Annotated in this window: 45 protein-coding genes and 1 rRNA gene (1 of these 46 running past the window's edge); 25 read left to right on the top strand and 21 right to left on the bottom strand. The window is 73.9% G+C overall.

Translation table 11 applies throughout. The annotated features are described in order from the left end of the window. The 5 genes from BM076_RS26640 to BM076_RS26620 form a co-directional block, all read right to left on the bottom strand. Positions 1-902, bottom strand: the 5' portion of a protein-coding gene (locus BM076_RS26640; RefSeq protein ID WP_093716249.1) for a phosphotriesterase family protein. It extends 46 nt beyond the left edge of the window; 902 of the gene's 948 nt are visible here — the first part of the coding sequence; its start codon is at positions 900-902; its stop codon lies beyond the left edge, outside the window. Beyond that, positions 899-1342 carry a carboxymuconolactone decarboxylase family protein gene (locus BM076_RS26635; RefSeq protein ID WP_177246627.1) on the bottom strand — a complete coding sequence of 148 codons (444 nt, stop codon included), beginning with the start codon at positions 1340-1342 and terminating at the stop codon, positions 899-901. Before BM076_RS26635 ends, BM076_RS26640 begins: the two co-directional genes overlap by 4 nt. Further along, entirely contained in the window at positions 1342-1929 is a 588-nt protein-coding gene (locus BM076_RS26630) for a DUF4865 family protein (RefSeq protein ID WP_093716248.1), read from the bottom strand. The genes BM076_RS26635 and BM076_RS26630 overlap by 1 nt, the downstream gene beginning before the upstream one ends. A gap of 134 nt (positions 1930-2063) precedes the next feature. Next, on the bottom strand, positions 2064-2639 hold the full coding sequence (locus BM076_RS26625) for a TetR/AcrR family transcriptional regulator (RefSeq protein WP_093716247.1): 576 nt from the start codon (positions 2637-2639) through the stop codon (positions 2064-2066). Between the two features lie 90 nt (positions 2640-2729). Next, positions 2730-3314 (bottom strand): isochorismatase family protein, encoded by a 585-nt coding sequence (locus tag BM076_RS26620; RefSeq protein WP_093716246.1) that lies wholly within the window; start codon positions 3312-3314, stop codon positions 2730-2732. Positions 3315-3483: 169 nt separating this feature from the next. Between BM076_RS26620 and BM076_RS26615 the strand changes: the two genes are divergently transcribed. After that, complete coding sequence (locus tag BM076_RS26615; protein ID WP_093716245.1) at positions 3484-3723, top strand: DUF397 domain-containing protein; 240 nt, start codon at positions 3484-3486, stop codon at positions 3721-3723. A 108-nt stretch (positions 3724-3831) separates the two neighbouring features. Here BM076_RS26615 and BM076_RS26610 read toward each other — a convergent pair whose 3' ends face one another. Both BM076_RS26610 and BM076_RS26605 read right to left on the bottom strand, forming a co-directional pair. Then, a complete protein-coding gene (locus BM076_RS26610; RefSeq protein WP_093716244.1) occupies positions 3832-4539 on the bottom strand; it encodes a maleylpyruvate isomerase family mycothiol-dependent enzyme in 708 nt (235 codons plus the stop codon). Beyond that, positions 4530-5183 carry a pyridoxine/pyridoxamine 5'-phosphate oxidase gene (locus BM076_RS26605; RefSeq protein ID WP_245796406.1) on the bottom strand — a complete coding sequence of 218 codons (654 nt, stop codon included), beginning with the start codon at positions 5181-5183 and terminating at the stop codon, positions 4530-4532. Before BM076_RS26605 ends, BM076_RS26610 begins: the two co-directional genes overlap by 10 nt. A gap of 50 nt (positions 5184-5233) precedes the next feature. Here BM076_RS26605 and BM076_RS26600 point away from each other — a divergent pair, with 50 nt between their 5' ends. The 3 genes from BM076_RS26600 to BM076_RS26590 all read left to right on the top strand — a co-directional run bounded on the left by BM076_RS26600 (position 5234) and on the right by BM076_RS26590 (position 9883). Next, positions 5234-5854, top strand: a complete 621-nt coding sequence (locus tag BM076_RS26600; RefSeq protein WP_093716242.1) for a CGNR zinc finger domain-containing protein — start codon at positions 5234-5236, stop codon at positions 5852-5854. Between the two features lie 447 nt (positions 5855-6301). Beyond that, positions 6302-9229 carry an ATP-binding protein gene (locus BM076_RS26595; RefSeq protein ID WP_093716343.1) on the top strand — a complete coding sequence of 976 codons (2928 nt, stop codon included), beginning with the start codon at positions 6302-6304 and terminating at the stop codon, positions 9227-9229. Positions 9230-9382: 153 nt separating this feature from the next. Beyond that, on the top strand, positions 9383-9883 hold the full coding sequence (locus BM076_RS26590) for a hypothetical protein (RefSeq protein WP_093716342.1): 501 nt from the start codon (positions 9383-9385) through the stop codon (positions 9881-9883). A gap of 105 nt (positions 9884-9988) precedes the next feature. Here the strand turns inward: BM076_RS26590 and BM076_RS26585 are convergent, their stop codons facing one another. Next, a complete protein-coding gene (locus tag BM076_RS26585; RefSeq protein ID WP_407640715.1) occupies positions 9989-11986 on the bottom strand; it encodes an N-acetylmuramoyl-L-alanine amidase in 1998 nt (665 codons plus the stop codon). Between the two features lie 240 nt (positions 11987-12226). Next, on the bottom strand, positions 12227-13315 hold the full coding sequence (locus tag BM076_RS26580; RefSeq protein WP_093716240.1) for an aminoglycoside phosphotransferase family protein: 1089 nt from the start codon (positions 13313-13315) through the stop codon (positions 12227-12229). A 227-nt stretch (positions 13316-13542) separates the two neighbouring features. Between BM076_RS26580 and BM076_RS26575 the strand changes: the two genes are divergently transcribed. Beyond that, a complete protein-coding gene (locus tag BM076_RS26575) occupies positions 13543-15021 on the top strand; it encodes a DNA-binding protein NsdB (protein ID WP_093716239.1) in 1479 nt (492 codons plus the stop codon). A 139-nt stretch (positions 15022-15160) separates the two neighbouring features. Here the strand turns inward: BM076_RS26575 and BM076_RS26570 are convergent, their stop codons facing one another. Beyond that, on the bottom strand, positions 15161-16621 hold the full coding sequence (locus BM076_RS26570) for a PP2C family protein-serine/threonine phosphatase (RefSeq protein ID WP_093716238.1): 1461 nt from the start codon (positions 16619-16621) through the stop codon (positions 15161-15163). Positions 16622-16985: 364 nt separating this feature from the next. Here BM076_RS26570 and BM076_RS26565 point away from each other — a divergent pair, with 364 nt between their 5' ends. From BM076_RS26565 to BM076_RS26550, 4 genes are all read left to right on the top strand, one after another. Continuing rightward, positions 16986-18413, top strand: a complete 1428-nt coding sequence (locus BM076_RS26565) for a hypothetical protein (protein ID WP_093716237.1) — start codon at positions 16986-16988, stop codon at positions 18411-18413. Positions 18414-18500: 87 nt separating this feature from the next. Then, positions 18501-19622, top strand: a complete 1122-nt coding sequence (locus BM076_RS26560; RefSeq protein WP_093716236.1) for a glycosyltransferase family 4 protein — start codon at positions 18501-18503, stop codon at positions 19620-19622. Further along, the gene (locus BM076_RS26555; protein ID WP_093716235.1) at positions 19619-20929 is read left to right on the top strand and encodes a glycosyltransferase; all 1311 of its coding nucleotides are present in this window, start codon (positions 19619-19621) and stop codon (positions 20927-20929) included. The genes BM076_RS26560 and BM076_RS26555 overlap by 4 nt, the downstream gene beginning before the upstream one ends. Before the next feature lie 80 nt (positions 20930-21009). Further along, positions 21010-22020 carry an SGNH/GDSL hydrolase family protein gene (locus tag BM076_RS26550; RefSeq protein ID WP_245796404.1) on the top strand — a complete coding sequence of 337 codons (1011 nt, stop codon included), beginning with the start codon at positions 21010-21012 and terminating at the stop codon, positions 22018-22020. Here the strand turns inward: BM076_RS26550 and BM076_RS26545 are convergent. The 3 genes from BM076_RS26545 to BM076_RS26535 are packed head-to-tail and all read right to left on the bottom strand — an operon-like array spanning position 21921 to position 24295. Beyond that, the gene (locus tag BM076_RS26545; protein WP_093716233.1) at positions 21921-22835 is read right to left on the bottom strand and encodes a 5-oxoprolinase subunit C family protein; all 915 of its coding nucleotides are present in this window, start codon (positions 22833-22835) and stop codon (positions 21921-21923) included. The genes BM076_RS26550 and BM076_RS26545 overlap by 100 nt on opposite strands. Positions 22836-22890: 55 nt before the next feature. Continuing rightward, a complete protein-coding gene (locus tag BM076_RS26540; protein WP_093716232.1) occupies positions 22891-23514 on the bottom strand; it encodes a 5-oxoprolinase subunit B family protein in 624 nt (207 codons plus the stop codon). 31 nt (positions 23515-23545) lie between these two features. Next, positions 23546-24295, bottom strand: a complete 750-nt coding sequence (locus BM076_RS26535; protein WP_245796421.1) for a LamB/YcsF family protein — start codon at positions 24293-24295, stop codon at positions 23546-23548. 274 nt (positions 24296-24569) lie between these two features. On the opposite strand from BM076_RS26535, the gene BM076_RS26530 reads away from it, so the two are divergent. The 3 genes from BM076_RS26530 (at position 24570) to BM076_RS26520 (ending at position 32234) form a co-directional block, all read left to right on the top strand. After that, positions 24570-26111, top strand: coding sequence for a hypothetical protein (locus BM076_RS26530; RefSeq protein WP_245796402.1), 1542 nt, complete (start codon positions 24570-24572; stop codon positions 26109-26111). 211 nt (positions 26112-26322) lie between these two features. Further along, on the top strand, positions 26323-27147 hold the full coding sequence (locus tag BM076_RS26525; protein ID WP_245796419.1) for a hypothetical protein: 825 nt from the start codon (positions 26323-26325) through the stop codon (positions 27145-27147). Positions 27148-27347: 200 nt separating this feature from the next. Beyond that, on the top strand, positions 27348-32234 hold the full coding sequence (locus tag BM076_RS26520) for a hypothetical protein (protein WP_093716228.1): 4887 nt from the start codon (positions 27348-27350) through the stop codon (positions 32232-32234). Here the strand turns inward: BM076_RS26520 and BM076_RS26515 are convergent. Beyond that, on the bottom strand, positions 32223-32573 hold the full coding sequence (locus tag BM076_RS26515) for a hypothetical protein (protein WP_245796400.1): 351 nt from the start codon (positions 32571-32573) through the stop codon (positions 32223-32225). The genes BM076_RS26520 and BM076_RS26515 overlap by 12 nt on opposite strands. A 233-nt stretch (positions 32574-32806) precedes the next feature. On the opposite strand from BM076_RS26515, the gene BM076_RS26510 reads away from it, so the two are divergent. The 4 genes from BM076_RS26510 (at position 32807) to BM076_RS26495 (ending at position 37085) form a co-directional block, all read left to right on the top strand. Then, on the top strand, positions 32807-35527 hold the full coding sequence (locus BM076_RS26510; protein ID WP_093716226.1) for a sensor histidine kinase: 2721 nt from the start codon (positions 32807-32809) through the stop codon (positions 35525-35527). Beyond that, entirely contained in the window at positions 35524-35946 is a 423-nt protein-coding gene (locus BM076_RS26505; protein ID WP_093716225.1) for a roadblock/LC7 domain-containing protein, read from the top strand. The genes BM076_RS26510 and BM076_RS26505 overlap by 4 nt, the downstream gene beginning before the upstream one ends. A 32-nt stretch (positions 35947-35978) precedes the next feature. Continuing rightward, the gene (locus tag BM076_RS26500; RefSeq protein ID WP_093716341.1) at positions 35979-36374 is read left to right on the top strand and encodes a DUF742 domain-containing protein; all 396 of its coding nucleotides are present in this window, start codon (positions 35979-35981) and stop codon (positions 36372-36374) included. A 99-nt stretch (positions 36375-36473) separates the two neighbouring features. Continuing rightward, a complete protein-coding gene (locus BM076_RS26495; RefSeq protein WP_093716224.1) occupies positions 36474-37085 on the top strand; it encodes a GTP-binding protein in 612 nt (203 codons plus the stop codon). Between the two features lie 42 nt (positions 37086-37127). Here the strand turns inward: BM076_RS26495 and glpK are convergent, their stop codons facing one another. Further along, the gene (glpK, locus tag BM076_RS26490) at positions 37128-38663 is read right to left on the bottom strand and encodes a glycerol kinase GlpK (RefSeq protein ID WP_093716223.1); all 1536 of its coding nucleotides are present in this window, start codon (positions 38661-38663) and stop codon (positions 37128-37130) included. A 188-nt stretch (positions 38664-38851) separates the two neighbouring features. Next, a complete protein-coding gene (locus BM076_RS26485) occupies positions 38852-39220 on the bottom strand; it encodes a DUF962 domain-containing protein (RefSeq protein WP_093716222.1) in 369 nt (122 codons plus the stop codon). A 117-nt stretch (positions 39221-39337) separates the two neighbouring features. Between BM076_RS26485 and BM076_RS26480 the strand changes: the two genes are divergently transcribed. The 5 genes from BM076_RS26480 to BM076_RS26460 all read left to right on the top strand — a co-directional run bounded on the left by BM076_RS26480 (position 39338) and on the right by BM076_RS26460 (position 44399). Beyond that, entirely contained in the window at positions 39338-40243 is a 906-nt protein-coding gene (locus tag BM076_RS26480) for an NUDIX hydrolase (protein ID WP_093716221.1), read from the top strand. Next, the gene (locus BM076_RS26475) at positions 40240-41301 is read left to right on the top strand and encodes a protein kinase family protein (RefSeq protein WP_093716220.1); all 1062 of its coding nucleotides are present in this window, start codon (positions 40240-40242) and stop codon (positions 41299-41301) included. Before BM076_RS26480 ends, BM076_RS26475 begins: the two co-directional genes overlap by 4 nt. A 102-nt stretch (positions 41302-41403) precedes the next feature. Continuing rightward, on the top strand, positions 41404-42417 hold the full coding sequence (locus BM076_RS26470; RefSeq protein WP_093716219.1) for a hypothetical protein: 1014 nt from the start codon (positions 41404-41406) through the stop codon (positions 42415-42417). Between the two features lie 8 nt (positions 42418-42425). Next, complete coding sequence (locus tag BM076_RS26465; protein ID WP_245796398.1) at positions 42426-43841, top strand: adenylosuccinate synthetase; 1416 nt, start codon at positions 42426-42428, stop codon at positions 43839-43841. A 9-nt stretch (positions 43842-43850) separates the two neighbouring features. Further along, a complete protein-coding gene (locus BM076_RS26460; protein WP_093716218.1) occupies positions 43851-44399 on the top strand; it encodes an NUDIX domain-containing protein in 549 nt (182 codons plus the stop codon). Here the strand turns inward: BM076_RS26460 and BM076_RS26455 are convergent. Beyond that, positions 44366-46726: a glycoside hydrolase family 31 protein gene (locus tag BM076_RS26455; RefSeq protein WP_093716217.1), complete on the bottom strand. Its 2361-nt coding sequence runs from the start codon at positions 46724-46726 to the stop codon at positions 44366-44368. The genes BM076_RS26460 and BM076_RS26455 overlap by 34 nt on opposite strands. 363 nt (positions 46727-47089) lie before the next feature. On the opposite strand from BM076_RS26455, the gene BM076_RS26450 reads away from it, so the two are divergent. After that, positions 47090-49108 carry an acetoacetate--CoA ligase gene (locus BM076_RS26450; protein ID WP_093716339.1) on the top strand — a complete coding sequence of 673 codons (2019 nt, stop codon included), beginning with the start codon at positions 47090-47092 and terminating at the stop codon, positions 49106-49108. Positions 49109-49139: 31 nt separating this feature from the next. Here BM076_RS26450 and BM076_RS26445 read toward each other — a convergent pair whose 3' ends face one another. Continuing rightward, positions 49140-50729 carry a cellulose binding domain-containing protein gene (locus tag BM076_RS26445; RefSeq protein WP_093716216.1) on the bottom strand — a complete coding sequence of 530 codons (1590 nt, stop codon included), beginning with the start codon at positions 50727-50729 and terminating at the stop codon, positions 49140-49142. Positions 50730-50873: 144 nt separating this feature from the next. Then, entirely contained in the window at positions 50874-52211 is a 1338-nt protein-coding gene (locus BM076_RS26440; protein WP_093716215.1) for an aminotransferase class I/II-fold pyridoxal phosphate-dependent enzyme, read from the bottom strand. 91 nt (positions 52212-52302) lie between these two features. On the opposite strand from BM076_RS26440, the gene BM076_RS26435 reads away from it, so the two are divergent. Further along, a complete protein-coding gene (locus tag BM076_RS26435; RefSeq protein WP_245796396.1) occupies positions 52303-53643 on the top strand; it encodes an MFS transporter in 1341 nt (446 codons plus the stop codon). 40 nt (positions 53644-53683) lie between these two features. Further along, positions 53684-54643: a hypothetical protein gene (locus BM076_RS26430; protein ID WP_245796394.1), complete on the top strand. Its 960-nt coding sequence runs from the start codon at positions 53684-53686 to the stop codon at positions 54641-54643. A 169-nt stretch (positions 54644-54812) separates the two neighbouring features. Here BM076_RS26430 and ptsP read toward each other — a convergent pair whose 3' ends face one another. Both ptsP and BM076_RS26420 read right to left on the bottom strand, forming a co-directional pair. Beyond that, the gene (gene ptsP / locus BM076_RS26425) at positions 54813-56483 is read right to left on the bottom strand and encodes a phosphoenolpyruvate--protein phosphotransferase (RefSeq protein ID WP_093716214.1); all 1671 of its coding nucleotides are present in this window, start codon (positions 56481-56483) and stop codon (positions 54813-54815) included. Between the two features lie 89 nt (positions 56484-56572). Further along, a complete protein-coding gene (locus BM076_RS26420; RefSeq protein WP_093716213.1) occupies positions 56573-57022 on the bottom strand; it encodes a PTS sugar transporter subunit IIA in 450 nt (149 codons plus the stop codon). Between the two features lie 535 nt (positions 57023-57557). Between BM076_RS26420 and BM076_RS26415 the strand changes: the two genes are divergently transcribed. After that, positions 57558-57671 (top strand): 16S ribosomal RNA (locus BM076_RS26415); the annotation flags it as partial.

Below are 57671 nucleotides of genomic sequence, written 5' to 3'. Positions count from 1 at the left end.
GTCACGAAGACGGCTTCGGCCGCCTCGCCGCCCAACTCCCGCTCCAGCCGCGGCCGGAGCGTCCGCAGCAGGTAGGGCATGCCGGGACCGCCGCCGGTCAAGGCGCGCGCCCCGGCCGTGGTCGTGTCGCCGCCGAGGAGCAGCTGACCGGTGTGCCCGGCGGCGGCCAGCGCCACCAGGCACTCGACCGTCCGCCAGTCCGTGGCGTGGTGGGCCCGCGACGGACCGTCGAAGGCCAGGAAGGCACCGGACGCGGCCAGTTCACGGTGCACACCGGGGTCGGGGAAGCGGTTGAGGTGGCCCAGCAGGATGCTGTCGGCCGGCACGCCCCATTCGCCGTGCAGCACCCCGAGGACGTCGACCGCGGCGGTGCCCATCTCGTGGTGGACGCCGATCGGCGCGCCCGTGGCGTGATGCGCCTCGGCCGCCGCCGCGAGTACCCGCAGGGCGTGACCGTCGAGACCGTGGAACATCCCGGCGACCTTGATCATGCCCGCCCGCGCGGTGCCGCGCGGACCGTCCGGGTCGTCGCCGTCCAGCATCCCGCGGGTCAGCTCGGCGACGAAGAAGTCCGCGAGACCGTCCTTGTGCAGCCGCTCCAGCAGCTCCGGCGGGTAGTGCGCGGCCTGGTGCAGGCCGGTCGCCGCCACCAGGTGCACCCCCGTCGCGCGGGACAGCGCGGGCAGACCGGCGGCCCTGCGGCCGATGCCGAAGGGCGTCCACTGCGCGACCGCGGCCCCGCCGAGGGCACCGAAGGCCGCCAACTCGCCCTCGGCCGCGGCCGGATCGTCCAGCTCCTGGCCCGCGAGGGCGGGGATGCGCAGGAAGAGGTGGTCATGGGCGTCGCACACGCCGAGACGGTCGGGCGCGAGGTCGCCGAGGACGGTGCGGACCGCTCTCATGCCGTGCTCCCGCCGTCGTCGGTGTCCCGCGAGGCGGTCCCGTCGCCGACGGTGCCGGCGCCGGTCTCCTCGAGCACGGCCGCCGCCACCCGCAGCCCGGCCAGTGCCTTCGGGACGCCGACGTACGGCGCGAGGTGCACCATCACCTCGACGATCTCGCGCGGTGACATGCCGATCCGCAGGCTGTTGCGGACATGGTCGTCGAGCTGCGGTTCGACCCCGCCGAGCGCGGTCAGCGCCGCCAGATTGGCGATCTGCCGGTCCCGCAGGGCGATGCCCTCGCGCTGGTAGGTGCCGCCGAACAGGGCGGTGACGATCCAGTCGGGGAAACCGGGGGCGAGGGTGTCGAGGCCGGTGAGGGTGGACTCGACGGTCGCCGGGCCCGCCATTTCGGCCAGCAGCCGGTAGCCGGCCTCGCGGTCGATCGTGCTCGGTCGCATCACCATTGCTGTCCCGTCCCGATGTCGTGGAGTTCCGGCGCCGACAGATGCAGCACCTGGTAGCGGTCGGCGTCCGGCTCGGGCGGCGCCGTGTTCTCGTGGAGGGTGAAGCGCACCAGCTCCCACTGGCGCGGATCCACGGCGAGCGCGACGCTGTGCGTGCCGGGGCGGGCCGCGAGCGCGGGCAGTTCCGCGAGCGCGGCATGGACGGCCGTGGCGGGCTCGGTGGTCGGGTCCAGCGCCCACGCGCGGCGGGTCGCGGCGCGCGGCACCGATCCGAAGGCCGGCCCGCGGGCGAAGCCGAGCCCCGTCCAGTGCTCGACCACCGGGCGGCCGAAGTCGGCGACCAGGCCCTGGAATCCGGGCCCCCACAGGAAGCTGTTCATGGCCCGCGGGCTGTTCCACAGGTAGAACGGCGCATATTGATTGACCGGCGAGCCGTCCACGCCCTGTTCACGGATCAGATACGCCTTGGCGCCGAGACCGGGGAAGTCATCGAGGAGGTGGCCCCGGCCCGCGACCCGGCGCCGGATCACCGCCATGTCGTAGTCGGCGGGCAGGGTGATGCGGTAGTTCATCGCGTGCACGGTCGCTGGCTCCCCATGAGTGCGGCGTCGGTGTCGGGCGCGGGTCGGTGGGACGGAGGTGCGCCCTTGCCCGGGCGTGCCCGGCGCGGGCGTCGATGGCAGGGCCGGGGCGTGTCGGGCGGCCGGGACGCGGCTCAGGCGCCGGCGTCCGCGCGGGCCGCCGCGAGCAGGGCCACCGCGCCGCGGACGGCGCGGTCGAACGGCTCCTGCGAACCGGCGGCGCGCGCCAGGACGTAGCCGCCCTGCACGACGGCGACGATCGCGGCCGCCGTGTCGGCCGGGTCGAGCCCGGTGCGCAGTTCACCTGCGCGCACGCCATCGGCGATGATCCCGGCGAGCCGGCCGCACAGCCAGTCGAAGGTCTCCGCGACCGGCTGCCGCAGTTCCGCGCTGTCGATGACGTCCGGGTCCATGGCCATCCGGCCGACCCGGCAGCCGCGCAGCGCGTCCCGCTCGCGCAGCAGATACGCCGACGCCTTCCCGACCGCCGTGCCGCCGCCGGCCATCTGCTCCTCGGCCTGCGCCCTGAGCCGACCCGCGCTGCGCCGCATCGCGGTCACCGCCAGATCCGGCTTGCCCCGGAAGTGGTGGTACATGCTGCCCTGCCCGGCGTTCGCCCGCTCCTGGATGGCCTTCGGGCTCGTGCCGACGTAACCGCGTTCCCAGAGCAGTTCCTGGGCGCTCTCGATCAATCGTTCCGCCGTGTCCATACGGTGAGTGTACATACTAGTAGGTACAGAAACCAGGAGAGAGTGCGGCGGCGGGCCGCCCCGCCGCCACGCGCGGACGCGCCGGGTACGTCAGCCGCCGTCGGTGAACCGCACCTGCCCGGTGGTCACGACGGTGCCGAAGCGGGGGAAGTCGAGCGAGACCGCCGAGCGGTGCTCGGCGGCCGTGAGGCCGGACATCGCGTCCTCGGCGAAGACCAGCCCGTAACCGTGGTCGGCCGCGGCGCGCGCGGTGGACTCCACTCCCATGTTGGTGGCGACACCCGCCAGCACGAGGGTGTCGATGCCGCGCTCGCGCAGCCGCTCGTCCAGGCCGGTCCCGTGGAAGGCGCCGACGGTCTGCTTGACGACCACCAGGTCGCAGACCTTGGCGATGTCCTCCACCAGGTCGCTGCCCGGCGGCTGTTCGGCCGGGCCCGGCCGGTGCACCCGTACGCCGACGACCGTCGCGCCCGCCGCCCTGAAGGTCCCGGCCAGCCGCAGCGCCGCGGCCAGCACCTCGGGTCCGGAGTGCGGCGCGAGCGGTAACGCGACGATCCGGTCCATCAGATCGACCAGTATCAGCGCGGTGCGCGCCGGATCGAGGCGGGGGGAGAGCGGCGGCGGCGAGAGCGGGGCGGAGGAGCCGGCGCCGTCTTGGTGATCATGTACGGTCATGCCGGGACCCTACCCGGCGGGCCTGGTTCCACGTACGGCGATCGACCGGGGCCGGCGAACGGCCTTTACTCGAAAGCCGGCTCAAAAGAGGCTGATTTCGCGGACTTGCGCGGGCATGCGCCCCGGTGGCTAGGCTGGTGGCGGACGACGACGTGGGAGGAGAGCGGACGTGGCCGAAAGCACCATCGGACAGCCGTTGGCGAACGGGAAGAAGCCGCAGGTCGACCTGACGGACGCGGAGTGGCTTTCCAGCAGCCAGGGCACCGGCGATGTCCAGATCGCCTTTGTCGAGGGCTACATCGCGATGCGGGACGGGCGCAATCCCGACGGGCCCGCGCTGATCTTCACCCCCGCCGAGTGGCGCGCCTTCGTCCTGGGCGCGCGGGACGGGGAGTTCGACCTCACCTGACCACCCGCGCCCCCGGGCCCGGCACACACCGGACGCCGCCGCGGCCGTACGCGCGTCATGCCGTACGGCCCCGGTGGCGTCCGCCGTTTTCCGGCGCGCCGTGGTTCTCTACGGCCAACTGCCCAGTGTGGGAAGCGGATCGCCGGTCAGCGGCCGGGGAGGTACGCGGCCGGCCAGCCACGCGGCGAGGTCGGCCGGACGCCCGGTCACCGCGACCGGTGTGCCCTCGCCCCGCACGAACGACCAACTGCCGTCCGCCGGGCCGAGGGTGAGCCGGATGCCGTCCGGCACCCGCGCGGACAGGAAGCCGATCAGATGCGTGCACAGTTCGGGCGACCAGTCCTCCGCGGTCCGGCCGAGCAGGGCGTCGGCGGTGTGGATCTCCAGCTCCCGCCACCAGGCAAGGCCCGCCGTCGTCACCGTGCCGTCGCGGTAACTCACCGGCAGGTCCCAGTCGTCCGGTCCGACCGCCGCCCAGGACGCCTCGGCCTCGTCCAGCGCGTCGCCCAGCGCTTCGGCCAGCCGCGCCGCCGGGCGGCCGTGCCCGGCCTCGATGGCCGCGTCCCGCGCGCCGCGGCCGCCGTCGTACACCTCGATCAGCTTGCCGCGCTTGGCGTAGCGCGCCTGCCGGGCGAGCGCGAGACCGACGCCCTCGATGTGGGTGAGCACATGGCCGCGGGTCCAGCCGGGGAGGGCGCTCGGGGCCCGCGCGTCGTCGTCGGTGAGCCCGCCGAGCAGGGCGCGCAGCCGGGTCTGCCCGGCGGCCAGCGCCGCCGCGAGTTCCGGTCCGCCGGTGATCTCTCCGGTCACGGCCACAGCAGGCCACTCTCCCAACCGTCGTCGGTGCGTGTGTAGAGGACGCGGGTGTGCCGCCGGTCCCGGTCGCCCTGCCAGAATTCGACGCTCTCGGCGCGCAGTGTGTGCAGCGTCCAGCCGGGGGCCAGCAGCCCCGGGTCGCGCGCGACCCGCTCCGCCGCCTCCCGTACGGCCGCGTCACGGTCGGCGAGGCCGGTCAGCGGGGTGCTCTGCCGCCCGAGCAGGGCCTCGGCGCGGGCGCCGGGGGAGCGGGCCAGGAAGTCCGCCGCGCTCGCCTCGGGTCCCAGTGACGCGACCCGGCCGCGGACCCGCACCTGGCGGGCGAGCGGGGACCAGTAGAAGGTGAGCGCCGCCGCCGGGTGGGCGGCCAGCTCCCGGCCCTTGCGTCTGCCGCTGTCGGAGGCGAATTCCCAGCCCGCCGCCGAGACGTTCTTGACGATCAGCACGCGGGCCGCGGGGTCGCCGTCCGCGCCGAGCGTGGAGAGCGTCATGGCGTGCGGCTCGCGGACTCCGGCCGCGACCGCTGCCAGCAGCCAGTCGGTGAACAACTCGTGCGGATCCGCGGGCAGTTCCGTCACGTCGAAGGTCGGCAGATCGCCGTCGAAAACGGCGAGACCGCGCAGGATCTCGCGGAGGTCGGACACGCATACCCCCCTCATTCGTTAATGGCTTACGGCGACGATAGCATTAGCCCATGTCCGGTGATCATCTCGCGCTCGACCTCGCCGTCACCATCCGCCACGACGGACATGGCGGGGTCGCCGACGACCTCGCGGAGGCCGCGGGCCTGACCCGGTGGGTGCGCGCACACTCGGCGGCGTTCGGTGAAGACGCCGCCGTCGCCGCGGAGTTCACTGCCGACGAGGCCGCGCGCACCGCCGTGGCCGAGGTGCGCACGGCGGTCCGCGCGCTCTTCGCCCGCGCGGTGCTGCCCGGCCCGCCCAGCTCCGCCGACGCCGGCCGGCTGCCGTCGGCCCGGCAGGCCCTCGACCGGCTGAACGCCGCGTCCGCCCTGGCGCCCGTCGCCCCCCGGCTGGACTGGCCCGACGACGGTGCCCCCGTCGCAAGCCACACCGTCCCCGGCTCCCCGGCGCCCGCCGACCGGCTCGGTGCCGCCCTCGCCCGCTCCGCCGTCGCCTTCCTCGCCGGCCCCGACCGCGAACTGCTGCGCGCCTGCCCGGCCCCGCGCTGCGTCCGCTACTTCGTCAAGGAGCACGCCCGCCAGGAGTGGTGCAAGCCCTCCTGCGGCAACCGCGCCCGTGTCGCCCGCCACCACGCCCGCCGACGCGAGGAGCGGGCCGGGAGCGATGGCTGACGAACCGTCGTCCCGTCCGGTGGCTCCGCGGCACCGGCCCGATTCCGCAAGTCGGCTTTCCCGATACGGCAATTGACGCCATGTCATGTCTACTCGTCTCCCGCGGAACCTCAACTCCCCTCCGGCGAAGGCGCGTTACGACCGGCAAGGGGGCGCACATGGGGCGCACGGGGGCTTCGGAGCGGTGCGGAGGCCGCAGGGGCTGGTGGGGCGACAACCCGCCGTGGCAGGCTCGCCGGTACCGGGGCCGCGACGGAAAGCGCACGTCGCCGCCCGTTCGGCCGTGCCGGTGACGCCTCCTGCCAGTGGCGAACCGGCACGGCCGTTCCTCCTTACACAGCGCAGCCGACGGCGTACGCTGTGAGGCCACCGGACGGCCGTCCGCCGCGCACGACCCCGCACGTCATGCGCCTGGCGTACGCCACCCGGCAGGCAGGGGGGCTGACCATGCCGCAGCGTCACACGCGCACCCGGCGCGCGCTGCTCGAACGAGATGCCGAACTCGTCGCGGTCGACGAGGCGTTGAGCGACCTCACCGGTCTGCGCCCGGACGGCTCGGGGCTGGCCAGGCCCGCCGAGCGGCTCGGCGGACTGCTCGCCTTCGCCGGCTCCGCGGGCATCGGCAAGACCTCCCTGCTCGCCGAAGTACGCCGCCGGGCCGCGGAACGCGGCTGCACGGTGCTGTCCGCGCGCGGCGGCGACCAGGAACAGCAGGTCGCCTTCCACGTCGCACGGCAGCTGTTGCAACCCCAGCTCGCCGGCGTCCCGGAGAGCGAACTGCGGGCCCGGCTGGGGAGTTGGTACGGCATCGTCGGCCCGGCCCTCGGGCTGTGCACCGCCGAGGGCGCCGCACCCGACCCGCAGGGTCTGCGCGACGGCCTGGACTGGGTACTCACCCATGTCGCCGTCCAGCGGGCCCCGGTGGTCCTGGTACTGGACGACGCGCACTGGGCCGACCCGCAGTCCCTCAACTGGCTCGCCGCCTTCGCCCCGCGCGCCGACGAACTGGCCCTGCTCATCGTCGTCGCCTACCGCCCCGACGAACTCCCGGCGAGCGCCGAGTCCTTCCGCGGCCTGCCCGGCCGGGCGGGCCACCGCCCGATCGGCCTCGAACCGCTCACCGCGGGCGCGATCCGCCACCTGGTCCGCGAATCGGTCGGCGAACACGCCGACGAGCCCTTCTGCCGCGAATGCTGGGCCGTCACCGCCGGCAACCCCTTCGAAGCCGTCGAACTGGCCGAGAAGGTCCGCGACCGCGGCCTGCGCCCCGACGAATCCAGCGCCCACCTGCTGCGCGACCTGGCCGCCGCGGTCAAGGGCACAGGACTGGTCACCCGCCTGGAGCGGCTCGGCCCCTCCACCGTCCGGCTCGCCTGGGCCGCCGCCGTACTCGGCACCGAGATCTCCCCGGCGCTGGCCGCCACCGTCGCCGGCCTCGGCCGCGAGGAGGCCGCCGACTGCGCCGACCGGCTGCGCGGCGCCCGCATCCTCACCGGCAGCCGCACCCTGGAATTCGTCCACCCGCTGATCGCCACCGCCGTCTACCGGGCGATCCCCAACGCCGTACGCGTCGCCCTGCACGGCCAGGCCGCCTGGGCCGTGGTCGAGGAGGGGCTCGGCGCCGCGGCCGCCGCGAGGCACTTGCTGGAGACCCACCCAGAGGGCGACCCCTGGGTGGTCGGCCAACTGCGGGCCGCCGCCCGCGAGACGCTCAGGGCCGGCGCCCCGGAGGCCGCCCGCGACTTCCTGGGCCGGGCACTGCGCGAACCCCCGTCGCCCGAGGACCGGGCCGCCGTGCTCTACGAACTCGGCTGCGCCTCCCAGCTCCTGGAACCCTCGGTCACCGTCAACCACCTGCGGGCCGCGCTCGAGGAACCGATCGGCGACCCGGAACTGCGCGACGGCATCGTCTTCCGGCTCTCCCAGTCCCTCGCCCACAGCGACCGGCTCGGCGAGGCCGCCGAGGTCGTCGCGCACGCCGCCCGCACCGCCACCAGCGCCCGCACCCGGCTGCGGATGCAGGCCGAGCAGTTCATGTGGGACGCCTTCCGCGCCGACGAACCCGACTCGCCCAGCCGGTCCCGGCGGCTGGCCAGGCTCGCCGACCGGCTCGCCGGCCGCGACCTCACCGAGCGCTACATCATCGGCCTGCGTGCCTGGGACGCCACCCTGCGCGGCGAACCCACCGGCACCGTGCTGCGGCACGCCGGCCGCGCCCTGGACGGCGGCCTGCCCTGGGCGAACGAGGGCTGGGGCTTCGAGGTCCCGGTGCTGGTCGCGATGACCTACGTCTACGCCGACCAGCCGGGCCGCGCCGAGGAACTGTTCACCACCGGCATCGCCGGCTTCGAACGGCACGGCTGGCGCGGCGCCCACCTGTCCTTCGGCTATCTGCTGCTCGGCTACCTCCGCTACCGGCGCGGCCGGCTCGCCGAGGCCGAGGACTTCGCCCGTGACGGGCTGCGGCTGGCCGAGCGGGTCGGCCGCGGCACCCCTGTGCAGTGGTATTCGGTCGCCGTCCTCATCGAGATCCTGCTGGCCCGCGGACGCACCGAGGAGGCCACCGCGCTCGCCTCGGCGTACGACTTCCGCGAACCCTTCCCGGCGGCCGTCACCTTCCCCGACGCGCAGGCCGTGCACGGCGAACTGCTGCTCGCCCGCGGCTTGCACAAGGAGGCCGCCGCGGAACTGGCCTCCGTCGGCCGCAGGCTCGACCCGCGCGGCATGCGCAACCCCGCCTGGAGCCCCTGGCAGCTGCACCTCGCACTCGCCGAGGCCCACGACACCCCGGACCGGGCCAGGGCCACCGCGCTGGACGCGGTCGCGCGGGCCCGGCAGTTCGGCGCGGCCTCCGCCGTCGGGCAGGCGCTGCGGGTGGCCGCCGAGGTCACCGGCGGCGCGGACGGACTGAAGCTGCTGGAGGAGTCAGTCGACCGGCTGGAGGAGTCGCCGTCGGCGTACCAGCTCGCCTGCTCCCTGGTCGAGCACGGCGCAGCCCTGCGCCGGGCGGGCCGGCCGGAGCAGGCGGCCGAACAGCTCTACCGGGGCCTGGAGACCGCGCTGGCCTGCGGCGCGGACGGCCTGGCCGCGCGGGCGGGCCAGGAACTGGAACTGGCCGGGCTGCGCCCCCGGCAGCTGCACGCCGCGGGCTCCGACGCCCTCACCGCGCGGGAGCGCGCCGCCGCCGTGCGCGCCGCACGCGGCGAGGACCACCACGCGATCGCCGGCGCCCTCGGCCTCGGCGAACGGGACGTGCCCCGCGTGCTGTCCGCCGTCTACCGCAAGCTCGGCACCGACCCCGCGGGCCTGGCCGCGGCGCTGCGCACGACCGGCACGGAACCGGCGGGACCCGAGGAGTCCGCGGGGGAGCGGTGACGCCTGTTTCCGCCGTGCTTCGGGGTGTCCTCCGGCGCCCCGGACGGCCCGCGGCACGGCGCCGCTCCGGCCGCGTACGACCGTTCGAAAGACCGTACGGAAGGCGGTGCGGCCCCGGTCCCCGCGGACGGCCGCTACCCGTACGATGGCCGCATGTCCTTCCTCCGCCGCCGTAGCGCAGCCACGCCCACCGGGCCGGACTTCGACGTCCTCGCGATGGACCCCGGGGACTGGCCCGGCGACCTGGGCGCCGGGCTGCTGCCCGGCCCGGACGGCAGCTGCCAGGGCATCTACCTGCGCTACGACCTGTTCGGCGGACGCGGCCCCGCGATGCTGATCGGCAATCTGCCGGCCGGTTCGCCCGCCCGGCAGCTCGACGAGGGCCAGGTGCCCTTCGAGGTCGCCCAGCTCCTCGCGGCGCTCGGCAACGACGAGCCGGCCGAGGTCACCACGGTCGAGGACACCCCGGTCATGCACGGCGACAGCCTCCTGATCGTGCGCCGCATCAAGATCTCCGAGTCCCGGGTCGCGTGCGCCCAGTTCGACCGCAGCGACGGCGTCCAGGTCACCATCGCCACTTGGGACCGGCCGATCACCGACGACCTGTACCAGCTGCTGAAGCCGCTGCCCGCGGAGATGTTCCAGGCGGTCTGATACCGGGACCCCGGGGCCCCGGGACCCCGCGGCACGGCGAAGGGCGGCACCGGACCTCCGGTGCCGCCCTTCCCCCCGTTGCCCCGCCGCCGCGGTGCTACGGGCTCAGCGCGGAGCGCCCAGTACCGACGGCAGCAAGGTCACGTCCGAGGCCAGCACGTACTCCACCCGGTGGCCGAGCTGGATCTCGTAGTACAGCTGTTTCCCGCGGACCACCTTCTGGCCGCTGGTGTCGAAGGACACCGAGTAGAAGTACTCGCCGTGCACCGCGCCGCCGACCACGTACCGCTGGCCCGCGAGGATCGTGTACGGCATCGCGTAGATCCCCTGCACCGGCACGTCCGCCGGGTACGCGGTGGCCTCCGGGTAGGCGCGGCCGTAGACCGGGACGCTCGCCAGGCCCTTCTTCGGGGTGATCACCAGACCCGTCGCGTTGACGGCCGTCGGCGCGGACCTCGGGTTGAGGAACCACGCCTTCTGACCGAGGTACCAGATCGCCGTCCAGTCGCCCTGCCGGTCGGCCACCGCGTACTGCTGGCCGGTCGAGGCCCGCGCGCCCACGTCGTTGACGTCCGTCGTGCTGGCGCCGGTCGCGCCGTGCAGACCGATGTCCTTGACCAGCGGCGCGTCCTGCGACGGCGCCGTGTACAGCCGCACCGCGTCGGAACCGTGCGCCGGGCAGACCGCGCCCGCGCTCGTGCAGCCGGTGTAGAGCGGCTGATTGGTGTCGTAGTCGGGGGCGATGGTCACCTCGCCGCCCCACGGACCCGCGGTCGCGTGCACCGGGGCGCCGAGCAGCGCCATGTAGTGGCCCCAGTCCCAGTACGGGCCCGGGTCGGTGTGCATGCCGGTGATGTACGACGCCGTCGGGCCCGGCACATTGTCGTGCCCGAGGATGTGCTGCCGGTTCAGCGGGATGTGGTACTTCGCCGCCAGGTACTTCACCAGCCGCGCGGACGTGCGGTACATCGCCTCGGTGTACCAGGTGCCCGGGTCGGTCAGGAAGCCCTCGTGCTCCACACCGATCGACTTGGCGTTGGTGTACCAGTTGCCCGCGTGCCAGCCCACGTCCTTGGTCCGCAGATGCTGCGCGATGTGCCCGTCGGACGAGCGGACCGTGTAGTGCCAGGCCAGATATGTCGGGTCCTGGACCAGTTGCAGCGCGGTGTCCCAGTAGCCCTCGGTGTCGTGGATGACGATCGTGTCGATCGTCTGCGACTCCGGCCGGTCGGCCTTGTCGTAGTTGCCGTAGTCACCGCCGCCGATGTCCGCGTACGGCGCCGGTATCCACTCGCAGCCGACCCCGCGCGGGCACTCCGTCCCGGCCGCGTTCGGCTGCCCGAGACCGATCCTGGCCGTCTGCCCCGCGGCCGGCTCCAGACCGGGCGCCGCGGCGAGCGTGACGTGCTCACCGGCGTCGGTGGTCCGCGCCTGCCCCTGCTTCAGCACGTCGAAGACGTCGTCGGCGAAGGACGCGGCGGTGGCCGCGTCATCGGCGCCGGAGTAGCGGGCGACCGCCGCGTACCAGTCGGCCGGGTCCGAACTCAGCGGCTCACCGAGGGACTTCTGCGTGTCGGCGAGCAGCGCCGCGCCGCCCGCCACATTCGTCGCCGCGTCCTCGCGCAGCGCGTCCGCCGCGAGCCCGGTCAGCGTCGCGGCCCGGTCCAGCGTGGTGTACGACGCGGGCAGCGCCGCGATGTCCGGCGCCTGCGCGGTCGCGCTGCTGATCATCGGCCGGGAGTCGTCGCCGCGCCCGTCGTCGGCGCCGTCGCCCGTGCCGCGCTGCGGGAAGTCCGCGAGGGCGGTGCGGGTGTCGGTCAGATGCATCGGCCCGTAGCCGCCGGTCACACTCGGCATGCCCTGGTGGCCGTCCCAGCGGGACTCCAGGTAGGACACACCGAGCAGCACGCTCTGCGGCACGTGGTACGTCCTGGCGGCGTCCGCGAACGCCCGCTGGAGCGAACCGGCGGCGGCCGGGCCGGGCTCGGCCGCATGGGCGACACCGAACACCGGCAGCAGCGCGGTGGCGGCCACGGCGGCCGTCGCCATGCGCAGCGCGCGCCGGCCGCGGCGTCTGTCGGACGGGGGAGCGGATCCTGGCACAGCAGCCTCCTCCAAGAGATGCCGAACGATCGGCACCACAGAGGTATCGGCTGCCGGAACATCCGTCAACCACCCGTATACAAGCTCGTCTTCGCACGTCAGGGGCGTAATTCGGGCGTATCAGCGGGGCTTTCCACGGGCCGGCCCGCTGGCCTGCCGTGCGTCAGTGGTGTGGACCAGTGGGAGGCGGCGGACCGGGCGCACAACTCGTCGCGCACCGGGCCCGTGGCGCTGCCGCCGTCAGCGGGTGCCGACCGCCGCGCGCACCGCCCGGCGGGCCATCCCGCAGTCGTCGTGCAGCCGGCGCAGCAGCAGCCGCTGCTCCTCGCCCGCCTCCGCCGCGCCCGGCGCCACCGGCCCCGCGGACCGCATCGTGCGCTGCACGGCCGTCTCGTAGGTCCGGATCTCCCGGGTCAGCACCAGCATCAGATTGACCAGGAAGGAGTCCCGGGCCGCCGGGCCCTGGGCCTGCGCCTGCTGGCTGATCTGCCGCCGCGCCGCCGGGTCGTCGCCCAGCACCGACCAGAGCACCGCCAGGTCGTACCCCGGCAGGTACCAGCCGGCGTGCTCCCAGTCGACCAGCGAGGGGCCCGCGGGCGACAGCAGCACATTCGACAGCTGGGCGTCGCCGTGGCAGAACTGCCCCTGCGCATGGGCCAGTCCGTGCAGCAACTGCTGGAGGTCGCCCATGTCCCGGTCGGTCAGCAGCCCCAACTCGTGGTAGCGGTTCAGGCGCACCGGATAGTCGATCGGCGCGTCGAACGAACCGGCGGGCGGGCGCCAGGAGTTGATCCGCGTGTACGCCGACAGCGCCGCGCGCACGTCCGCCTTGGTCGGCGGCTGCACGGGGTGCCGCTGCGGCGACACCACCCGGCCGGGCATCCGCTCGATCACCAGCACACAGCTCTCCGGGTCCGCCGCGATCAGCCGCGGCACCCGCACCGGCGGACGGTGCCGGACGAAGGTGCGATAGGCAGCTATCTCCTGGCGGAATCGTTCCGCCCAGGCGGGGGACTGGTCCAGCAGACACTTGGCGACGGCCGGGGCGCGGCCCGAGGTGCCGATCAGCAGCGCGGTACGGCCACCGCGGCGCAGCAGCTGCGCCGGGGCGAATTCGGGACAGATGCGCTGCACCGCGGCGACCGCGGTGCGCAGCTGCGCGCCCTGGGGGCCGGTCAAGTCGAGCCTCCCGCTGAGCGGATGGGAGGGACCCGCGGGCCGGCCGACGCGCCGTACGGCGGTGGCCTGGCGCGGGCGCAGAACGGGCTCCGCGACGGCGGGGTGCGCGGGCCGGGGCGGGGCGGACACGGAGGACGATGCCGAATACATGAGGAGAAGCAGATCCCTTCGTGTGCCAACGGTTCAGGGGCGCCACTTGCCGGTCCGTGACCGCACCCTGGGGAATGCGGAGACGGACCGGGGTGGCGCGTTCCTACCTGACACCCGGGCGCGGGTGGCAGACCATCTGGCGGACCCTGGCGAACCCTGGCGAATAGTCGCGCGGCCATTGTCACCGGGATTAGTGTCAATTCAGCCGAGGAACCTGGGGGCTTGACGTGGCCAATGAAGCCAACACCCGACTCGCGGACCTGTTCGGCCTCACCGGCTGGTCCAAGGGCGAACTCGCACGGCTGGTCAACCGGCAGGCGGCGGCCATGGGCCACCCGCAGCTGGCGACCGACACCTCGCGGGTACGCCGTTGGATCGAGACCGGTGAGTCGCCGCGCGATCCCGTGCCGAAGGTGCTGGCGGCATTGTTCACCGAGCGTCTCGGCCGTGTCGTGACCATCGAGGATCTCGGGTTCGACCGGCGCCGGCAGACGGGAAGGAAACAGACCGGAGACGGCCTTCCGTGGCCGCCGGAACGAACAGCCGCGGTCCTCACCGAATTCACGGGAATGGACCTCATGCTCAACCGACGCGGTCTGGTGGGCGCGGGCGCCGCGCTCGCCACCGGCTCCGTACTCAGCAGTGCCATGTACGACTGGCTGCACTCCGACCCGGCCCTGGCGGCCGACGCACCAGTCCTCGACGAACCGCTCGACGCCGACCCCGCCGCCTTCGGCCGCTACGAAGCGGCACCGGTCGGCTCGCAGGAGATCGAGTCGCTGGAACGCTCGGTGGAGCTGTTCCGCGCCTGGGACGCCTCCCGCGGCGGCGGACTCCAGCGCAAGGCCGTGGTCGGCCAGCTCAACGAGGTGGGCGACATGCTCTCCTACTCCCACCCGGCGCACCTGCAGCGCCGCCTGTGGGGCGTGGCCGCCAATCTGGCGGTGCTCGCGGGCTGGATGTCGCACGACGTGGGCCTGGAACCCACCGCGCAGAAGTACTTCGTGATCGCCGCGCACGCCGCCAGGGAGGGCGGCGACCGGCCGCGGGCCGGTGAGGCGCTGTCCCGCGCGGCCCGCCAGATGGTGCACCTGGGCCGGCCGGACGACGCGCTGGACCTGATGAAGCTCGCCAAGTCCGGCTCGGGCGAGGCGGCGCTGCCCCGCACCCGCGCCATGCTGCGGACCATCGAGGCATGGGCGCAGGCGTCCATGGGGCGCGGCCAGGCGATGCGGCGCACCCTCGGCGAGGCCGAGGACCTGTTCGTGTCGGACAAGGGCGATGTACCGCCGCCCAGTTGGATGCAGAATTTCGACGAGGCCGACCTGCACGGCATGCAGGCGCTCGCCTACCGCACCCTGGCCGAGCACGACCCGTCGGCCGCGGCGCAGGCCCAGCAGCACGCGAAGAAGGCGCTGGTGCTGCGCGGCGGCGGCCATGAACGGTCGATGATCTTCGACTATCTGTCGCTGGCCTCGGCCTGCTTCATCGCCGACGACCCGGAGGAGGCGGACCGCTACGCCCGGATGGCGCTGCTCAGCATCGGCCAGACGTCCTCGCACCGCACCTGGGACCGGCTGCGCGAGATGTACCGGCTCACCGGACGGTATTCGGGCTACACCAAGATCCAGGATCTACGGTCCGAGATCGAGACGGCGCTGCCCAAGCAGAAGAAGGGGAACGGCGGGCGTCTCCGGTCCGTGTAGCGCCGCTACGGCAGTGGCCGGCCTGCCGCCGAACGGGCCGGGCAGCTCCGTACGCGACGCTTGGTGACAGACATCTTGGTGACGGACATCCGGTGACCCGGTGAGAGGCACCAGGTGACTCGGTGAAAGGCGGGAAGGCTCAGGCGATCCTGGCGATCAGCACACAGGCGTCGTCCTCGCGCTCGGGAGCGCCGAATTCCTCGGCGACGATCCGCACGCAGTCCTGTGCGGACCGGGCGCGGGCGAACAGCGGTGCCATCGCCAGGAGCCGCCCCGCGCCGCTCTCGGCGTCGGCGTCGAGCACGGAACGGCGCGGCACCAGGCCGTCGGTGTGCAGCACCAGCAGGTCACCGGCGGCCAGTTGCTCGTCGGCCTGCCCGTACAGGGCGCCGGAGGTCGCGCCGAGCAGCACCCCGTCCGGGGCGTCCAGGACGCGTCCCGTCCCGTCGCGGAACAGCAGCGGGGCGGGGTGCCCGGCCTGCGCCCAGCGCAGCAGCCGGGTCGACGGCTCGTAACGGCAGCACAGGGCGCTGCCGAGGGCGGGCTGCGCGGAGGTGTCGAGGAGTTCGTTGAGCCAGCCCATCAGCGGTCCCGGCTGGAGGCCGGCGACGGCCATGCCGCGCAGTGCGCCCAGCAGCATCGCCATGCCCGAGGTGGCGGCCACACCGTGTCCGGTGAGGTCGCCGACGGTGAGTAAGGAGGACCCGTCGGGCAGCTGCATCGCGTCGTACCAGTCGCCGCCGATCAGGGCGCTGGTCCCGGACGGCAGATAGTGCGCTGCCAGGTCCATCGTCGTGGGCCCCCCGTCCTGCGGGAACCGCAGGGTGCCGCGCCAGGGCGGCAGCACGGCCTCCTGCAGCTCGACCGCCAGCCGCCGCTCGGTCTGCGCGGCCTGCCGCTGGCGCTGGAGGGAGTCACGGGTCTCCCGGAGCGTCCGCTGGCTGCGCCGCAGATCGCTGACGTCCCGCAACACCGCCCACATGGAAACGGTGTCCCCGTCGGCGCCGAGCACCGGCTCGCCCACCATGTGCACCGTGCGGACGGAGCCGTCCGCGCGCACGATGCGGAATTCGCCGTCGATCGGCCGGCCGTCCACCAGACAGCCGGTCACCATCTCGGTGAGGATCTGCTGGTCCTCGGCGAACAGCCAGGACGGCAGCTCGTCGAGGGTGAGCGGTCCGTCGCCCGGCTCCCGGCCGAAGATGCGGTACAGCTCGTCCGACCACTGGGCGTCGTCGGTGAGCAGGTCCCATTCGGCGCTGCCCGCCCGGCCCAGCGCGTGCACCGCGTCGGGCCCCGGCGGCGGGACCTGCGAAGCGAGGTTGGCCGCGAGCAGGTCGCCCGCGTCCGCCACGAGATCGCCGTCCAGGCCGTCCCTGAGCTGGCCGAGGTGAACGTCCACGTCATCGAGCTGGTGCACGGCGAGGTCGCACAGGGCGCGCTGCCACCGCGACTGGGGATCCTCCGAGGCGGCGGCGCCGTCGCGCAGCACCGCGTCCACCTGGGTCCTGAGCCGACGCGCCTGAGAGATCAGGGCGTCCACCGCACCGGGATCCGGTGGCTGCGCGGAGTTGTGCTCCGCGTGCGTGGGGAACGGCATGACACACTCCGAACGTGTCTGCAGGCATGCGCTGTACGGCCGAGGCGGCACGGAAGGCCGGTAACGACTGTTGCACAGGGAGCGATCGCCCGTAAGGGTTTCCGCGATACCCGATCCGGTGGTGCTTCTGGCATATGCCCCCTGCCCAGCGCCCCAACGCCACCCCACGCGCCACCCCGCAGTGGCGCTCGTAACAGCGCCCGAAGCGACACCGAACGCCCCGAGTCGGTAGGCTTCCGCCGCCCGTCCCCACGGAATCCCCCGTTCCCGTCAGGTATGAAACCCACGGCGGCCGGTAAGGATGCCGGGCACCGGTAGCGGAAATCCCGTTGCCATGGAACCCCCCGCACCGGATGCTGACCTCATGTTCGACCCAGACATAGCGCCCAGTGGATCCCTTCTCGGCCTCCTCCAGCGAGGACGCGGAGACGGGCCCCTGCATGCCCTGGCGGCGCCGCGGGCGGAAGCCCTCGCCGCCCTGGAGCAGTGCGTTCTCCGCGACCCCCGCCTCGACTGGCGGGTGGAGTCGCGCTCCTTGTACTACGCGCGCCTGTACTCGGACCTGGAGAGCCCGCTGGACGGGATCGAACAGCACCTCTTCCACCCGGACGACCTCCTCGCCCCCGACGAGCACCGCTGCGGCCTCGCCCTGTCCGTGCTCGGCCACCTGGCCGGCTACGGCCGCCGTGACGCGCTGCACCTGCTGCGGCGGTACGCGGCCACCGGCGGCTGCTGGGAATGGGCGCTGGACGAACTGGCCGTCCGCGACGACGAGGCGGGCCTGCGCTCGCTCGGCCCCGCCGTCGTGGCCCGTTTCCCGCACACCCCGGAGGGCGAGGCCGAGCTGGCCCGCGCCGTCCGCGAGGCGTACGAACCCCGGCCCTGGCAGCTGTGGGCCGAGGACACCGCGCAGCCCGCCACCGCGCACCGCGTGCGCAAGGCCGCCGAACAGGTCTCCTTCGACCGCTGGCAGCGCCAGATGCGCTCCGCGGGACCGACCCCCGGCTGGAGCGTCGCCGCCGTCCTGGAATGGGCGCAGCAGGGCCTGGCCCGCTATCCGGCCGTCGAACGCGATCAGGCCGCCGCCCGCTGCCTGGCCGCCGTCGCCGGACCCGAGGACCACGCCGAACTGCTGGCGGCCGCCCGCCAGGGCCCGTCGGCCGCCCGCGCCGCGGCCCTGCGGCACCTGACCGACCGCGGCGACCCGCAGCGCCTCGACCTGATCGAGAGCGCCGCCGTCAGCCCCGACGACCTCGTCGTACGCGCCGCCCTCGAAGCGCTGGAACGGCTGCGGGACGACGAGGCGCTGGACCGGGCCCGCGGCTGGGCGGCCCGCACCGACCCGCTCGGCTCCGCTGCCGCGCGGCTGCTCGCCCGGCACGGCGGCGAGCAGGACGCCGACCACGTACTGGGCGCGCTGCGCAGGACCGTGCAGACCGGCGGCGCCGACGCCGACGGTCTCGACGCCCTCGTCGAGGGTGTCGGCCGGCTCTCCGCCTGCCGTGCCGCACCCGTACTGCGGCACATCTACCGGGAGACGTCCTCCTCGCACCTGCGCGGCACCGCCGCCGGCGCGCTCGCGGTCACCGACCCCGGGTTCGCCGCCGGGTTCGCCGTCGAGTGCCTGTGGGACTGCGAGGAGAGCACCCGCGAACTGGCCGCCCACCGCGCGACATCGGGTGACGCGAGGGTCCTCACGCAACTGCGCAGACTGGCCGCCGATCCCGCCGAGGAGGCCGAGGTGCAGACCGCGGTCCGGGGCCGGCTGAGTTCCGGCGGTACGTCCAGGTGAACGGCGTGCCCCAACGCTCATGGTGCGTTCCACTTCGGGAAAGATCCACGTGGCCCTGACAACGCTCAGTACGGCGACAACCTCGGTATGCGTGTCGCCATCGTCACAGAGTCCTTCCCACCCGACGTCAACGGAGTGGCCCACTGCGCCCTGCGCACGGCCGAGCACCTCGCCCGGCGCGGCCACGAACCCCTGGTCGTAGCGCCCGCCGGTCCGCACGACCAGGACCCCGGCCTCGACCCCTGTCCCGTCATCCGCGTCCCGTCCCTCCCGCTGCCCGGCTACCCGCAGGTGCGGGTCGCGCTGCCGGGCCGCCGCACCGCCGCCGCCATCGCCGCTCACCGCGCCGAGCTGGTCCACCTCGCCAGCCCGTTCGTGCTCGGCTTCCGCGGCCTGGCCGCCGCCACCCGGCTGCACATCCCCGCCGTCGCCGTCTACCAGACCGACCTCGCCGGATACGCCAAGACGTATCTGAACGCCGGCGAGTCCGCGGCATGGCGGCGGATCCGCGCGGTGCACTCCGCCGCCGCCCGCACCCTCGCCCCCTCCTCGGCCTCCGCCGGCGCCCTGGAGTCGCACGGCGTGCCGCGCGTCCACCTGTGGCCCAGGGGCGTCGACTCAGAACGCTTCCACCCCGCCCGCCGCGACGAGGCGCTGCGCCGCGAACTGGCGCCGGACGGCGAGCTGATCGTCGGTTACGTCGGCCGCCTCGCGCCCGAGAAGCACGTCGAACTGCTCGCCGGACTGTGCGAAATGCCCGGCATACGCGTGGTGGTCGTCGGCGACGGCCCCAGCGCGCCGGGACTGCGCGCCGCCCTGCCGGGCGCTGCCTTCCTCGGCCGCAGGACCGGACTCGAACTGGCCCGGCTCTACGCCTCCTTCGACGTCTTCTGTCACACCGGGCCGTTCGAGACCTTCTGCCAGACCGTGCAGGAGGCCATGGCCAGCGGTGTCCCCGTCGTCGCCCCGGCGGCCGGCGGCCCGCTCGACCTGGTCGCCCACGGTCGCACCGGCCTGCTGGTGCCGCCGCTGGACGCGGCCGCCGTACGGGCCGCCGTGCTGTTCCTGCTGGGCGACGACCGGCTGCGCGAGCGCTACGGGAGCGCTGCTCGCGCCGCGGTCGCCGACCGTACGTGGGAGGCCGTCGGCGACCAACTGCTCGGCCACTACGACCAGGTGCTCGGCGAGCGCGAGGCGGCGGCGGCATGAAGAGCAGCGGAGACAGCCGCGTCACGGACATCGCCGCGGGTGCCGGGGCCACCGGCGCCGGCGACCCGTACGGCCCGGACGCCCTGACGGCGGCCGGTGCCCCGCACCCCCTGGACCGCGACCCCGAACCCGGCCTGCGCATCGTGCGGCTGGCCAACTTCGTCACGCCCGTCTCCGGCGGCCTGCGGACCGCGCTGCGCCACCTCGGCCAGGGCTACGCGGCGGCCGGCCACGAACCGGTGCTGATCGTGCCGGGACCCGCCGCCAGTGACGAACTCACCCCGCAGGGGCGGGTGATCACCCTTCCCGGCCCGGAGATTCCCGGCACCGGCGGCTACCGTGTGCTGGCCCGCAGGGGCCCCGTCGAAGCCGTGCTCGAAGCGCTCGCCCCCGACCGCATCGAGGTCTCCGACCGCACCACCCTGCGCTGGACGGGGGAGTGGGCCAGGCGGCACCGCGTCCCGTCCCTGATGGTGTCCCACGAGAGCGCCGACGGTGTGCTCGGCACCTGGGGCATGCCCCAGGGCGCCGCGCGCCGCGCCGCCGACGCCCTCAACCGCCGTACCGCGCTGGCCTACACGAGGGTGGTGTGCACCACCGCGTGGGCCGCCGAGGAATTCGAGCGGATCGGCGCCCGCAATGTGGTGCGTGCCCCGCTCGGCGTCGACCTCGACGGCTGGCACCCCACCGCGCGCGACCCGCGGGTGCGCGAGCGGTACGGGCACGGCGCCGCCGTACTGCTGGTGCTCTGCTCGCGGCTGTCGCCGGAGAAGCGGCCCGGCACGGCGCTGGAGACCCTGGCCCACCTGCGCGGTTCCGGCGTCGACGCGGCGCTGGTCGTCGCGGGCGAGGGGCCCCTGCGGGCCCGGCTCACCGCACAGTCGAAGGCGGCCGGTCTCCCGGTCACCTTCCTCGGCCACGTACCCGACCGCTCCGACCTCGCGGCCGTCCTGGCGACCGCGGACGTGGCGCTCGCCCCCGGACCGGTCGAGACCTTCGGTCTGGCCGCGCTCGAAGCGCTCGCCTGCGGCACCCCTGTGGTGGCCAGCGCGCGCTCGGCACTGCCCACCCTGATCGGCCCCGCGGGCGGCTCCGCCGACAGCCCCGCCGAATACGCCGCCGCCGTCCAGCGCATCCTGGCGAGCCCCGAGGAAGGCCGCCGGGCCCTGGCCCGCGCCCGCTCCGAGCTGTACACCTGGCCCGCCTCGGTCAAGGCGTTCCTCACCGCCCACCGCGCCGCGACCGGCGATTCCGCTCCCTTCACCCGGCACCACGCGGCACCGGAATCCGGCGGGGTGCTGTCATGACGCCGACGGTCGGTTCCGCCGGGGACGGCTCTTTCCCGGCTGGGGCACGTCCCCATGGCGGGGCGTCGTGCGCCGCCGAGGTGGCTCCAGGCGGACACGGGCCCTTCGGGCTCGGTAATCGCCCCACCGGCGAGTTGCGCTTCGCCGTGCTCGGCGACTCGGTCAGCGAAGGTGTCGGCGATCCGCTGCCCGGCGGCGGATGGCGCGGCTGGGCGGCGCTGCTCGCCGAGGGGCTCGCGGCGCGGCCGGAGGGCACGCGGCTGCTCAACCTGGCCCGCAGCGGGGCCCGTTCGGGCGACGTCGCCGGGCCGCAGCTCGAAGCGGCGCTGCGGCACCGCCCCGACCTCGCCTCGGTGCTCGTCGGCGGCAACGACACGCTGCGCGGCGGCTTCGACATCCGGACCGTGGCCGCCGAACTGCACCTGGTGATGGGGACGTTGCGGGCCGAGGGCACCGAACTCCTCACCGCGTGCCTGCCGGACCCCGGCACCGTACTCGGTCTGCCGTGGCCGCTCGCCCGGCCGCTCGGCCGCCGGATGAGCGCGCTCAACGACACCGTGCACGCGCTGTCCGCGCACCACGGCGCGCATCACATCCACGTGGCCGCGCACCACTGGGCGACCATGCCGGGCGCGCTGAGCGCCGACCGGCTGCACCCCAGCGAGACCGGACACCGGCTGCTCGCCCGCGACTTCCACGCCCTGCTCGCCGCCGCGGGCCTCGCCCAGGGAGCCGCGCCCCGCCCCGAACCGGACGGCGCGCCGCCCGGCAGGGCCGCCTCCCTGTGGTGGATGGCCACCCAGGGCACCCGGTGGATCGCCGACCGCTGCACCGACCTGCTTCCGGACCTGCTCCGGCTGGCCGCCACCGAGGTGCGCCACCACCGGCGGGGCAGCACACCGGTGCTGGAGGAGGACGCGCGGCGCGCCACCGTCGCGGCGCTCGCCGCGCTGAAGGTCGCGCCGAGTCCGGTCGCGCGGCAGCCCGCGGGTCAGCGCGTGCTGACCGGCACGAAGCGGACCGGTGTCCCCGGCGGGGACTGGGCGGCGGCCGGCAGCGAACCCTCGGGGACGACACCGATGACCGGATAGCCGCCCGTGGTCGGATGATCGGCGAGAAAGACCACAGGACGCCCGTCCGGCGGCACCTGCACGGCGCCGAGCACCATGCCCTCACTGGGCAGTTCACCGCCGCGGGCCCGGCGCAGCGCCGGGCCCCGCGTGCGCAGCCCGATCCGGTTGGACGCGGGCGAGACGATGTAGCCGCCGCCGAACAGGGTCCGGAAGGCGTCCGCGGTGAACCAGTCGTCGCGCGGACCGCGCGCCACCGGCAGCACCAACTCCGGCCCCGGGCCCGGCAACGGCAGCACATCGGCGCCGCGGGCACCCGCCGCCGTACCCGTACCCGTATCCGCGCCCGTACCCGGAACCGGGCCCACCGGCAGCACATCCCCGTCGGCCAGCGGCGCGGGACCGAGCCCCGACAGCAGGTCCGTCGACCTGCTGCCCAGCACCGGCGGCACCGCCACCCCGCCCGCGACAGCCAGGTAGCAGCGCAGCCCCGGCGCCGCCGTGCCCACCTCCAGCAGCGCGCCGCCGGGCACCCGCACAGAGGCGCCCCACGCCGCCGGCCGCCCGTCGATCCGTACCGGACTCGGCGCACCTGTCACGGCCACCGTCACCGCGTACGAGGGGCGCAGCGCGCAGCCGTTCACGGTCGTCTCCAGACCCGCCGCCCCCGCCGGATTGCCCACCAGCCGGTTGGCGGCGCGCAGCGCGGGGCCGTCCAGCGCGCCCGAGCGCGGCACCCCCAGATGCGCGTGCCCGGGCCGGCCCAGGTCCTGAACGGTCGTGAGCGCCCCGGCCCGGACGACCAGCAGCGTGCGGTCCGTCGGCCCCGCGCTCACGGCGTCTCCCGGACGCACCGCGTACCGGTCTCGCGGCAGGTTCCGCCACGCGTGATCATCGCGCCACCTCCGTGAACCGCACCTCGGTGCCGGGGCTCAGCAGGGCCGCGGGCTCCCTCGCCGCGTCCCAGAGCGCCGCGCCGGTCGTTCCGATCACCTGCCAACCGCCGGGCGAGGACCGCGGATACACCCCCGCGTACGGTCCGGCCAGCGCGACGGAACCGGCGGGCACGGCCGTACGCGGCTCGGCTCGGCGCGGTACGTGCAGGCGGTCGGGCAGCCCTGTCAGATAGCCGAAGCCGGGCGCGAACCCGCAGAAGGCCACCCGAAAAGGCGTCGCCGTCACGATCGCCGCCACCTCCCGCGGGGGAACGCCCCACAGCCCGGCGACCTCCGCGAGGTCCGGGCCGTCGAAGCGCACCGCGATCTCCACGGCCGCACCCCGCCCGCGCGGCACCGGCGGCACGTCCCACCCCGCCACCTCGGCGCCGAACGCGCGCGGATCGGCGAGCCCGCACACCAGCACTGTGCGGGCGGCGGGCACGATCTCCGTGACCCCGGCCAGCTCCCCGGCCGCCCGCCGGCGCAGCAATTCCGCGTGCAGCGACTCCGTCTCCTCACCGGTCGCCGTCTCGACCAGCACGGCGTCCGCGCCGGCCCGCAGCACCCGCAGCCTCATCCCCGCCCCCTCGCCCCGGGCCCGCCTTCTGTCACGAGAACGCCGCCACCCGCAGGCCCGCCGCCTCCAGCGACTGCCGCACCCGGGCCGCGAGCCGCGCCGCACCGGGCGTGTCGCCGTGCACGCACAACGACCGGGCGACGACCGGCACCGTCTCGCCGGTGATCGCCGACACCCGCCCGTCCCGTGCGATCCCCACCGACCTGGCCACCACCGCGTCCGCCGACTCCAGCACCGCGCCCGGCTCGCGGCGCGGCACCAGTGTGCCGCCCGCCGTGTAGGCGCGGTCGGCGAACGCCTCCGCCACCGTCCCGAGCCCTTCGCGCGCCGCCGCGGCCAGCAGCCGCGAGCCCGGCAGGCCCAGTACGGGCAGCCCGCCCGCCAGCCGTACGCCCTCGACGACCGCCGCCGCCTGCTCGGCGTCGTGCACGGCCCGGTTGTAGAGCGCGCCGTGCGGCTTCACATACGTCACGGCCGTGCCCGCCGCGCGGGCGAAGACCTCCAGGGCGCCGATCTGGTACGCGACCTCGGCGGCCAGTTCGTCCGGCGGCACGTCCATCGAGCGGCGCCCGAAACCGGCCAGGTCGCGGTAGGAGACCTGGGCGCCGATCCGTACGCCGCGCTCGGCGGCCAGTTCGCACACCCGGCGCATCGTGGCCGGGTCGCCCGCGTGGAAGCCGCACGCCACATTGGCACTGGTGACCACCGACAGCAGCGCCTCGTCATCGGTCAGCCGCCAGCGGCCGAAGCCTTCCGCGAGATCGGCGTTGAGGTCGATCACACCGCCCGGCGCGGCACCGGGTCCCGCGCCGGCCCGCCCACCGGGTGCCGTCCCGGAGCCCGCGTCCGCCATGATGATCCGCCCGTCCTCGTAGCTGTCGTACCCGTCTTACTCGTCGTCGCCGCTGCCCGACGCGACCGCCGGGGCTCCGGCCCGCCGTACCGTCCGCGGCCGCACCGCGTACGCGCCGTGCCCGTACCGGATCCGATCATGGCACCCCGGCGGCCCGCTCCGCCCGGTGCCCGCCCCGTGCCGATCCGTGCCGTTTCGTTCGATGTCGGTGGCACCGCCTAATGTGTGGGGCGTGACCACCACGATCCCGTACTCGCTGCCGGGCGCCGCCCGGCCCGCGCCGGGCCCGGCCGCCGACGAGGGCCTGGCCCGCCGGCTCAAGGCGCTCGCCTGCACGGCGCCGCTGCACGACCTCGACGCGCGCAAGGCCAATCTCGCGGGCGAGTACTCGGTGTACGCGATGGCGGAGATCGCGCTCGCCTCGATCGACCTGGTCACGCTCAACATGGACTTCGACACCGGCGCGGACCACGACCAGATAGTGGCCAGACTGCTGCCCCGGGTCGCCGCCCAGGCCCCCGCCCGCGCCCACGCCGAGCACGAGCGGGTGGCCCGCTGGGTACTGGAGAATCTGATCAACGTCGGCAGCGCCGACCGTGGATTCCGCGCCGTCTACGGCACCTTCGGCGCCGACGGCGGCTATGTGCGCAGGGACTACGACTTCAAGCTGATCGAGGAAGTGCCAGGCCCCGGCGGCGGTGTCTATCTGCGCACCACCGACGAGGCGGTCAACGTCCTGGTCGGCGCCCTCGACACCGACGTCACCAGCGCGCAGATCGCCGCCGAGGTCAAGCTGGAGGTGCTGATCAGCCGCGGCAGGCTCGCCGACGCCCAACTCGCCGCGGAACAGGCCCGCTACCGCACCGTGCAGTACGCGGAGACGCTGCGCCGCACCCTGGAGGCGACCCGGCGCAATGTGCGGGCGGTCGACTGGCTGCGCACCGTCCCCGACATGATCGCCGAGGCGCTCGACCACGTCGCCGACCGCTACCGGCACGAGAACGCGATCCTCACCAACATCCGCAAGGCGCGCGACGAGGCGGAGGAGCCCGAGCACAAGCGGCGGGCCGCCGAACTGGTCGACATCGTCAAGGACTGCATCCGCCGGCACACCCAGCTCCAGTCCCGGCTGCTGGAGGCGGGGCCGCTGTTCCGCGCCGAGCAGGACCGGCAGGCATTCGCGGCGCCGCCCGCGCGCGCCGGACTCGACCTGTACGGGCAGCTCGTCGCGCCCCTGCTGCCGATCCCGGTGGAGCAGGCGTCCCGCGTGACCGACGCGTTCTTCGCGCGCGGCGCCGGATTCCGTACGCCGTCGGCGGTGCGCGTCACCGATCTCGTGGATCTGCTGCTCACCCCGCCGCTGGAGCGCGAACACCTCGGCGCCGAGATGCCGGAACCCGACCTGGTCGCCACCCCCGACGACAGCCGCTTCAGCGAGGAACAGCTCGAATCCGCGCTCGACCTGCTCGACCTGCCGCACGACGCGCCGCGCAGGCTGTCCGGCCTGCTCGCCGACGCCCGCCGCCGCGACCCCGAACTGCCCTATCTGCTGGCCCTGCTCGCCATCCACGCCGCCTCCCCGCCGGTCGGCACCGCCTACCGCCAGGGCGAACAGCGCCTGCTCTTCGCCGTCGACGACGGCACCCCGCTGGACGACCCCGAGTTCGGCGGCGCCGATCTCATCCTGGGCACCGCCCGGCTCGACGCGGTGGCGATGAGCGCCGCGCGGGCGGAGCCCGCATGAGGCCCGGCACCGCACCGTCCCGTAGCGGCACCGCACCGTCCCGTACCGGCATCGGCCCGTCCCGTACCGGCAACCCTCGGCCGGACCGCGGGGCGCGACCGCAGCGCAGCAAGGAGAGCGAGAAGTGAGCGAGTACCGCGAACCGGCGGCGGAGACGCCCGAGGCCGGGACGCACGGCGGCGGGTCCGAAGGGCAGGCCCGCGGCGCGAGCGTGACCCCCGGCGACGCGGCGGACGCCGCGCGCCTGGTCGGCTACGGCCTCCAGCCCAAGCTGCTGCCCGCGCGCGACGCCGAATACGCCGAGCTGATCCGCAGACACCGCGAGGACCCCGCCTTCGCGCGGCTCGCCGATGCGGTCGCGGCCGGCCTCGGCCTGATCGTGCTGGAGGTCTCGCCCCGCGCGGGCATGGCCCTCGCCGCCGGCGAGGACTCGGTGTTCGCCGTCCGCATGGGCGACTACGCCCGCCGCGCCGCCTCCGACGCGGGCGACCGCTTCCTGCACGGCCTGGCCCACCTCGCCGCCGCCGCGCTCGCCTTCCCGCGCCCCGAGGACCTCGCCGACGACGGCTACATCGGCCGGATCACCGTCAACGGCATCGACGCCTTCGTCCGCCAGGCGTGCCGCCGTCTGGAGGAGAAGGCCGACGAGACCGGTGAGAACACCGACCCGGCCAGTGACGCGCCCGGCCTCGAGGCGGCCTGGCGGGTCTACACCCGGCGCAGTGCCACCGGCGCCACCAAGGACGCGCGCAGGCTGGCCAGTTCGACCACCGGGATCATCGGCAAGGCCGTCGCCTTCCTCGTGGACTCCGGCTTCCTCCAGCGCACCGGCGACGAGTCGGGCGGCACCTACCGCACCACCGCGCGTTATCAGTTGCAGGTCCGCGACATGGCGGGCAGCGCCGCCATGGCCGAACTCCTCGACCTCGGCATCGTGCCCGTCGCCGACGGCACCGCCAGCCTCGTCCCGGCCGCCGAAGACGGCGGGCAGGATCTGGCGGTCGACGCGGGCCTGCCGTTCCACGCCCACGCCTGATGCCACACCCGAGACCGTGACCTGACGCCGGACCGTACGGGCAGCCCGCCCGGCCCGTACGCACGGACCGCCGACCCGGGCCCCGGACCGACCTCGACCCGGACCCAGACCCCGATCTCGGCCCAGGCCCAGACCCAGATCTTGACCCCGACCACGATCCACGTCCCTGACCCCGACCACGAGCCACGAGAGTCCGCCGCATGTACGAGCTTTCCCGACTCCGCCTCTACTCCATCGGTCCCGCGGGCGCGCGCTACGCCGACACCGTGCTGGATCTGCGGGGCGTCGGCGAGCCGGTGCCGCAGCCCGCCCCGGCACAGGGCGAGTTCTTCGCCGACGAGCCGGCCGGACCGCCGCGCCGCCCGGCGCCCGCGGGCGTGCTCTTCCTGGAGAACGGCGGCGGCAAGTCGGTCCTGCTCAAGCTGATCTTCTCGGTGATGCTGCCTGGCCACCGCAACACCCTCGGCGGCGCCAGCTCCGGTGTGCTGCGCAAATTCCTGCTCGCCGAGGACTGCGGCCACGTCGCCCTGGAGTGGCAGCACACCCTCACCGGTGAACTGGTCGTGGTCGGCAAGGTCAGCGAATGGCGGGGCCGCCAGGTCTCCTCCGACCCGCGCAAATTCGCCGAGGCCTGGTACTCCTTCCGGCCAGGCCCCGGGCTCAGCCTGGACTCGCTGCCGGTCGCCGAGGCCACCGGCGTACGGCCGCCGGTCGAGGGCATGTCCGGTGCGCGCGGCAGGCGGCGCACGATGAAGGGCTTCCGGGACGCGGTCACCGAGGCGGGCAAGGCGTATCCGCACCTGGAAGTGGTGTGGGAGGAGATCCACGACCGCTGGAACGAACACCTCGGCGATCTCGGCCTCGACCCCGAACTCTTCCGCTACCAGCGGGAGATGAACGCCGACGAGGGCGAGGCCGCCGGACTCTTCGCGGTCAAGAAGGACTCCGACTTCACCGACCTGCTGCTGCGTGCCGTCACCGACACCCGGGACACCGACGGCCTCGCCGATCTCGTGCACGGCTTCGCCGGCAAGCTCGGCCGCCGGGCCGAACTCACCGCCGAGCGCGACTTCACCGCCGGCTCGCTCGACCTGCTGGAGCGGATCGTCGACACCGCCGCGACGCGCGACCAGGCGCGCGGCGTGCACGCCCAGTCCGAGCGCCGTACCCGCGCCCTGGCCCGCAGGCTCACCGCCCGCGCCCGGCAGGAGCGGGACAGGACCGGCGAACTGGCCGAGCACATGGCGCGGGCCGCGCACACCGTCACCGACGCCGAGCAGGCGCGCGGCGGCAGCGCCCTGATCGCCGCCGAACTGGCGTACCGCCACGCCTCGTTGGCGCTGGCCGCCGCCGACAAGAGCGCCGCGGGACTGCGCCGCGAACTGGGCGACGCCCGTACGCTGCACGCTGCCTGGCAGGCCGCGGAGACCGTGCTGCGGCACCGCGCCGCGGGCGACCGCCTCGCGCGTGTCACCGCCGCCATCCGGGAGGCCGAGCGCGACGCGGCCCCGGCGCTGGCCGCCCGCACCCGCGCCGCCACCGACCTCGTACGCGCCCTGCACGCCGCCGCCGGGCGCGCGGAACAGCAGGCCGACGCCGAGGAGGAGCGGTCCGCGGCGCTCCAGGCGGCGTCCGAGGCCGCGCACCGCGACGCCACCGCCGCCGCGACCGAGGCGCAGCGCGCCCGCAGCGAGAGCGGACACCTCGGGCAGCGCCTCGCCGAGGTCGCGCAGGAGACCGCGGAAGCGGTCGGCGCGGGCTGGCTCGACGATTCCGCGCCCGACGCCGACCCGGCGCGCGCCGCCCTCGCCGCCGCCGACGCCGAGGAGACCGCAACGGCCTTGGCCCGGGCGGCGGGTGACACCGCCCAGGCCGCCGCCGCCCGTGCCCGCGACGCCGCCTCCGCCGAGGCCCGCGCCGAGCTGGCGGCCGCCCGCGCGGCCGACGCCCTCACCACCGCAGAAACGGCCCGTACCGCGGCGACCGTCGCCGCCACCGCGCTGGCCGCCGACCCCCGCCTCGCAGCTCTCCTCAGCGTCCCCGCACCGCGCGGCGACGGCGACCCGGACGCCGGGGACGGGACCGGCACGGGCCCGGCCGGAGGAACGTCCCACCCCGACGACCGGGCGTCCGCCGCCGTCCGCGCCGCAACGGACGGCGGCGCGCCGTCCGACGAAGGCGCCGGCCCCGGGCCCGCGGGCGCCCCGCGCGCGAGCCGCACGCTCTCCGAAGGCGCCGCCCCCGTACCCCAGCGGGGCACGGAGGGCGCCCTCACCGCCGCCGAACTGGACTCCTTCGCCGAGCCGTTGCGCGAACTGCTGGACAGCGCCGTGGCGGCGGCCGAGCGCAAGCTGTTCGAGCTGCGGACGGCCGCCGCGGACGACACCCGCATCCTGGCCGCGCTCGGCGACGGCGGCCTGCTGCCGCCGGGCCCCGACGTGCTGGCGACCGTGGAGTACCTGGGCGAGCACGGCATCCCGGCGCTGCCCGGGTGGCGCTATCTCGCGCAGGCCGTGGACCCGGTGGACCACGCGACGGTGCTGGCCGCCCGCCCGGAGCTGGTCGACGGCGTCGTGGTCACCGAGCCCGGCTCGTACCAGCGGGCCAGGGACGTCCTGGCGCAGGCCGCCCTGCTGCCGCGCTCGACGGTCGCCGTCGGCACCGCGGCGGCGCTGCTCGCGCCGCCGCCCGCGGCGGCTGCGGGCTCCGCGGAGCAGGACGTCTTCCTCGTCCCGCCGAATCCTGCGATGCACGACGAACTGGCCGCCGACGGCGAACGCCAGGAGCTGCGGGCACGCGCGGGCGCCCGCGAGGAGGACATCAGGTCGCTCGCCGCCCGCCTCGCGCACGACCGCACGCTCGCCGCTCGGCTCGCCTCGTGGCGCGCCTCCTGCCCGCCCGAGCGGCTCGCCGAGCTGGACGCCGAGGTGGACGCGGCCCGTGCGAGCGCCGAGCGGGCCCGTACGGAACTGGCCGCGGCACGTACCGAGAAGGCCGAGGCCGAGGCACTCGCCGCCGAGGCAGCCGCCGACAACGACGCCCGGCGGGAAGCCGCGGAACAGGCGAGGCGCCGCGCCGACGCCCTGGCCGGCCTCGCGCACCGGCTGCGCGAACGCGCCAACTGGCAGCGCCGCGCCCGGGAGCTGGCCGCCGACGCGGCCGAGGCCGAGGCGCGCGTCGAGACCTGCCTCGACCGGGCCCGGGCCGCCGACGAGGACCGCCGCGCCGCCCAGCGCGCCTCGGACGACGCCCGCCGCACCGCCCGCGTCCTGCGCGCCGAGCGCTCCGACATCGCCGGCGCGCCCGAGGAGAGCGCCGACGACCGGGAGGAGACCGCCTCCACCGAGTCGCTGCCCGCGCTCCGCGAGGCGTACCGCGCGGCCTCCCAGGTGTACGAGAAGGTCGGCGTCGGCGCCGACCTGCGCGCCGAGCAGGCCCGCGCGGAGAGCACCGAGAACGCGGCCCTGGCCGAACTGGAACGCCTCACCAACAAGGTCCGCAGCCGCGCCGCACAGCTGCTGGAAGGCCCGGACGGCTCCGACGGACCGTCCCGGCAGGCCGCCGCCGCCCGCGCGGAACAACTGGTCCAGACCCTGGAATCGCGCGCCTCCACCGCGAGCGAGCAGCTCGGCCGGCTGCGCGGCGAGGCCGAACGGCTCGCACCCGCCGACGGCGACCGGCACACCGACCTGCCCGACGAGCTGCTGCCGCGCGACGCCGAGCACGCCCAGGAGCTGCTGCGCGCCGCCAACAGCGAACTGGCCTCCCGCACCGAGGCGTTGGACCAGGCAAGGGCGGCCCACACCGACATGGTGCGGGCGCACCGCGCCGCCGAGGACGCCGCGGGCGGCTTCGACGAGACCGCGGCGCTGCTGCGCGACCTGCTGCGGGACAACGCGCCGGGCCAGCCCGACGAGGAGGAGCCCGAGCCGTACGCCGGCCGCCTGGAGGAAGCCCGGCAGACCGCCGCCGAGGCCCGCCGCAGCCTGCGCGGCTGCGCCGCGGACCTGTCCACCGCCGAGACACAGCTGCGCGAGGCGGCCGACGTCCTCGTCCGGCACGCCAACGCGGTCCGCTACGAGCAGGTCAGGACGCCGGCCCGGCAGCAGATCAGGGAACTGCCCGCCGCCGCGCTGCCCGAGCACGCCGCCGCGTGGGCCGCGGCCTTCGCCCCACGGCTGCGCGTCCTCACCGACGAGCTGAACCAGCTGGAGCGCAACCGCGACAGCATCGTGGACCGGCTGCGCGGCCTGGTCGAGTCCTCGCTGGCCACCCTCCGCTCGGCGCAGCGCCTGTCCCGGCTGCCCGAAGGGCTCGGCGAGTGGTCGGGACAGGAATTCCTCCGGATCCGCTTCGAGGACCCGGACCAGTCGGTGCTCACCGAGCGGCTCGGCGAGGTCATCGACGAGGCCACCCGCGCCGCCGTCCGGAAGAATTCCGACCTGCGGCGGGACGGCATGTCACTGCTGCTGCGCGGTGTCGCCTCCGCCCTGGAACCGCGCGGGATCGCCGTGGAGATCCTCAAGCCGGACGCGGTGCTGCGCGCCGAGCGCGTCCCGGTCGGCCAGATGGGCGACGTGTTCTCCGGCGGCCAGCTGCTCACCGCCGCGATCGCCCTCTACTGCACGATGGCGGCACTGCGCAGCAACGACCGGGGCCGCGACAAGCAGCGGCACGCGGGCACGCTGTTCCTCGACAATCCCATCGGCCGCGCCAACGCCACCTATCTGCTGGAATTGCAGCGGGCTGTCGCCGACGCCTTGGGCGTACAGCTGATTTACACCACAGGACTGTTCGACACGACCGCGCTCGCCGAATTCCCGCTGGTGGTCAGGCTGCGCAATGACGCGGATCTGCGGGCGGGCCTGAAATACATCAGCGTCGAGGAACACCTGCGGCCCGGCCTGCCGGTGCCCGACCCGCAGGGCGAACAGGTGCACGGCGAGATCACCGCCACCCGGATGTTCCGCCGCCCGCAGGAATCCGTCCCGGCCGCCGACGCGGGCACGCAACAGGCCCCCGTCACGGCACCGGACGGCGCGGAGTCCGCGGCCGATGGCTCCGTACCGGCGGTGTCACGCCCCTAGGTGCCGCAATATGTGCGTCGTCCGCCCCGGCGCCCGCTTCCGGCGGCGGGCGGCGGCGCGCGCCGCACGGTGCTCCCTGCGCCGCACCCGGCGCGCCGCACGGGCCGCGCTGCTCGGGCTCGACAGCACACCATTGCGCTGATTCCACACCTGACGGGTGACCCACACGTCCAGCACCGCCCACGCGGCCACGATGCTGACGAAGACCGCCGCGAGCAGTGCGGGCGCGGACAGCCAGGAGTGACCGGCGGCCAGCAGCACGTCGATCACCACGAGGATGAGCGCCACCGAACCGATCAGCATGGCCCGGACCGCCGCCGTCCGGACCGGTTCGGGCATTCGTGGAGTACCGATGGGGTCTGTACTCCACACACCGTCCTCTTCAAGGCCCTGTTCGATGTCCATGAAAGGTGCCTGCCCCCGAACTTCCGGATGCATTCCGGGGTACGTATCCGGCCAGACCTGCCCAACCCCACAGACAGGCTTTCGAGTTACCGCTGTGGCAGTAGTAGGCTCACGCCGTTTAAACGCGACAGACCACCCCCATAGCCGGGGGAGACGTTGGGGAGGCCATGCGCTTTCGCGGTACGACGATCCGCCGGAAGATCGTGGCGCTGCTGCTGATCCCGCTGGTGTCCCTCACCCTCATCTGGGCATTCGCCGCCACCATCACCGGGCGCGAGGTGTTCGGACGGCCGGACATCCAGCGAATAGTCGACTCCGTCGGCTATCCCGCCGACGATACGGTTCGGAGCCTTCAGCAGGAGCGCAGGGTCGCACTGGTCTATCTGGCCAACCCCCGGGACTCCGAGGCGCGGATCGCCTACGACAAGCAGAAATCCGCCACCGACGCCACGGTCGCCAAGATGCGGACCTCGATCAGCACCTCCGGCGCGCGCGGCGACCTCAACGAGCGCTCCCGCGACCGGCTCGACAGCATGCTCTCCACCATCGAGGGCGTCACCTCGCTGCGGCAGCGGATCACCAACCAGCGGATCACCCGCAATGACGCCTACGAGGCGTACAACGCGCTGGTCGACCCGGTCTTCGACCTCTTCGACGAGTACATCCCGCTCAGCGACGTGACCAAGGACAGCCAGCGCCGCGCGGTGATCGGCCTGTACCGGGCGCAGGAGGAGGTCAGCCGCGAGGACGCGCTGATGGCCGCCGCGATCAGCACCGGCCACATCAGCAAGGACGAACTGCGCTCCTTCACCTTCGCCGTCGCCGAACAGCGCAATTACTACGCCGTCGACCTCAAGACCCTCACCGACGACGTCCGGGCGCCCTTCGACAGCTACTGGCAGGGCGCCAACGGCAAGGCGCTGCGCACCGCGGAGGACGCGGTGATCGGCGCGGACAGCGACGAGGCCCCGGTGGTGGCCGCCCAGCAGAACTGGCCCAGCCTCGCCGGTACCGTGATGGGCGACCTCGGCAAGCTCGACGGCGCCGCGATCGCGAAGTTCAGCAAGCAGGCAAGGCCGCTGTCGACCACGCTGGTCGTGGAGGCCGTCGTGATCGGCGTCCTCGGTCTGATCGCGGTGATCGCCTCGGTGATCGTCTCGGTACGGATCGGCCGCAGCCTGATCCGCGACCTGACCGGACTGCGCCGCGAGGCGCAGGAGGTCTCCGGCACCCGGCTGCCGCGCGTCATGCGGCGGCTGGCGGCCGGCGAACAGGTCGACGTGGAGACCGAAGTACCGCGCCTGCAGTATTCGGACGACGAGATCGGCCAGGTCGGCAAGGCGCTCAACACCCTCCAGCGGGCGGCCGTCGAGGCCGCCGTCCGCCAGTCCGACATGCGCAAGGGCGTCTCCGAGGTCTTCGTCAACCTCGCCCGCCGCAGCCAGGTCCTGCTGCACCGCCAGCTCACACTGCTCGACGCGATGGAGCGCCGCACCGAGAACGCCGAGGAGCTGGCCGACCTCTTCCGGCTCGACCACATGACCACGCGTATGCGACGGCACGCCGAGGGCCTGGTCATCCTCTCCGGCGTCGCCCCGTCCCGGCAGTGGCGCAAGCCCGTCCAGCTCATGGACGTGGTGCGCGCCGCCGTCGCCGAGGTCGAGGACTACGAGCGGATCGAGGTACGGCGGCTGCCGCGGCTGGCCGTCAGCGGTTCCGCGGTCGGCGACCTCACCCACCTGCTCGCCGAACTCATCGAGAACGCCGCGGTGTTCTCCCCGCCGCACACGGCGGTACGGCTGCACGGCGAGCCCGTCGCCAACGGCTTCGTGCTGGAGATCGACGACCGCGGCCTCGGGCTGACCCCCGACGCGCTGCTGGAGGCGAACCTGCGGCTCGCCGAGACCCCCGAGTTCGAGCTGTCGGACACCGACCGGCTCGGCCTGTTCGTGGTCAGCCGGCTGGCCCAGCGCCAGAACGTCCGGGTCTCGCTGCGGCAGTCCCCGTACGGCGGCACCACCGCGGTCGTGCTGATCCCGGCGAATCTGCTCACCGAGACCGGTGACGACACCGGCTCGACGCGGATCGGTGAACTCACCGAGTCCCGGGCCGAGGAGATACCCGCCGACACCGAGCACACCTTCCGGCAGTGGGGCCTCGACGGGATCGGCGGGGAGACGCAGAAGGAGCACGAGGCGCACCCCGCGGACGAACCCGTCGGTCCGCCGGTAGGCGCCTCCGACGAGCCGGAACTGGAAGGACCGCTGCCGTTGCCGCGCCGCCGCCGTACGGCGCCGGTCCTGGTCTCCGACCGCGGCCGGCCGGTCGGCGGACCCTCCGACCGAACGTCGCGGGTGGAACGGGACACGCCGGGACAGACCCCGGCCGCGGGCGGCGCGCCGCAACCGCGGCCCCCCGCGCCCGCGCCCGTACGGCAGCAGGCCCCCGGTCTGCTGCCGGCCCGGCCCCAGCCCGCCCCGGAACCGGCGCAGGCGCCGGCTCCGGCCCCCGCCCCTGTGGCGAAGAAGGCGGCGGCGCCCGGCGCGAGTGGCTCCCTGCTGCCGCGCCGCGTCCGGCAGGCCAATCTGGCGCCGCAGTTGCGCGCCGACCCCGGCCAGGACCGGGACGGTGGCGGCGACGGGGCCGGACGCGAACGGTCGGCGGACGAGGTCCGGGACCGGATGGCCGCGCTCCAGCGCGGCTGGCAGCGCGGCCGGGAAGTGGCGGACACCACGGAACCGGCGGAATCCGCCGGCACGCCCGACGCCACAGCGACCACCGGGACCGCGGAAGCGACCGAGACGGCAGAAAACACCGAGACCGGCGGTACATACGGCGGTCCCTGGGCATCAGCACCGAGTACGACTCCGGAGGGGAACGGTCGATGACCGCACCATCAAGCCCGACACGTGAGCTGAGCTGGCTCCTTGACGATCTGGTCGCCCGCGTGGCCAGCATCCGCAAGGCCCTGGTGCTCTCCGGCGACGGCCTGGCCATCGGCGCGTCGGAGGGGCTGACCCGCGAGGACTCGGAGCACCTGGCCGCCGTGGCCTCGGGTTTCCACAGCCTGGCCAAGGGCGTCGGACGGCACTTCGAGGCCGGCCGGGTCCGGCAGACCATGGTCGAACTGGACGACGCCTTCCTCTTCGTGACCGCGGCGGGCGACGGCAGCTGCCTGGCCGTACTGACCGCGGCCGAGTCCGACGTCGGCCAGGTCGCGTACGAGATGGCACTGCTGGTCAAGCGGGTCGGCGCCCACCTGGGCACGGCGGCACGGCACGACGGCGGCGCGGCTCTCAGCGGCTGACCGGATGATCTGACAACGGGGTGACGGGTGTCATGACTTCTGATGCGGACCGGTGGTACGACGACGCGGCAGGACCGGTGGTGCGGCCCTATGCGATGACGAGGGGCCGTACCAGCAGCGCCGCGGAAATGAAGATCGACCTGATCGCCTTGGTGATCACGGAGGCGGAGCCGGGCGACGACGGCGGTGCGCAGGACGACCACTCGCTGTCGCCCGAACACCTCGACATCGTCGAGCGCTGCCAGCACCAGGCCGTTTCCGTCGCGGAGCTGGCCTCCGACCTCGACCTGCCGGTCGGGGTGGTCCGGGTGCTCGTCGGGGACCTGCTGGAAGGGGCGCACGTCCAGCTCCACCAGCCGGTCCCGCCCGCCGAGTTGGTGGACGAGAGCATCCTGCGCGAGGTCATCAACGGGCTGCGCGCGCTCTAGACGGATCGTGATCCGTCCCGGCGCGCCGATCGCTTTCGATCAGGACTAGGCTCGGCGCGGACCCACAACTGACAACGCCTGCAGGGAAGTAGACACACCATGGCTTTCGCGCGATCGGATCGCCGCCGCAAGCCGTCCGCCGACGAGCCGGTGGCACTCAAGCTGCTCGTCGCGGGCGGGTTCGGTGTCGGCAAGACCACGCTGGTCGGCGCGGTCAGCGAGATCAGGCCGCTGCGCACCGAGGAGTCGCTCAGCGAGGCGGGCCGCCCGGTGGACGACATCGCGGGCGTGGAGGGCAAGCGCACCACGACGGTCGCGATGGACTTCGGCCGGATCACCCTGCGGGACAACCTGGTGCTGTACCTGTTCGGCACCCCGGGCCAGGACCGCTTCTGGTTCCTGTGGGACGAGCTGGCGCAGGGCGCGCTCGGCGCGGTGGTGCTCGCCGACACCCGCCGCCTGGAGGACTGCTTCGCCGCCGTCGACTACTTCGAGCGGCGCGGCATCCCCTTCACCGTCGCCGTCAACTGCTTCGACGGCGCCGAGCGGCACGCGCCGGACATCGTGCGTGACGCGCTCGACCTGGACGCGTCCGTGCCGGTCGTGCTGTGCGACGCGCGCGAGCGGGACTCGGCGAAGGACGTGCTGATCAGCGTCGTGGAACACGCGGCGCAGAGGGCGGCGGGCCGACGGGAGCCCGCCACCACCTGACGGCGCCAACGGCAGCAGCACCAACGGGACGGCGCGGCGCGGTCAGCCGGCGGCGTCCCGTTCGCCGTCCTCGTCCAGCCAGCCGAAGCTCCGCTCGACCGCCATCTTCCAGCGCCGGTAGCCGCGTTCACGTACCGGCTCGGTCATCCGCGGCGTCCACTCCGCGTCGCGCTCCCACTGCGCCCTGAGGGTGTCAAGGCCGTCCCACACCCCCGTGGCCAGGCCCGCCGCGTAGGCCGCGCCGAGGCTGGTGGTCTCGGCGACGACCGGCCGGATCACCGGTACGCCGAGCACATCGGCCTGATGCTGCATCAGCAGCTTGTTGACGGTCATCCCGCCGTCCACCCGCAGCGAGTCGATCCGTACGCCGGAGTCCTCGTGCATCGCGTCGACCACCTCGCGGGTCTGCCAACTCGTCGCCTCCAGCACGGCGCGGGCCAGGTGCGCCTTGGTGACGAAGCCGGTGAGGCCGGTGATCACGCCGCGCGCGTCGGACCGCCAATAGGGCGCGAAGAGGCCGGAGAAGGCCGGTACGACATAGGCGCCGCCGTTGTCGGGCACGCTCGCGGCCAGCGGCTCGATCTCGTCGACGGACCTGATCAGGCCCAACTGGTCGCGCAGCCAGTGCACCAGGGCGCCGGTGATCGCGATCGAGCCCTCCAGGCAGTACGCGGGCCGGTCGGTGCCGAGCCGGTAGCCGACAGTGGTGACCAGCCCGCGCTTGGACGGCACCGGCCGCGTCCCGGTGTTCATCAGCAGAAAGCTGCCCGCGCCGTAGGTGTTCTTGGCCTCGCCGGTACCGAAGCGGGTCTGGCCGAAGAGCGCGGCCTGCTGGTCGCCGAGCGCCGCGGCCACCGGGACGCCCGCCAGCCGCCCCGTGGCGGTGCCGTAGACCTCGGCCGACGACCGGATCTCGGGCAGCACGGCCTCGGGGATGTTCATGGCGGCCAGGATCGCCGGATCCCAGTCCAGCGTGTCCAGATTCATCAGCAGCGTCCGCGAGGCGTTGGTGACGTCGGTGACATGGATGCCGCCGTCGGTGCCGCCGGTCAGATTCCACACCAGCCACGAGTCGATGGTGCCGAAGGCGATCTCACCGTTCTCCGCGCGGCGCCGCAGGCCCGGCACATGGTCGAGCAGCCAGGCCGCCTTGGGACCGGAGAAGTACGGCGCGAGCGGCAGCCCGGTCGCCTCCCGGAAGCGGTCCTGCCCGTACGCGCCGCCGAGTTCGGCGCACAGCGCGGCGGTGCGGGTGTCCTGCCAGACCACGGCGTTGTGCACCGGGCGGCCGGTCGAGCGGTCCCACAGCACCGTGGTCTCGCGCTGATTGGTGATGCCGAGGGCGCTGAGCCGGTCGGGACGCAGCCCGGCCCTGGCGAGCGCGCCCGCCGCCACCGCCTGCACCTTCGCCCAGATCTCGGTCGCGTCGTGCTCCACCCAGCCGGGTCGCGGGAGGATCTGCCGGTGGTCGCGGCTGTCGGAGGCGACGACATGCCCGCGGCTGTCGAAGACGAGGCAGCGGGTCGTGGTGGTGCCCTGGTCGATTGCGGCTACGTAGCTCTCTGGCCGGTCGCTCACGTCAGTCTCCCTTGCCCGGTCCCCCCGGGACCGTGTCGGGAATGGGCGGCGCGCGGACCACCGGGTCCGGGCCCCTCCCACCGCCCGGCTCCGCGCCACCGGAAGTGTTCTCCCCGGGGTGACGGAGCGTCAAGAACTTCGACGGGGCAGTCATGTCACGCTGCGCGGCCGCTCGATACGACGGGCCGTCAGGAGTCGGCGCCGTCCGGACCGCCGTTCTCGGCAAGCCATTTGGCGGCGGTCTCGGCCAGCTCCGCGTCCCGTCCGGCGAGCATGGTGGTGATCATCTTGACGTCGCCGCGCAGCGACCACGCCGGATGCCCGAACGTCGCCGGATTGTTCTTCTCGATCAGGAAGTGGGCGGGCCACGCCGTCCCGTACCCGATCAGCGGCAGCGCCGCCGCGTACCGCCGCCGGCCGCGGGCCAGCCCGTAGCCGGTGACGGCGAGGCCGGTGAGCGTGCCTGCCAGGTGCACCCACCGGGTGGCGGCCTTGGAGTGCATCGCCACGTAGTAGGGCCAGAACTCCTCGAAGGAACCGAATGTCTGCTTCGCCATTACCGCAGAGTAGCGCCGGGTCTGGACGCTGTCAGGGGTCCCTGCTATGGTCTTCTCGTATTGAGAATTACTCACCTTGAGAAGAACAACTCGGGTGCGGCGACGCGAGGGGACGACATGACGGACGACGTGGCAGCGCCGGGTGCGGCGGGGGAGGCGGCGCGGCGTGAACGGGACTTCCTGGACAGCTACGATCCGCGCGCCTTCGACCCGATCGCCGTCACCGTCGACGTCGTCGCCCTGACGCTGCGCGCCGACCGGCTGCACGTCCTGACCGTCGAGCGCGGCGGACCGCCGTTCGCGGGGGAGCGGGCACTGCCCGGTGGATTCGTCCGCGCCGGACGCGAATCGCTGGACGAGGCGGCGGCCCGCGAACTGGCCGAGGAGACCGGTCTCGACGCCGCGGCGCTCGGCCGCGTCCACCTCGAACAGCTCGGCTCCTACGGCGGCCCGGACCGCGACCCGCGCATGCACGTGGTCTCGATCGCCTATCTCGCCTTCGCGCCCGGTCTGCCCGATGCCACAGCGGGCAGCGACGCCGCGGGCGCCTCATGGACCCCGGTGGAAGCAATCTTCCCGCAGGGGCAACCGCGCCACGCACCCCGGCGTCCCTTCGAGCAGGGTCGGCGGCCCGGAACCTACGGGGGTGGTACCGGCCGCCGGCCCGGTCATCGGGCAAGCGCCCAAGCGCTCGCCTTCGACCACGACCGCATCCTCGCCGACGGGCTGGAGCGGGCCCGCGCCAAGATCGAGTACACCCCGCTGGCCACGGCTTTCCTCGGCGAGAGCTTCACCATCAGCCAACTGCGGGCGGTCTACGAGACGGTGTGGGGCGCGCCGCTGCACGCGGGCAACTTCCACCGCAAAGTGCTGTCCGTACCGGGCTTCGTGGAGTCCACCGGTGAAACCGACAACCGCCCCGGCGGGCGTGGCGGCCCCCGCGCCCGCCTGTACCGGGCCGGCGACGCCCGCTTGCTGCATCCGGCACTGCTCCGCCCCGACCGGGAGGAGGACGTCCGATGACCACGGGACCGATACGCACGCACAGCGCGGCACCCGCCGACGACGCGATCCGTACCTTCGACGCCGCCCTCGCCGCCCTCGACGCCGACTTCCCCGCCGACCCCCACGAGGCCGTGCGCCACTTCCGCCGTCTCGCCCGGCTGCTCCACCCGGACGCGGCCCCGCCGGGGCGCGCCGCCGAGGCCGCCGCCGCCTTCGCCCGGCTTTCCGCCCGCAGGCGCGGCGCGGACGGCGGGCACACGGACCACGGACGGGTCACAGTCACCACCGCGCGGCGCAGCTACGTCCTGGGTGACGTCCTGGCCACCGGCGACCTCGCCGTCCTGCGCGCCGCCCACTACGACGAGGACGGCGACCGGCGGGCCGCCGTGCTCAAGATCCCGCTGCGGCCCCGCGACAACGACCTGCTGGAACACGAGGCCGACGTCCTCGGCCGCCTCGACACCGTCGCCGAACGGCGGCACCGCGCGTACGCGCCCCGGCTGATCGAGAGCTTCCGGCACCGGGACACCGACGGTGTCGAACGCCGGGTCAACGCGTTCGCGCCGCTCACCGGCTTCCACTCGCTCGCCGAGGTCGCCGCCGCCCACCCGGACGGGCTCGACCCGCGCGACGCCGCCTGGATGTGGCGCAGGCTGCTCACCGCACTCGGCTGGGCCCACCGGGCGCGCCTCGTGCACGGCGCCGTCTTCCCCGAACACATCCTCGTCCACCCGGAGTTGCACGGCCTGGTGCTCGTCGACTGGTGCTACGCGACCGCCGTCGGCACCCATGTGCCGCTGCTGGTCGACCGGCACCAGGACGCGTATCCGCCCGAGGTGCCCGCCCGGCGGCCCGCCACACCGGCCACCGACATCCACCTCGCCGCGCACTGCCTGCGGACCCTCATGGGGGAGCGGGCGCCCGGACCGATGCGGGCCTTCCTGCGGGCCTGCGTCCTGCCGTCGCAGGCCGCCCGCCCGCAGGACGCGTGGCAGCTGCTCGCCGACCTCGACGGCCTGCTGGAACGGCTCTACGGGCCGCGCACCTTCCGGCCGTTCGCCATGCCGCCGTCCTGACGCTGCGTCAGAACGCCGCCTTCGCCGCGCGCCGCGGCACACCACCGACCACCCGACACATCACCCGACGCCACATCACCTGATCTCCGAGGGGGAACCACCATGGGCAGCGGAAGCTGGTCCACCAATGTCTACGACGCCGCCGCGCGCTACCGCGCCGGCTCCGGCACGGGCGCCTTCGCCTACAGCGACCGCGTCACCGGCTCGTCGCCGCGCTCCAGTTGGGCGGCCCACCCGTCGCTCGACCCCAAGGGCCTGACGCTGCGCGAGAGCCGCGACTCCGCCGAGCACCCCACCTCGCTCGCCATCGCCGTCCTCTTCGACGTCACCGGCTCCATGCGGAAGGTCCCGCAGGTGCTCCAGACCAAACTGCCCGAGCTGTTCGGCCTGTTGCTGCGCAAGGGCTACACCGAGCACCCGCAGGTGATGTTCGGCGCGGTCGGCGACGCCACCTGCGACCGGGTGCCGTTGCAGATAGGCCAGTTCGAGTCCGACAACCGGATGGACGACGACCTCGGCAACATCCTGCTGGAGGGCGGGGGCGGCGGCCAGATGACCGAGTCCTACGAGCTGGCGCTCTACACCATGGCCCGGCACACCGCGCTGGACTGCCACGAGAAGCGCGGCCGGCGCGGCTACCTCTTCCTGATCGGCGACGAGATGCCGTACGGCAAGGTCAAGGCCCGCGAGGTGCGGGACGTCCTCGGCGAGCACATCCCGCAGGACATCCCCATCACCGACATCCTCACCGAACTCCAGCGCACCTACCACGTGCACTACATCCTCCCGGCCGGTTCCTCGTACGTCGGAAACCCCGAAGTCCTCGGACTGTGGCGGAAGCTGCTCGGGCAGAACGTCATCGAGCTGGACGACCTGGACGCGGTCTGCGAGACGATCGCGCTCACCGTGGGGCTCGGCGAGGAGGCCATCGACCTCGCGGCGGGCCTGGCCGACCTGGCCGACGTCGGCTCGGCCGCGGGCCAGAGCGTCGGGAAGGCGCTCGCGGGACTCGACCGGAAGCGGCGTACGACCGGTGCCCGCGGCGCCGCGCTCGCCGTCTCCGACGCGCCGCTCACCGACGGCGCCGCCGGACCCGCCACCACCACGCGGCTGTAGTGGCCGCCATGCCCGCCGACCGCCGCACCCCGCGCGAGGCGACCACGAGCAGCGCGAGGAATGCGATGGACGCGGCGCACGCATCGGCCACGGCGCACGCGTCGGACGCGGCGCACACGATCGTCGTGGACCTCGGGTTCGGCGACGCGGGCAAGGGTGCCGTCGTGGACCGGCTCTGCCAGGACGGTACGGTCCAGGCGGTCGTCAGGTTCAACGGCGGCGCCCAGGCCGCGCACAATGTCGTCACCGCCGACGGCCGCCACCACACCTTCGCGCAGTTCGGCTCCGGCACGCTGCGCGCGGTGCCCACCCACCTGTCGCGGTTCATGACCGTCGACCCGCTCGCCCTGTCCGCCGAGGCCGACCACCTGCGCACCGTCGGCGTCCCCAACCCGTACGCGCTGCTGACCGTCGACCGCGCGGCGCCGCTGGCCACCCCGTACCACGCCGCGGCCAACCGGCTGCGCGAACAGGCCCGCGGCGCCGAACGGCACGGCTCCTGCGGGATGGGCGTCGGGGAGGCCGCCCGCTACGCGCTCGCCCACCCAGGCGACGCGCCGACCGTCGGTGACTGCCTGTCGCGCACCCGTCTGCTGCGCCAACTGCGGCTGCTGCGCGACCGGTTGGCCGACGAACTGGGACCGCTGCCCGCGCCGCCCGTCGAGGACTGCGCGGACGTCTTCGCCGCCTTCGCCCGTGCCGTCACCCTCACCGACGGCGCCGCGCTGCACGCCCTGCTGCGCCGCGGACGCGTGGTCTTCGAAGGCGCCCAAGGCGTCCTGCTCGACGAATGGCACGGCTTCCACCCGTACACCACCTGGTCCACCACCACCTTCGCCAACGCCGAGACGCTGCTGGCCGAGGCGGGCGCGCCGCGCTCGGCGCTGCGCCTCGGCGTGGTGCGCACCTACACCACCCGGCACGGCCCGGGGCCGCTGGTCACCGAGGACCCGGAACTGACGCCGCTGCTTCCCGAGCCGCACAACGGCCACGGGCGATGGCAGGGCGCCTTCCGCACCGGTCACTTCGACGCCGTCGCGCACGCCTACGCCGCCGAGGTCTGCGGGGGAGTGGACGCGCTGGCCGTCACCCACCTCGACGCTCCCGGCCGCGCCCGGGGGCTGCGGATCTGCCGCGCCTACGGCATCGACGGACACCTGGTGGAACGCCTGACGCCCGGGCCGCCCGGCGACCTCGACCGGCAGGCCGCCCTCACCGCCCGGCTCCGTACGGCCAGGCCCGCCCTGTGGGACACCCCGGGGCGCGACCCGCGCCGCTGGTCGGCGGCGATCGGCGCGGCACTGGGCGCGCCGGTGCTGCTGGAGTCCTCCGGGCCGACCCGGCAGGTCCTGCGTCGGCTTCCCGCGGCGTCCCCGGGCGGGACTCCCGTCAAGGCCGCGCCTCCTGCCGCCGCCCTCCAGTAAAGTCCCGCCGTGGCCAAGGACTCTCACTGCTCGTCATGCGGCGCGCCCTTCGGCGCCGCCCCCGGATGGCCCCGCACCTGCGGGAACTGCGGGGCCGTCAGCTACCGCAACCCCCTGCCGGTCGCCGTCGCGCTGCTCCCCGTCCGCGGCCCGGGCGACGCCCCGGACGGCCGCGGCGGCGGACTCCTCGTCATCCGCCGCGCCATCCCGCCGAGCATCGGCGAACTCGCCCTGCCCGGCGGCTTCATGGACGTCGGCGAGAGCTGGCAGCGGGCGGTCGTCCGCGAACTGTCCGAGGAGACCGGCATCGAGGTGCCCGCCGCCGAGGTCACCCTCGCCGACGCGCTCACCGACGAGGACGGCGGCTATCTGCTGCTCTTCGGCCTGCTGCCCGCGCTGGACGCGGCCGACCTCCCGCCGTCCGCCCCCACCGACGAGACCGAGGGGCATCACATCCTGGCCGCAGCCGCCGAGTTGGGCTTCCCGCTGCACACCCTCGCGGCCCGCCGCTGGTTCGACGGCGCCTACGACGCGCTGCCCCGCACCCGCACCCGGTAGCCCACCGGCTCGGCCGAATCCGCCCCGTCCCGCTCCACCACGACCTCACCGCCGGCCCACCGGGTGGTGAACCGTTCCATCCGCGCGCTCTCCCAGCCGTCCGGGTCGCCGGTGAGGACCACACCGCCGCCGGCCCGGCCGAGCCGCGGCGCCCACACCTCCAGTTCCGTCGCGCCGTCCGCCCCGGTCACCGGCAGCAGGGAACCCGCCCGCGCCAGCACCGGGATCCGGCCCAGCGGCGCGTCCAGCAGCACCTGCCCGGGACCGCGGTGCCCCCGGCCGGTCGCCGTGTCGTACCACAGGCCGCGCGGCAGCCGCACCGCCCGCGTCACCGAACCCGGCTCCAGCACCGGCGCCACCAGCAGCGCGTCGCCCAGCAGGAAGGCGTCCCCGTTCTCGCGCAGCGCCCGGTCGCCCGGCGCGTTCCACCACAGCGGACGCACGTACGGGGCACCGGTGCGGTGCGCGATGTGCGCCAGCGACTCCAGATACGGCAGCAGCCGCATCCGCTCGGTCAGCGCGGCCCGCGCGTGCTCCAGCACCTCGGGGCCGAACTCCCACGGTTCGCGCCGGCCCGCGGTGATCGCCGAGTGGGTGCGGAAGAACGGCAGATACGCGGCCATCTGGAACCAGCGCAGGTACAGCTCGGGCGACGGCGAGCCGGTGAAGCCGCCCACGTCCGGGCCCGAGTACGGCACCCCGCACAGGCCGAGGCCGATGACCAGTGCCAGCGAGGCGCGCAGCCCGGACCAGCCGGTCGCCACATCGCCGGACCAGGTGCCGCCGTACCGCTGCATGCCGGCCCAGCCGGACCGGGAGAAGAGGAACGGCCGCTGTTCCGGGCGCAGTTCGCGCAGACCCTCGTAGCCCGCGCGGGCCATCGCCAGCCCGTACACATTGTGCGCCTCGCGGTGGTCGCCGCCGCGTCCCTCCAGGGAGTGCCGGGCCGAGCGCGGCAGCGTGTTCTCGCCGAAGGACGCGAAGGACACCGGCTCGTTCATGTCGTGCCAGAACCCGGCGAAGCCCTGGTCGAGCCGCTCGGCGTACAACCGGCCCCACCAGGACCGCACTTGGGGGTCGGTGAAATCGGGGAAGGCCGCCGTGCCCGGCCACACCACGCCGTGCACCTCCTGGCCGCGCGCGTCCTTGACGAACGCCGCCTCCCGCGTGCCGCTGTCGTACACCGGCACGCCCGGCTCGGCCTTCACCGCGGGGTCGACGATCGACACCGTACGGATCCCCTCGTCCGCCAACTCCGCGGCCAGCCCGGGCAGATCGGGGAAATGCCGCTTGTCGACGGTGAAGACCTTGTGGCCGTCGAAGTGGTCGATGTCCAGGTGCAGCGCCGACAGCGGAAGTCCGTGCTCGCGGTAGCCCGCGACGACCCGCCGCACCTCCCGCTCGCTGCCGAAGCCCCAGCGCGAGTGGTGGTGGCCGAGCGCCCAGCGCGGGGGCAGCGCGGGCCGCCCGGTCAGCGCGGTCCAGCGGTTCAGGACCCGCGACGGCGTGCCGGTGATCACCCAGTAGCGCAGTGGCCCGCCGTCCATCCGCAGTTCGCTGCCGCCCGGCCGGTCGTGCCCCGAGCCCGCGCCCTCCTCGCCGTCCCGCAGCGTCACCCGGCCGTCCCAGGTGCTGTCGTGGAAGATCAGATGACAGCCCGCGTCGGCCACCACCAACTGCACCGGCATCGTGATGTACAGCGGGTCGTCACCGGGCTCGAAGGAACCGTCCGGATCGGTGTTCCACAGCCGGTAGCCGCCGGCGGGCAGCCGCGGCCCGACGGCCCGGCCGCCGAGCCCGTACACCCGCGCGTCCGCCGGGGTCTCCGAGCGCTGCACCCAGCGCGAACCGGCTCCGGGCGCGCCGCCGGTCGGCTCCCACCAGCGCGGCGGCAGCTCCCTGCGCAGCAGCACCCCGCCGGGCGTGCGGATCTCCACCGCGCCGTGCGGCGAGACCAGCACCGTCACCCGCTCGGACACCACCCGCCAGCCGTCCTTGTCCGGTTCCAGGACCGCCCGCAGATCCGCCTCGGGCCGCCCGTCGGCCAAGGCGTACGAGGGATCGGGGTCCGCGCCGTCCCAGCTGCAGAAGACGGCGCCGCCGACCGCCACCCGCACCCGCAGCACCGAACGGGCGAACCGCACCCGGCCGCCGCCCGGCAGTGACTCCGCCTCCTGTGCCGCACCCGGCACCCGTGCCCGCTCCGTACCGCGCCGCGGCAGATCCCTGGCGTCGGTGCGCTGCCGCCGCCACGCCGAGGCGGTGGCACGCCATCCATCGGCGGAACCCGCCGTCCGCACCGACCGCAGCAGGTCCCGAGCATCCATGCCCTAAGCCTTCCATCGAAACGGCCGCTCGCGCCGCCCGTTCAGCCGGTGTTCACCTGGAGGGGGCGGTGCCCGACCCGCGCCGGTTGCCGCCGCACACCGGATCCGGCCCCCGCACGTGACCCGGATCACCCCGCGCGACCGGCCGCACCGGGCCCGCACGGGCCCGTACCCGCGGGCCCGTCCGCGCCCCGCCGCCGCGCCCCGCCGACGGACCCTGGCGCCGAAGACGATCACATGGCATCGTCCTGCCCAGGACCGTGGCAGGACATTCCGCCCGCCGCGGACCGCCGCCGGCGATCAGAAGCCGAGCCGCAGACCAGTCGCACACACGCAATGACGCGTACCGTCCGGGAGCCGCAGATGACCGCCACGCCCGAGCCCGACCGCACCCCGGAACCCCTGTGGACCCCGGGCCCCGAGCGGATCGCCCGCGCGCAGGTGACCCGCTTCCAGGACTGGGCGGCGCGCACGTACGACGCCCCCGGCGCCGTACCCGGCGATCCGGCCGCGAGCTACCACGCCCTGCACGCCTGGTCGGTCCGCGAGCCCGGGACCTTCTGGCGCGCCATCACCGACTGGTACGACGTCCGCTTCACCACCCCGTACGAGTCGGTGCTCGCCGACGCCTCGATGCCCGGCGCCCGCTGGTTCCCCGGCGCGACACTCAACTACGCCGAGCACGCGTTGCGCCCGGCCCTCGACCCGGAACGCGCCGCCACGCCCGCGCTGCTGCACCTGGACGAGAGCCACGAGACCGGCACCGTGACCTGGGCCGAACTGAGCCGTCAGGTCGCCTCGCTCGCCGCCGCCCTGCGCCGCCTCGGCGTCACCCCCGGCGACCGCGTCAGCGGCTATCTGCCCAACATCCCGCAGGCCGTCGTCGCCCTGCTCGCGACCGCCGCCGTGGGCGGCGTCTGGACCTCCTGCGCACCGGACTTCGGAGCCCGCAGCGTCCTGGACCGCTTCCAACAGGTCGAGCCCGTCGTGCTGTTCACCGTCGACGGCTACCGCTACGGCGGCAAGCGGCACGACCGCACCGACGTCGTGACCGAACTGCGCGCCGGGCTCCCCTCGCTGCGCGCGACCGTGCACATCCCGCTGCTGGGCACCGCCACCCCCGAAGGCGCCCTGGACTGGGCGGAACTGACCGCCGACGACCCGCAACCGGCCTACGAGGCCGTGCCGTTCGACCACCCGCTGTGGGTGCTCTACTCCTCGGGCACCACAGGACTGCCGAAGGCGATCGTCCAGTCGCAGGGCGGCATCCTGCTCGAACACCTCAAGCAGACCGGCCTGCACCTCGACCTCGGCCCCGACGACCGCTTCTTCTGGTACACCTCCACCGGCTGGATGATGTGGAATTTCCTGGTCTCTGGGCTGCTGGCCGGCGCCACCGTCGTGCTCTACGACGGCAGCCCCGGCTACCCGGACACCGCCGCCCAGTGGCGCGTCGCGGAGCGGACCGGCACCACCGTCTTCGGCACCTCCGCCGCGTATGTGATCGCCTGCCGCAAGGCCGGCGTCCACCCGGGCCGGGACACCGACCTGTCCGCCGTGAAGTGCGTGGCCACCACCGGCTCGCCGCTGCCGCCCGACGGCTTCCGCTGGCTGCACGACGAGGTCAAGGAGGACCTGTGGATCGCCTCGGTCAGCGGCGGCACCGATGTGTGCAGCTGCTTCGCCGGCGGCGTCCCGACGCTCCCGGTCCACATCGGCGAACTGCAAGCGCCCTGCCTGGGCACCGACCTCCAGGCGTGGGACGCGCAGGGCCGGCCGGTCGTGGACGAGGTCGGCGAACTGGTCGTCACCAACGCGATGCCGTCGATGCCGGTCCGCTTCTGGAACGACCCGGAGGGCACCCGCTACCGCGAGAGCTACTTCGAGATGTTCCCCGGCGTGTGGCGGCACGGCGACTGGATCACCCTCACCTCGCGCGGCACCGTCGTCATCCACGGCCGGTCGGACTCCACCCTCAACCGGCAGGGCGTACGCATGGGTTCGTCCGACATCTACGAGGTCGTGGAACGGCTGCCGGAGATCCGCGAGTCGCTGGTGATCGGGATCGAACAACCCGACGGCGGCTACTGGATGCCGCTGTTCGTGCAGCTCGCCGACGGCGCCGTACTGGACGACGGGCTGCGCGACCGGATCCGGACCGCGATCCGCGCCCAGCTCTCCCCGCGCCATGTGCCCGACGAGGTCATCGCCGTCCCCGGCGTTCCGCACACCCTCACCGGCAAGCGCATCGAGGTCCCGGTCAAGCGGCTGCTCCAGGGCACCTCGCTGGACAAGGCCGTCAACCCCGGCTCGGTGGACGACCTGGACGTCCTGCGCTTCTACGAGCGGCTCGCCGCCGACCGGGCGGACGGCCGCTCGTAGAAGGCCGGTTCAGGAATTCCCCGACGGGCCGTCAGCCGGTGTAGCTGGCGAAGATCTTGGAGAATTCATAGGGCGCCTGGGAGATGTTGGTGCACTTGTAGAGGGCGCCGGTGCAGGCGTTGGCGTCCCGGCCCTCCTCCCAGAAGGAGAGCATGCCCAGGTGCTTGCCCTTGGCGAAGGTGACGAGCTGCCGGGCGTCGTCCTGGTTGTAGACATGCCCGTCGTCGTTCTGGCCGAGCATCGGCGTGATGCCGACCATCGCCCACAGCTGCGCGTCGGACTTGCCCGGGTAGGCGGACTTCAGCTGCGAGAACAGGCTGTTCGCCGCCTGCACGGCCGCGTCGCCGTAGTCGACGTTCTGGTAGTAGTCCATGGCCATGGCGTTGACCAGGTCGAGGTTGACGCCCGCGTTCTTCGCGGCGTTGAGCACGTTCAGCCCGTTGGCGTCGAGGCCGGTGGGCAGCACGGGCAGTGTCAGCGAGATCCGCAGTCCCGGGTGCGACTGCTGGAGCAGCGCCAGGGCCTGCGAGCGCAGGGCGATGGACGCGGGCTCCGCGACCGCCGAGCCCTCGATGTCGAAGTCGACGTAGGACAGGTTGTACGCGTCGACCACCGCGCCGTACTCGGCGGCCAGCGCGCTCGCGGAGCCGCACGCCTGGGCCAGTTCGATGCCGCTGGCGCCGCCGAAGGAGACCTTCACGTCCCCGCCGGCCGCCCTGATCGCGTCGATCTGGTCCTTGGCCCACGCCTGGCGCGGGTCGTAGGCGTTGAACCACGACGCCTTGCAGCCCGCCGAGGTGACGAACGCCAGGGTGAAGCTCTTCAACCCGCTCGCCTGGGACATCGCGGTGAGGCTGGGCGTCGGCCAGGCGCCCATGTCGACGTAGGGCGCGGTGCGGATGGTGCCCGGGTTCGGATTCCCGCCGCCCCCGCTGCTGGTGGTGCCGCTGACGGCGGCGCTGTACGCCGAGGTGTTGCCGGCCGCGTCCTTGGCGCGGACCCGGAAGGAGTAGGCGGTGGACGCCGCCAGACCGGTCGCGGTGTACGAGGTGCCGGTCACGGCGACCGGTGCGCCGCCGCCGACGGAGACCTCGTAGCCCGCCACGGAACCGGAGTTGTCGGTCGAGGCGGTCCAGTGGACGGTCAGCGAGGAGCTGGTGGGCGAGCCGACGGTCACGCCGCCGGGCACCGACGGGGGAGTGGTGTCGGCTCCCCCGCCGCCGCCCGCGTCGCACGAGGCGCCGTTCAGCTTGCAGTTGGCGGGGACCGCGCTGCCGCTGCCGACCCAGCCGAAGACGGCGGAGGCGCCGGGGGCGAGCGTCCCGTTGTAGTCCCGGTTGGTGAAGGTGTAGTGCGTGCCGCCGGAGCCGGCGGACTGCGTCATCAGCGTGTCCCAGTAGCTGCCGACGCTGCTGCCGGAGGCCAGGTCGAATTCGACCTTCCACGAACTGATCGTGGCGCCGCTGCCGTTGGTGATCGTGTACTGGCCCTGGTAGCCGCTGCCCCAGTCCGAGGTCTTGACGAAGGCGGCGCCGATACCGCCGGCCGCCGTCGCGGGAGGAACGAAGAACAGCACGAGTGTGCCGAAGAGCGCGAGGAGGAGAGTGAGGGATCTTCGCATGCCGGACTCCCTTTGGTCTGTACCAATGTCGACCGAGATCTGGATACTTGACCGGCGGCACACGCGTCAATAGGGCCCGCACGTATCGCTGATGCACCATCAACATCGTTTGGCACAGCGGGAGATGGCCGAAGATCGAGGCTTTCAACCTCCGTAGGTGCTCGAGCTCTCGGAGAGGACCTCCGCGAAATCGGCGGCGAGCGCGGTGGCCTCCGTCACCGCGAGGTCCGCGACCGTGATCCGTACGCCGGGACCGGTGGCGATCCGGAAGCGCGCACCGCCCGCGACCCACCAGCCGTGCGACCGCAGCCCGTTGACGACCGCGGCCTCGTCCCGCACCGGCACCCAGACGTTCATCCCGCTCACCCCGGCCGCCGCGATGCCGTGCCCGGCGAGCGCGGCAAGCGCCGCCTCGCGCCGCTCGGTGTACGCCGTCCCCGCCGCCGCCACCAGCGCCGTCGTCGCCGGGTCGGTCATCAGCCGGGCCACCGTCTCCTGGAGCACATGGCTCACCCACCCCGACGTCAGCAGCATCCGGCCGTCGTGCCGGGCGAGCGTCGTCGCGTCGCACGCCATCGCCGTCCACCGCAGATCGGTGCCCAAGTGCTTGGAGACCGTACGGATCTGCGCCCACCGCGCCGGCCCGGCCGCGCCCGCGGTGGTCAGCGAACGCAGCGGGCCGCCCGCGGTGTCGGCGCTGTGGTCGTCCTCGACCACCAGCACCTCCGGCGCCCCGGCGAGCACCGCCAGCAATTCCTCCCGGCGCGCCGCCGACACCCGCGACCCGTACGGATTCTGCGCCCGCGGACACAGTACGACCGCCCGTGCACCGGCCCGCAGCGCCGACCGCAGCGCGTCGGGCCGTACGCCCTCGTCGTCCACCGCGACCGCCACCGTCCGCAGTCCCAACGCCGGTACGAGGTCGAGCAGATGATGGAAACCGGGATCCTCCACCGCCACCGCGTCCCCCGGCCGCAGCTCCACCGACAGCAGCCGCGACACACAGTCCAGCGCGCCGTGCGCGAAGGTCACATGCGCGTCCGGCACACCGTCCCTGCGGAACCAGGCCCGCGCCAACTCCTCCAATTCCGGCAGCCGTGGCGAGGCGCGGTGCGAGCGGGCACCCGGCGACAGCCGTCCCGGCGGCACCAGATCCGGCAGGAAGGCCGGATCGGGATGACCGCCCGCCAGATCCCGCAGCCCCTCGGGCACCCGGGGCGGTCGCCGTGAGGCCGCCGTACTCACCGCGGGAGCCGGCGCGACCACCGTGCCGCCCCGCCCCCGCGTCACCACGATCCCGCGCCGCCGCAGCTCCTTGTACGCGGTCGCCACCGTTCCCGGGCTCACCCCGAGCGTCCCGGCGAGCGTCCGTACCGGCGGCAGCGCGTCCCCCGGCCGCAACCCGCCGTCGGAGACCGCCCGTTCGGCCGACGCGGCAATCTCCCTGGCCGTCGTCCCGCTGATCGCATATTGTGTCACCACAGAACACATTATGTATCAATACAAAGGCGAACGGCAAGTCGCGGAGCACGGAACGCGGACGGCCGTTCGGGAACGAGGGGGAGCCGACGCGATGCGGATACCGATACAGCTGCCGCCGATACCGGGCGGCCCGGACGGCCGGCGGATGCTGTGGATCAATCTGATCGACAAGACCGGTTCCGGGCTGTGGGTCGCCGTCACCGCCCTCTACTTCGTTGTCATCGGCGGCCTCGGTACCGCGCAGGCCGGACTCCTGCTCGGCCTCGGCGGCGCCGCGGGCATCGCGGGCGCACCCGTCGCGGGACGCCTGGCCGACCGCCTCCCGCTGACCCGCGTGCTCTTCGCTGTCCAGCTCCTGCGCGGCGCGTCCAGCCTGCTGCTGCTCCTCGCCCACGGATTCTGGCAACTCCTGCCGCTGGTCGCCCTCGGCAGCTTCGGCGAACGCGCCGCGTCCGTCCTCACCAAGCTCTTCGCCGCCCGCGTCGCCGGACCCGAACGCGCCCGCTACCAGGCCGTACAGCGCACGGTCGTCAACGTCGGCTACACCATCGGCGGCCTCGGCGCCTCCGCCGCGCTCGCCATCGGCACCAGCACGGTCTACCGCGCCCTGCTCCTCGGCGACGCCCTGTCCTTCGTCCTCGTCGCCGCGCTCGTCGCCCGCTGCGCGGAACCGCCGTCGGCGAGCAGAACGGTCACCGGACACCTCGCCGCCGCGCCGCCCGTACCCGGCCACGTCCCACCGGTCGCCAACCCGTGGCGGGACCGCGGCTATCTCGCCTATGCCGCCCTCGACTCCGCGATGTTCCTCTACGGCTGCGCGCTGAGCGTCGGCATGCCGCTGTGGATCATCACCCGCACCGACGCGCCGCACGGCCTGGCCGCCGCGATCTTCGTAGTCAACACCGTCATCGTGGTCGCCTTCCAGGTCAGGCTCTCGCGGTACGGCAGAAGCCCGCGCGTCGCCGCCGACTCGCTGCGCCGGGTCGCCGTGTGGTTCCTGCTCTCCGGCGCCGCCACCGCGACGGCCGTCGTCCACACCCGCTGGACCGCGACCGCGGCCGTCCTCGCCGCCGCCGTCGCCTTCACCGTCGTCGAGATGATCCAGTCGGCCGTCTCCTGGGAACTGTCCGTCGCCCTCGCTCCCGACGACGCGCAGGGCGCCTACGTCGGTGTGCACGGCCTCGCCCAGTCCACCTCCCGCTGCATCGGACCGCTCCTCATGACCTCCGTCGTCATCGCCACCGGACCGGCCGGCTGGATCGCACTCGGCGCCGTCCTCGCCGCCGCGGCCTTGCTCCAGCGCCGCCTCGTGCTGCGCCGGCTGGGCGGGCTGGAGCGGCCGACCGGGCGGACGGCTGGCGATGCAGGCACCGCCGACGCCGGCACGGAGCCGTCATTGTCAGTGCCTCCGATTACGGTGAGTGAGCACTAGGGATCGTCGGGATCCCCGTTGCCACGTCCGAGGGGGAAGCATGTCCAGCACCACGAACCGCACCGCCGCCCGCCGTACCGACCGCCGCCGGTCCACCGCCCGGTCCACTGTCCGGCCACGTCACAGCGCCGCCCACCGCCGGGCGCTGCGCCGCGAGGCCGCCACCGTCGTGGCCCTGCTCCTCGACGAGGCCGACTTCGCCGCCATGACGGAGTATCAGACCTTCGCCTTCGACGACTACCCACGGTATCTGCACGCTGTGGACGCCTTCCTCCGCCATCTGCACGCCCAGGGCAGCCACGTGGCCGTCACCCTCTTCGACCCCGACGGCTATGCCGCCTACTGCACGACGACCCGGCAGCCACCGGACAGCGCCACCACCCGCACCCGGTACACCGCGGAAGCCACCGCGGCGGGTCCCGCCGTCACCTACACCCGGCAACCCGTCTCCCTGCTGCGCGCCCAACTCGCACACGAAGCCGACCGGCGCGCCACGTGGGAGAGTGCCACCGACGCCCTCACCCGCGCCGGCACCTGCCCCGACTGCGGGCAGGACGTCGCCCACTGCACCTTCGACCGCGCCTCCGACACACTGCTGCGGCTCGTCGAGACGGTCGGCCCCGGCCGCCATCACATCGTGTGCAGCCTCCCCTCCGACGACGGCCCGCTGCTGGCCGCCGTCCATGTCGAGGCCGACACCGACGGCATGGTCCACCTCGCGGAGAACGACGCGCTCGTGCTCTGTACGGTCATGGCCGCGAGCACCGCCACCGGCCGCGCCGGCGGTGTCGTCCTGCGCACCACCCACACCGACGAACGGCCCGACGTGGTCCGCGGCTGGTCCCTGCACGACGGCACCCTCCACCCGCTCACCGAGGCGGAGGTCTTCAACGCCTACTGCACCGATGCGGCCACCGGAGACCCCGTGCCGCCCGAGCCCGGAGTCGTCTACCAGGCGGGACTCCCGCTCCCGCCACCCCGCATCGACCACACCGGCTGAGCACACGGAGGAGACCAACGACCCCTGGCTGCCGGGAGACCGGGATGCCGGGACATGAGGACACCGGGACGCCAGGGCATCACGGGCGCTCCGCCCGGGCCGGGAACGCGAAGGGCGCCCCAACCGCACACGGATGGAGCGCCCCTTCCCGGCCACCGGCCGGACCGCCTCACTCGCCGGACAGCACGCCCTGCGCCGCCCGCCGGGCCTCGTCGGCGCTGTCGGTCGCCCGCGCCGCGGCGGCCGCACGCTCGCACTGCGCCAGCGTGTACTTCGCCAACGTCGCCCGCACATACGGAATCGACGCCGCACCCATGGAAAGGCTGGTGACACCGAGGCCGGTCAGCACACACGCGAGCAGCGGATCCGCCGCCGCCTCACCGCACACACCACAGCTCTTGCCCTCGGCCCGCGCGGCGTCCGCGGACGCCGCCACCAGGTCGAGCAGCGCGGGCTGCCAAGGGTCCTGCAACCGCGACACCGCACCGACCTGCCGGTCCGCCGCGAAGGTGTACTGCGCCAGGTCATTGGTGCCCAGCGACAGGAATTCGACTTCCTGGAGGATCGACCGCGCCCGCAGAGCGGCCGACGGGATCTCCACCATGGCGCCGAACTTGGCCCGCAGACCCGCCTCGCGGCACGCGTCGGCGAACGCCTTCGCGTCCTGACGGTCCGCCACCATCGGCGCCATGACCTCCAGATACACCGGAAGCCCCTCCGACGCCCTGGCCAGCGCGGTCAGCTGCGTCCGCAGCACCTCCGGGTGGTCGAGCAGCGACCGCAGCCCCCGCACGCCCAGCGCCGGGTTCGGCTCGTCCGCGGGCGTCAGGAAGTCCAGCGGCTTGTCGGCGCCCGCGTCCAGCACGCGGACCACCACACGCCCCTCGGGGAACGCCTCCAGCACCTGGCGGTACGCCTCGACCTGCTTGTCCTCCGACGGCGCCTTCGCGGAATCGTCCAGGAACAGGAACTCGGTACGGAACAGACCGACACCCTCGGCACCGGCCGCCACGGCCGCCGGCACATCGGCGGGCCCGCCGACATTCGCCAGCAGCGGCACCTTGTGCCCGTCCGACGTCGCACCCGGACCCGACGACGCGGCCAGCGCAGCCTTCCGCGCGGCGGCGGCCTCGGTCAGCGCCGTCCGCTTCTCCTCGTTCGGCTCGACGAACACCTCACCGGTGCTGCCGTCGACCGCGATGGTCGTGCCCTCGGCCAACTCGCCCGCGCCGGGCAGCGCCACCACGGCCGGCACACCCAGCGCCCGCGCGAGAATCGCGCTGTGACTGGTCGGCCCGCCCTCCTCGGTCACGAAGCCGAGCACAAGGGTCGGGTCGAGGAGCGCCGTGTCTGCGGGCGCCAGGTCCCGCGCGATCAGCACATACGGCTCGTCGCTGTCCGGGACGCCCGGCATCGGCACCCCGAGCAGCCGCGCCACGATGCGGTTCCGCACGTCGTCCAGGTCCGCGACCCGACCGGCCAGATACTCGCCCGCGCCCGCCAGCAGCGCCCGGTACGAGGCGAAGGCGTCGTACACCGCGCGCTCGGCCGTGCTGCCCACGGCGATCCGGCGCTCGACATCCGCCAGCAGCTCGGGGTCCTGCGCCATCAGCGCCTGAGCCTCCAGCACCGCCTGCGCCTCACCACCCGCGAGATGACCGCGCGCGGTCAGATCGGCGGCCACCGCCTCCACGGCCTGGCGGGCCCGCCCCTGCTCGCGCGGAGCGTCGTCCGCCGGAATCTGCTTGGCAGGCGGCTCCAGAACAGCGGTGCCCATGTGCCGTACCTCGCCGATCGCCACACCGTGGCTGACACCGACGCCTCGCAGCGTTGTCTCCATCTCACCCGTCTCCGGTCGATGCGGCGGGCATTGGCGCCGCCGCGTTGGTTTCGTGCCCCCGCTGGCCTCACTCCTGGCAGAGCGCGGGACTACTTCCAGGTGAAGAGGGTGCCGCCGGCCTCGATGTCGCCGCTCTCCGCCACCTCGCCGAGCGCCTCCGCGGTCGCCTCCAGCGCCACCACCGGGCACACCGGCGACTTCCCGGCCTCCTCGACGGCCGCCGGGTTCCACCGGATGACGTCCTGACCACGGGTCACGGTGTCGCCCTTGGCCACCAGCAGTTCGAACCCCTCGCCATTGAGCTGAACGGTGTCGATGCCCAGGTGCGTCAGCACCCCGTGCCCCTCGTCGTCCACGACGGCGAACGCGTGCGGGTGCAGGGATACGACGACTCCGTCGACGGGCGAGACCGCCACGGTCGGCCGGCGTACGGGGTCGATGGCCGTGCCGGGACCCACCATGGCCCCGGAGAACACCGGGTCGGGCACAGCCGCGAGTCCGATGGCCCGTCCGGCCAGGGGAGAGGAAACGGTCGTCATGGGAAGCCTCCTGTATGCGGAGCTCAAGACGCCGTCACTGCCTGTCACCGGACGGCGAAGCCGCGAGAGCAGCCTAAGTCATGTCAAGTATGGATTCCGCCCGAGCGGATCCGACCACGAGGTGATCGTTCCCGGTCATCCACTCCGTCATACGACCACACTCAGCCACCGCGACCGGAACGGCCGCCGTCGATTTGCTCCGGGCGGGGGAGTCCAGTACGTTGGCACAACCGCCTCGACGAGACCCGCGGAAACGTGTGTGCTCGAAACGGGGTTGGTAATTCCGACGGAAAAGCTTCTGCTAGAGTCGGAGACGCGAAGGGAAAGCCCGGAGGGGCCGGTGAAACGGTTCCGATGGAAGCTTCCGTTCCTTGAGAACTCAACAGCGTGCCAAAAGTCAACGCCAGATATGTTGATACCCCGTCTCGTTTGTATCGGGACGAGGTTCCTTTGAAGTAACACAACAGCGAGGACGCTGTGCACCCGGGGATTATTCCTCCTCGTGGTGCCGCTCTTCCTGTGATGCGAATAAGCATTCACGGAGAGTTTGATCCTGGCTCAGGACGAACGCTGGCGGCGTGCTTAACACATGCAAGTCGAACGATGAACCACTTCGGTGGGGATTAGTGGCGAACGGGTGAGTAACACG

Origin of the sequence: Actinacidiphila alni, from assembly GCF_900112845.1 — a bacterium.
Taxonomy (GTDB): Bacteria; Actinomycetota; Actinomycetes; order Streptomycetales; family Streptomycetaceae; genus Actinacidiphila; species Actinacidiphila alni.
This window is presented reverse-complemented; position numbering and strand designations above follow the sequence as displayed.

Bases quoted from the DNA above. Each gene is read 5' to 3' on its own strand.
- BM076_RS26635 (WP_177246627.1), bottom strand. From the start codon at position 1,342: ATGCGACCGAGCACGATCGACCGCGAGGCCGGCTACCGGCTGCTGGCC.
- BM076_RS26625 (WP_093716247.1), bottom strand. From the start codon at position 2,639: ATGGACACGGCGGAACGATTGATCGAGAGCGCCCAGGAACTGCTCTGG.
- BM076_RS26620 (WP_093716246.1), bottom strand. From the start codon at position 3,314: ATGACCGTACATGATCACCAAGACGGCGCCGGCTCCTCCGCCCCGCTC.
- BM076_RS26600 (WP_093716242.1), top strand. From the start codon at position 5,234: ATGTCCGGTGATCATCTCGCGCTCGACCTCGCCGTCACCATCCGCCAC.
- BM076_RS26595 (WP_093716343.1), top strand. From the start codon at position 6,302: ATGCCGCAGCGTCACACGCGCACCCGGCGCGCGCTGCTCGAACGAGAT.
- BM076_RS26590 (WP_093716342.1), top strand. From the start codon at position 9,383: ATGTCCTTCCTCCGCCGCCGTAGCGCAGCCACGCCCACCGGGCCGGAC.
- BM076_RS26580 (WP_093716240.1), bottom strand. From the start codon at position 13,315: ATGTATTCGGCATCGTCCTCCGTGTCCGCCCCGCCCCGGCCCGCGCAC.
- BM076_RS26570 (WP_093716238.1), bottom strand. From the start codon at position 16,621: ATGCCGTTCCCCACGCACGCGGAGCACAACTCCGCGCAGCCACCGGAT.
- BM076_RS26565 (WP_093716237.1), top strand. From the start codon at position 16,986: ATGTTCGACCCAGACATAGCGCCCAGTGGATCCCTTCTCGGCCTCCTC.
- BM076_RS26560 (WP_093716236.1), top strand. From the start codon at position 18,501: ATGCGTGTCGCCATCGTCACAGAGTCCTTCCCACCCGACGTCAACGGA.
- BM076_RS26555 (WP_093716235.1), top strand. From the start codon at position 19,619: ATGAAGAGCAGCGGAGACAGCCGCGTCACGGACATCGCCGCGGGTGCC.
- BM076_RS26540 (WP_093716232.1), bottom strand. From the start codon at position 23,514: ATGAGGCTGCGGGTGCTGCGGGCCGGCGCGGACGCCGTGCTGGTCGAG.
- BM076_RS26530 (WP_245796402.1), top strand. From the start codon at position 24,570: ATGTCGGTGGCACCGCCTAATGTGTGGGGCGTGACCACCACGATCCCG.
- BM076_RS26520 (WP_093716228.1), top strand. From the start codon at position 27,348: ATGTACGAGCTTTCCCGACTCCGCCTCTACTCCATCGGTCCCGCGGGC.
- BM076_RS26515 (WP_245796400.1), bottom strand. From the start codon at position 32,573: ATGCCCGAACCGGTCCGGACGGCGGCGGTCCGGGCCATGCTGATCGGT.
- BM076_RS26510 (WP_093716226.1), top strand. From the start codon at position 32,807: ATGCGCTTTCGCGGTACGACGATCCGCCGGAAGATCGTGGCGCTGCTG.
- BM076_RS26505 (WP_093716225.1), top strand. From the start codon at position 35,524: ATGACCGCACCATCAAGCCCGACACGTGAGCTGAGCTGGCTCCTTGAC.
- BM076_RS26500 (WP_093716341.1), top strand. From the start codon at position 35,979: ATGACTTCTGATGCGGACCGGTGGTACGACGACGCGGCAGGACCGGTG.
- BM076_RS26495 (WP_093716224.1), top strand. From the start codon at position 36,474: ATGGCTTTCGCGCGATCGGATCGCCGCCGCAAGCCGTCCGCCGACGAG.
- BM076_RS26485 (WP_093716222.1), bottom strand. From the start codon at position 39,220: ATGGCGAAGCAGACATTCGGTTCCTTCGAGGAGTTCTGGCCCTACTAC.
- BM076_RS26480 (WP_093716221.1), top strand. From the start codon at position 39,338: ATGACGGACGACGTGGCAGCGCCGGGTGCGGCGGGGGAGGCGGCGCGG.
- BM076_RS26475 (WP_093716220.1), top strand. From the start codon at position 40,240: ATGACCACGGGACCGATACGCACGCACAGCGCGGCACCCGCCGACGAC.
- BM076_RS26470 (WP_093716219.1), top strand. From the start codon at position 41,404: ATGGGCAGCGGAAGCTGGTCCACCAATGTCTACGACGCCGCCGCGCGC.
- BM076_RS26465 (WP_245796398.1), top strand. From the start codon at position 42,426: ATGCCCGCCGACCGCCGCACCCCGCGCGAGGCGACCACGAGCAGCGCG.
- BM076_RS26455 (WP_093716217.1), bottom strand. From the start codon at position 46,726: ATGGATGCTCGGGACCTGCTGCGGTCGGTGCGGACGGCGGGTTCCGCC.
- BM076_RS26450 (WP_093716339.1), top strand. From the start codon at position 47,090: ATGACCGCCACGCCCGAGCCCGACCGCACCCCGGAACCCCTGTGGACC.
- BM076_RS26445 (WP_093716216.1), bottom strand. From the start codon at position 50,729: ATGCGAAGATCCCTCACTCTCCTCCTCGCGCTCTTCGGCACACTCGTG.
- BM076_RS26435 (WP_245796396.1), top strand. From the start codon at position 52,303: ATGCGGATACCGATACAGCTGCCGCCGATACCGGGCGGCCCGGACGGC.
- BM076_RS26430 (WP_245796394.1), top strand. From the start codon at position 53,684: ATGTCCAGCACCACGAACCGCACCGCCGCCCGCCGTACCGACCGCCGC.
- ptsP (WP_093716214.1), bottom strand. From the start codon at position 56,483: ATGGAGACAACGCTGCGAGGCGTCGGTGTCAGCCACGGTGTGGCGATC.
- BM076_RS26420 (WP_093716213.1), bottom strand. From the start codon at position 57,022: ATGACGACCGTTTCCTCTCCCCTGGCCGGACGGGCCATCGGACTCGCG.